At 60.7% G+C, this 57,671-nt stretch carries 43 protein-coding genes and 9 pseudogenes (1 of these 52 running past the window's edge); 27 read left to right on the top strand and 25 right to left on the bottom strand.

What is annotated here, in order from left to right; translation table 11 throughout:
- The 8 genes and pseudogenes from NKI72_RS22125 to NKI72_RS22090 all read right to left on the bottom strand — a co-directional run.
- Positions 1–777 (bottom strand): annotated as a pseudogene (locus NKI72_RS22125) (IS110 family RNA-guided transposase) (it extends 253 nt beyond the left edge of the window).
- Between the two features lie 300 nt (positions 778–1,077).
- Positions 1,078–1,259 (bottom strand): annotated as a pseudogene (locus NKI72_RS22120) (IS66 family transposase); the annotation flags it as partial.
- A gap of 79 nt (positions 1,260–1,338) precedes the next feature.
- Positions 1,339–1,884 (bottom strand): VOC family protein, encoded by a 546-nt coding sequence (locus NKI72_RS22115; protein ID WP_352706559.1) that lies wholly within the window; start codon positions 1,882–1,884, stop codon positions 1,339–1,341.
- 248 nt (positions 1,885–2,132) lie between these two features.
- The gene (locus NKI72_RS22110) at positions 2,133–2,396 is read right to left on the bottom strand and encodes a helix-turn-helix domain-containing protein (protein ID WP_352850897.1); all 264 of its coding nucleotides are present in this window, start codon (positions 2,394–2,396) and stop codon (positions 2,133–2,135) included.
- 152 nt (positions 2,397–2,548) lie between these two features.
- Positions 2,549–2,965: pseudogene (locus NKI72_RS22105) on the bottom strand (DUF1403 family protein); the annotation flags it as partial.
- 25 nt (positions 2,966–2,990) lie between these two features.
- Complete coding sequence (locus NKI72_RS22100; protein ID WP_352706556.1) at positions 2,991–3,392, bottom strand: DUF1403 family protein; 402 nt, start codon at positions 3,390–3,392, stop codon at positions 2,991–2,993.
- A 243-nt stretch (positions 3,393–3,635) separates the two neighbouring features.
- Positions 3,636–4,229 (bottom strand): type II toxin-antitoxin system VapC family toxin, encoded by a 594-nt coding sequence (locus NKI72_RS22095; protein ID WP_352850896.1) that lies wholly within the window; start codon positions 4,227–4,229, stop codon positions 3,636–3,638.
- On the bottom strand, positions 4,219–4,515 hold the full coding sequence (locus NKI72_RS22090) for a hypothetical protein (RefSeq protein WP_352468047.1): 297 nt from the start codon (positions 4,513–4,515) through the stop codon (positions 4,219–4,221). The genes NKI72_RS22095 and NKI72_RS22090 overlap by 11 nt, the downstream gene beginning before the upstream one ends.
- A 275-nt stretch (positions 4,516–4,790) precedes the next feature.
- Here NKI72_RS22090 and NKI72_RS22085 point away from each other — a divergent pair, with 275 nt between their 5' ends.
- From NKI72_RS22085 to NKI72_RS22065, 5 genes are all read left to right on the top strand, one after another.
- Positions 4,791–5,921: a site-specific integrase gene (locus NKI72_RS22085; RefSeq protein ID WP_352850894.1), complete on the top strand. Its 1,131-nt coding sequence runs from the start codon at positions 4,791–4,793 to the stop codon at positions 5,919–5,921.
- 1,000 nt (positions 5,922–6,921) lie between these two features.
- Positions 6,922–8,103: a plasmid partitioning protein RepA gene (repA, locus tag NKI72_RS22080; protein ID WP_024927411.1), complete on the top strand. Its 1,182-nt coding sequence runs from the start codon at positions 6,922–6,924 to the stop codon at positions 8,101–8,103.
- Entirely contained in the window at positions 8,100–9,134 is a 1,035-nt protein-coding gene (gene repB / locus NKI72_RS22075; protein WP_352706549.1) for a plasmid partitioning protein RepB, read from the top strand. The genes repA and repB overlap by 4 nt, the downstream gene beginning before the upstream one ends.
- A gap of 154 nt (positions 9,135–9,288) precedes the next feature.
- The gene (gene repC, locus NKI72_RS22070) at positions 9,289–10,638 is read left to right on the top strand and encodes a plasmid replication protein RepC (RefSeq protein WP_352850893.1); all 1,350 of its coding nucleotides are present in this window, start codon (positions 9,289–9,291) and stop codon (positions 10,636–10,638) included.
- Entirely contained in the window at positions 10,635–10,913 is a 279-nt protein-coding gene (locus NKI72_RS22065; RefSeq protein ID WP_352850892.1) for a hypothetical protein, read from the top strand. The genes repC and NKI72_RS22065 overlap by 4 nt, the downstream gene beginning before the upstream one ends.
- 38 nt (positions 10,914–10,951) lie before the next feature.
- Here the strand turns inward: NKI72_RS22065 and NKI72_RS22060 are convergent.
- Positions 10,952–11,879, bottom strand: a pseudogene (locus tag NKI72_RS22060) (recombinase family protein).
- 445 nt (positions 11,880–12,324) lie between these two features.
- Positions 12,325–13,425: a tyrosine-type recombinase/integrase gene (locus tag NKI72_RS22055; protein ID WP_352850890.1), complete on the bottom strand. Its 1,101-nt coding sequence runs from the start codon at positions 13,423–13,425 to the stop codon at positions 12,325–12,327.
- Between the two features lie 141 nt (positions 13,426–13,566).
- Between NKI72_RS22055 and NKI72_RS22050 the strand changes: the two genes are divergently transcribed.
- Genes NKI72_RS22050 through NKI72_RS22040 form a run of 3 tightly spaced genes read left to right on the top strand, consistent with a single transcriptional unit; the run spans position 13,567 to position 17,026 of the window.
- Positions 13,567–14,508: a DUF1403 family protein gene (locus tag NKI72_RS22050; protein WP_502908984.1), complete on the top strand. Its 942-nt coding sequence runs from the start codon at positions 13,567–13,569 to the stop codon at positions 14,506–14,508.
- Positions 14,509–14,510: 2 nt separating this feature from the next.
- The gene (gene scpB / locus NKI72_RS22045) at positions 14,511–15,212 is read left to right on the top strand and encodes an SMC-Scp complex subunit ScpB (RefSeq protein WP_051409785.1); all 702 of its coding nucleotides are present in this window, start codon (positions 14,511–14,513) and stop codon (positions 15,210–15,212) included.
- Positions 15,209–17,026 carry an SWIM zinc finger family protein gene (locus NKI72_RS22040; protein ID WP_352850884.1) on the top strand — a complete coding sequence of 606 codons (1,818 nt, stop codon included), beginning with the start codon at positions 15,209–15,211 and terminating at the stop codon, positions 17,024–17,026. The genes scpB and NKI72_RS22040 overlap by 4 nt, the downstream gene beginning before the upstream one ends.
- Positions 17,027–17,108: 82 nt before the next feature.
- Here NKI72_RS22040 and NKI72_RS22035 read toward each other — a convergent pair whose 3' ends face one another.
- The 4 genes from NKI72_RS22035 to NKI72_RS22020 form a co-directional block, all read right to left on the bottom strand.
- Positions 17,109–19,427, bottom strand: coding sequence for a TOTE conflict system archaeo-eukaryotic primase domain-containing protein (locus NKI72_RS22035; RefSeq protein ID WP_352850882.1), 2,319 nt, complete (start codon positions 19,425–19,427; stop codon positions 17,109–17,111).
- 154 nt (positions 19,428–19,581) lie between these two features.
- Positions 19,582–20,649 carry a TniQ family protein gene (locus NKI72_RS22030; protein WP_023722827.1) on the bottom strand — a complete coding sequence of 356 codons (1,068 nt, stop codon included), beginning with the start codon at positions 20,647–20,649 and terminating at the stop codon, positions 19,582–19,584.
- 5 nt (positions 20,650–20,654) lie between these two features.
- On the bottom strand, positions 20,655–21,533 hold the full coding sequence (locus NKI72_RS22025; RefSeq protein ID WP_352850880.1) for a TniB family NTP-binding protein: 879 nt from the start codon (positions 21,531–21,533) through the stop codon (positions 20,655–20,657).
- A gap of 7 nt (positions 21,534–21,540) precedes the next feature.
- Positions 21,541–23,193 (bottom strand): TnsB C-terminal domain-containing protein, encoded by a 1,653-nt coding sequence (locus NKI72_RS22020; protein WP_502900825.1) that lies wholly within the window; start codon positions 23,191–23,193, stop codon positions 21,541–21,543.
- Between the two features lie 116 nt (positions 23,194–23,309).
- Here NKI72_RS22020 and NKI72_RS22015 point away from each other — a divergent pair, with 116 nt between their 5' ends.
- The 10 genes and pseudogenes from NKI72_RS22015 to NKI72_RS21970 all read left to right on the top strand — a co-directional run bounded on the left by NKI72_RS22015 (position 23,310) and on the right by NKI72_RS21970 (position 39,258).
- On the top strand, positions 23,310–24,377 hold the full coding sequence (locus tag NKI72_RS22015; protein ID WP_352850879.1) for an RHE_PE00001 family protein: 1,068 nt from the start codon (positions 23,310–23,312) through the stop codon (positions 24,375–24,377).
- Between the two features lie 92 nt (positions 24,378–24,469).
- A pseudogene (locus tag NKI72_RS22010) lies at positions 24,470–25,155 on the top strand (XRE family transcriptional regulator).
- Positions 25,156–25,239: 84 nt separating this feature from the next.
- Positions 25,240–25,764 (top strand): RES family NAD+ phosphorylase, encoded by a 525-nt coding sequence (locus NKI72_RS22005; RefSeq protein ID WP_352850901.1) that lies wholly within the window; start codon positions 25,240–25,242, stop codon positions 25,762–25,764.
- A gap of 351 nt (positions 25,765–26,115) precedes the next feature.
- A complete protein-coding gene (locus NKI72_RS22000) occupies positions 26,116–27,594 on the top strand; it encodes a protein adenylyltransferase SelO (protein ID WP_352452667.1) in 1,479 nt (492 codons plus the stop codon).
- 521 nt (positions 27,595–28,115) lie between these two features.
- Entirely contained in the window at positions 28,116–29,399 is a 1,284-nt protein-coding gene (locus NKI72_RS21995) for an SIR2 family protein (RefSeq protein ID WP_352850877.1), read from the top strand.
- A complete protein-coding gene (locus NKI72_RS21990) occupies positions 29,399–29,929 on the top strand; it encodes a hypothetical protein (protein WP_352452665.1) in 531 nt (176 codons plus the stop codon). The genes NKI72_RS21995 and NKI72_RS21990 overlap by 1 nt, the downstream gene beginning before the upstream one ends.
- Positions 29,926–31,971 (top strand): ATP-binding protein, encoded by a 2,046-nt coding sequence (locus NKI72_RS21985; protein WP_352452664.1) that lies wholly within the window; start codon positions 29,926–29,928, stop codon positions 31,969–31,971. The genes NKI72_RS21990 and NKI72_RS21985 overlap by 4 nt, the downstream gene beginning before the upstream one ends.
- Positions 31,968–34,286, top strand: a complete 2,319-nt coding sequence (locus NKI72_RS21980; RefSeq protein WP_352452663.1) for an nSTAND3 domain-containing NTPase — start codon at positions 31,968–31,970, stop codon at positions 34,284–34,286. The genes NKI72_RS21985 and NKI72_RS21980 overlap by 4 nt, the downstream gene beginning before the upstream one ends.
- 46 nt (positions 34,287–34,332) lie before the next feature.
- A complete protein-coding gene (locus NKI72_RS21975; RefSeq protein ID WP_352850873.1) occupies positions 34,333–38,322 on the top strand; it encodes an nSTAND3 domain-containing NTPase in 3,990 nt (1,329 codons plus the stop codon).
- A gap of 417 nt (positions 38,323–38,739) precedes the next feature.
- Positions 38,740–39,258 carry a hypothetical protein gene (locus tag NKI72_RS21970; protein WP_352452661.1) on the top strand — a complete coding sequence of 173 codons (519 nt, stop codon included), beginning with the start codon at positions 38,740–38,742 and terminating at the stop codon, positions 39,256–39,258.
- A gap of 452 nt (positions 39,259–39,710) precedes the next feature.
- On the opposite strand, the gene NKI72_RS21965 is transcribed toward NKI72_RS21970, so the two are convergent.
- The 3 genes and pseudogenes from NKI72_RS21965 to NKI72_RS21955 form a co-directional block, all read right to left on the bottom strand.
- The gene (locus NKI72_RS21965) at positions 39,711–40,601 is read right to left on the bottom strand and encodes a hypothetical protein (RefSeq protein WP_352452660.1); all 891 of its coding nucleotides are present in this window, start codon (positions 40,599–40,601) and stop codon (positions 39,711–39,713) included.
- Positions 40,602–41,388: 787 nt separating this feature from the next.
- Entirely contained in the window at positions 41,389–43,938 is a 2,550-nt protein-coding gene (locus NKI72_RS21960) for a tetratricopeptide repeat protein (RefSeq protein WP_352452659.1), read from the bottom strand.
- A 404-nt stretch (positions 43,939–44,342) separates the two neighbouring features.
- Positions 44,343–45,221, bottom strand: a pseudogene (locus tag NKI72_RS21955) (class I SAM-dependent methyltransferase).
- A gap of 1,102 nt (positions 45,222–46,323) precedes the next feature.
- On the opposite strand from NKI72_RS21955, the pseudogene NKI72_RS21950 reads away from it, so the two are divergent.
- Positions 46,324–46,556: pseudogene (locus tag NKI72_RS21950) on the top strand (aminoglycoside adenylyltransferase domain-containing protein); the annotation flags it as partial.
- A 33-nt stretch (positions 46,557–46,589) separates the two neighbouring features.
- Positions 46,590–46,809 (top strand): annotated as a pseudogene (locus tag NKI72_RS21945) (transposase); the annotation flags it as partial.
- Positions 46,810–46,949: 140 nt separating this feature from the next.
- Here the strand turns inward: NKI72_RS21945 and NKI72_RS21940 are convergent.
- Positions 46,950–47,156 (bottom strand): hypothetical protein, encoded by a 207-nt coding sequence (locus NKI72_RS21940; RefSeq protein WP_352452689.1) that lies wholly within the window; start codon positions 47,154–47,156, stop codon positions 46,950–46,952.
- 239 nt (positions 47,157–47,395) lie between these two features.
- On the bottom strand, positions 47,396–47,635 hold the full coding sequence (locus NKI72_RS21935) for a hypothetical protein (RefSeq protein WP_352452658.1): 240 nt from the start codon (positions 47,633–47,635) through the stop codon (positions 47,396–47,398).
- A 295-nt stretch (positions 47,636–47,930) separates the two neighbouring features.
- Between NKI72_RS21935 and NKI72_RS21930 the strand changes: the two genes are divergently transcribed.
- Both NKI72_RS21930 and NKI72_RS21925 read left to right on the top strand, forming a co-directional pair.
- A complete protein-coding gene (locus NKI72_RS21930) occupies positions 47,931–48,182 on the top strand; it encodes a DUF982 domain-containing protein (protein ID WP_352781306.1) in 252 nt (83 codons plus the stop codon).
- A 700-nt stretch (positions 48,183–48,882) separates the two neighbouring features.
- Positions 48,883–49,101, top strand: a complete 219-nt coding sequence (locus tag NKI72_RS21925; RefSeq protein ID WP_352850870.1) for a hypothetical protein — start codon at positions 48,883–48,885, stop codon at positions 49,099–49,101.
- Positions 49,102–49,665: 564 nt separating this feature from the next.
- Here the strand turns inward: NKI72_RS21925 and NKI72_RS21920 are convergent.
- From NKI72_RS21920 to NKI72_RS21905, 4 genes and pseudogenes are all read right to left on the bottom strand, one after another.
- Positions 49,666–50,118, bottom strand: a complete 453-nt coding sequence (locus NKI72_RS21920; protein WP_352850868.1) for a hypothetical protein — start codon at positions 50,116–50,118, stop codon at positions 49,666–49,668.
- Between the two features lie 799 nt (positions 50,119–50,917).
- On the bottom strand, positions 50,918–51,598 hold the full coding sequence (locus NKI72_RS21915) for an outer membrane protein (RefSeq protein ID WP_352452654.1): 681 nt from the start codon (positions 51,596–51,598) through the stop codon (positions 50,918–50,920).
- A gap of 548 nt (positions 51,599–52,146) precedes the next feature.
- Positions 52,147–52,310, bottom strand: a pseudogene (locus tag NKI72_RS21910) (IS5/IS1182 family transposase); the annotation flags it as partial.
- Positions 52,274–52,597, bottom strand: a complete 324-nt coding sequence (locus tag NKI72_RS21905) for a cytochrome P450 (RefSeq protein ID WP_352779558.1) — start codon at positions 52,595–52,597, stop codon at positions 52,274–52,276. The gene NKI72_RS21905 and the pseudogene NKI72_RS21910, both read right to left, overlap by 37 nt.
- Before the next feature lie 717 nt (positions 52,598–53,314).
- On the opposite strand from NKI72_RS21905, the gene NKI72_RS35475 reads away from it, so the two are divergent.
- The 3 genes from NKI72_RS35475 to NKI72_RS21895 all read left to right on the top strand — a co-directional run bounded on the left by NKI72_RS35475 (position 53,315) and on the right by NKI72_RS21895 (position 55,310).
- Positions 53,315–53,437, top strand: coding sequence for a sunset domain-containing protein (locus NKI72_RS35475; RefSeq protein ID WP_502904520.1), 123 nt, complete (start codon positions 53,315–53,317; stop codon positions 53,435–53,437).
- Positions 53,438–54,245: 808 nt separating this feature from the next.
- Positions 54,246–55,115 (top strand): site-specific integrase, encoded by an 870-nt coding sequence (locus NKI72_RS21900; RefSeq protein ID WP_352850866.1) that lies wholly within the window; start codon positions 54,246–54,248, stop codon positions 55,113–55,115.
- A gap of 12 nt (positions 55,116–55,127) precedes the next feature.
- On the top strand, positions 55,128–55,310 hold the full coding sequence (locus tag NKI72_RS21895; protein ID WP_352452652.1) for a hypothetical protein: 183 nt from the start codon (positions 55,128–55,130) through the stop codon (positions 55,308–55,310).
- 16 nt (positions 55,311–55,326) lie between these two features.
- Here NKI72_RS21895 and NKI72_RS21890 read toward each other — a convergent pair whose 3' ends face one another.
- Positions 55,327–55,932, bottom strand: a complete 606-nt coding sequence (locus NKI72_RS21890; protein ID WP_352452651.1) for a hypothetical protein — start codon at positions 55,930–55,932, stop codon at positions 55,327–55,329.
- Positions 55,933–55,953: 21 nt separating this feature from the next.
- Positions 55,954–56,067, bottom strand: a complete 114-nt coding sequence (locus NKI72_RS21885; protein ID WP_352452685.1) for a hypothetical protein — start codon at positions 56,065–56,067, stop codon at positions 55,954–55,956.
- 166 nt (positions 56,068–56,233) lie between these two features.
- Between NKI72_RS21885 and NKI72_RS21880 the strand changes: the two genes are divergently transcribed.
- Together NKI72_RS21880 and NKI72_RS21875 are read left to right on the top strand one after the other, a co-directional pair.
- Complete coding sequence (locus NKI72_RS21880; RefSeq protein WP_352850865.1) at positions 56,234–56,641, top strand: hypothetical protein; 408 nt, start codon at positions 56,234–56,236, stop codon at positions 56,639–56,641.
- Between the two features lie 242 nt (positions 56,642–56,883).
- Positions 56,884–57,372, top strand: coding sequence for a hypothetical protein (locus NKI72_RS21875; protein ID WP_352850863.1), 489 nt, complete (start codon positions 56,884–56,886; stop codon positions 57,370–57,372).
- Positions 57,373–57,671 lie beyond the last annotated feature (299 nt).

The raw sequence follows: 57,671 nt of genomic DNA, 5'->3' as shown, positions 1-57,671 counted from the left end.
GATGAGTTCTGCCGCGGCACCAGACCTATCCAGGCCGCCAGCTGCCGGCCGGATTTGAAGAGCGCTACGTCTGTCACGGTTGCGGCGATAGCGCTTGCAGTGATCGGGCCGATTCCCGGAACTGTCTCCAGGCGTCGGCTCAGTTCATTCGAGCGATGCCAGGCATGAATCTGGCGATCCATCTCGCTGACCTTCTCGTGCACTTCCCGCAATTGCCCGATCAGCGGAAGAAGCGCCGACTGCGCAAGCGGCGAGATGAGATCGTGATCATCATCTTCAACCAACGCGATCAGCATTCCGACGCCAGCAACACCCTGGCGGGTCACGATGCCGAACTCCGCCAGGTGGCCGCGCAAGGCGTTCACCAGCATTGTCCGTTGCCGGATCAAGAGCTCGCGGACCCGATGCAGCATCAGTACGCTCTGTTGCTCCTCGCTCTTCACCGGAACGAAGCGCATCGTCGGCCGGGCCACCGCCTCGCAGATCGTCTCGGCATCCGTCGCATCATTCTTCTGCCGCTTCACTTTACATATGGCTTGACGTAGGATGCAGGCATCAGCCGAACGTCGTGACCCAGTGACATAAGAACCCGAGCCCAGTGGTGCCCCGTCGCGCAAGCCTCGATGCCGATTAGGCACGGCGGCAATGCTTTGAAGAACCCAGCGACATCATCGCGGCGAAGCTTGCGACGGACAACGACAGCATCAGCGCCATTGACCCCGTGGACCTGAAACACCTGCTTGGCGATACCAGACCAATTGTGGTAATCTTCTCCATGGACGGCTCTCCCTCATGTGACTTTCGACAGCCACACTTTGGCACATTGCGATGCCGGGAGCGGAGGCCGTCCACCACATCAGGTCACCGTCCCTGGCGCAGATCAGGTGACGCTTTCCTTTTCGTCCAGTTCGTTCGCCTCGACCTGTTCGGCTTCTTTAAGCCCGAGGAGAAGCTGATCTTCAGTAAGTGTTTCGGCGCGTCGGCCCGCTGGCGCTGCAATCCTCTGATGATCTGGCGCAGATAGGCATTTTCCGCTTCGCGCGAAAGCACCATCGCTTTGAGCGCATTCAGGTCACTCGGGGCGCAGGTGCAGGCGGCACGGCCGGTCCAGTCCGCGAGTGTCAAACGGTCGAGAGCGATGTCTCGCCGCTTGCAGATTTTTGGCAGTCTGTAGAGAGTGAGGTGATCGGCGCATTTGGAGACGGCGACTAGGCTACGATCGCTTTTGTCGGAATGCCACCTTCGATCAGTCTTGCGGGACCCTGGTAGGCCGGCGGGCGCGCCTGAAGTCGGATCACCAGCATCGCTATAGAAACCGAGGGGACCACACCTCTTCGATCAGTATTTTCCAGCCTGCTCAAGTTGCTCGAAAAGCTCTTGTACGTTGTTTTCAAGAAATGCTTCCTCTCCGTTCCGATGGATGAGTTCAAAGCTTATCCCCGTATTAGGGCATCGAGAAGAGAATGCTTGTGTTAGGCCAGGTCCCTCAATAATGGTCGTGTCGAACGACAATCCCCGCGCTCTAAGCGTATTGACCGCCGCCGACACATCGTCGACAGCTAATGCAACATGAGCTAGACCTACCCCGTAATTTTGGACAAGTTGAGACACCTGCGACTCTGGCTCTGTGCCTTGGCAAAGTACAAAGCACATGTCGTTCCGAACCATGTCCGCACACACCATCCCAGTCTTCTTACCCTTTATATGCAAACGCCGCCTAAGCTTAAAGCCAAGGACATCTTGAAACAGGTGGATAGCGTCATCTAGTTTATGAACCGCCAAAGCTATGTGATCAATGCTGTGTAATCGAGGGTCATGATGGCCATTTGCCTCGATAGATACTTTCAGAGAGCCATCAGACGGCGAACCCACGGGATAAGTCATTTTTTGAGTCCTTCTGTTTAGGTGATGCAGCCAATTTAATGATCAAGCCATAAGCTTGCTAACAGCCTGATTACACATGAGTAGCCTCGCGTACGGGAATGGTCCATTTTTGCGTGGTCGTGGGACAATTTCTGCTCAGTGTGAGCGCGTTTGTCGATGACTTGCATTTAACATGCCAACGGAAAAAACAGGCGCTGGCGTCTGGAGCGGTTTCGCCGCTGACAGGGGGCAGGTCAAGCCGGTCAGGTTCACGCGCTTTGAAGCGGTGGGATCCCGATCGTCTGGTCAGGATCATGCGCGCGGAGCGCAAGGCATGATCGCCTCAGGAGTTGTCGTTTACGTGTCGTGCCACCAGATCCGGAGAGCATGAGGAACTGTGTGGCGGTTGGTGGCGGAGGCTCTCTGAACGGGCCGGAACGGATGCGGTGCTTCTTGATCTTGTTGTATAAGGTTTTGCGGGTAATGCCGAGCGCGGCGGCAGCTTTGCCGCGGTGAAGCTTGTTCCGGCGCAACGCGTCGATGACCCATTCTCTCTCCGAAAGGGTCGTGGTCCCTTTGGTTGCCGGTTTGGCTCCAAGAACCGGAAGGACCCGTTCCGCCGTGATAATGTCTGCAGCCGCTCGAACAGCCGCCGCGAACCGAACCGAGACAGGGTTTTGGTGGTCAGCGAGCCGGACATGGCATCGTCATCGAGCAGTCTTTTGACCACCTCCCCCGCCCCCTTGGCGCGCAACTTTGGCATCACCGCAGCAAGCGGCTCGGCGCGCTGCGAAAGTTCTGCGGCCAGCCGCAAGGCATCATCCGCGCCCTGGGCCAGCGCCAGGCACGCCGCCCTTTCAAATTCTTTTTGCTCCCCCGGCCGAATCCGCTTGGCGCGACCGTCACCGGTTCGGAAGGCTAGAGCAAAAGCCTGGGCCATCAGCAGCGGCACCGGCCGCGGCCAGCGCAGCTTTTGCGCCAGAACCAGATCGGCGCACCACCACGCCAGCAATTCCGCTCCCGGCGACAGGGCAACAACACGGCTGGCGGCTGCCGCAGCTGTAAACGGCGCCGGCCGGCCGGCGCGCATCACATCGTCAATCGCACCCGGGAGATCGGCAAAACCGTCATCCCAGCGCAGCCCGAACTGATCGACCTTCAGCCAGCCTCGCGACGTCGATCGCCGGCGGCCGCGATGCCAGCTGCCGCCACGCAGCCAAAATGTTCCCGGCGGGGCCGGGATCGCCGTCAGCAGGACGCAGATACCAGGCATTGCGTAGCGCGGCCTCATCCTCGGAGCGGCCGGCTAGGCGCACGGCGGCAACGGCGCATTTCAAGGCAAGCCGCTGCCGCCAGGCGCCGGCCCAGGAAGGCTGCGGCGCCCGTGCGAGGCTGTCGAGCGCGCCCAAGGCGGCGCCGGCCTGGAAGGCGGCGTCGGCGTCGCTCGGCCCGCCGCCGGCGGCAAGCGCCCAGGCCGGGACGGTCGGCGGCGAGGCGGGACTGGCGGTCGCGGGATCGAGGCGAATCATGATTTCGAGGGTAAAGCGCCGGTGCGCTTTGCGCTAGAATTTTCGCGCCAAAACGCACAGCCTGTCGGCGTGATAAAACGAACGATAATTGCATTATCGTTCGTTTTTGTCATTACGTTAGAAATGGCCGCTGTCGCCCGCGGTTCAACGGTCGCAGGAGAGTGTCAGCGACCTTTTTGAAGACTGGTGGTCATTAAAGGAGGTTCGACGATCACGGTGCACGGGCATCTGCCACAGACGCTTTCAACCCTGCGGGCGCAAGTCTGTCACCGGCCGGTAGAAGATCACACGCACCGACGGAACAAGCTGGTTGAGGTAATCGAAATCCCCAACATTGCCGGTCAGGACCGTCGCGCCCAGCAGACCGGCCTGGTGCAAGATCAGCGCATCGTTGAGGAAGCGGCGTTCATGGCCCTCCCCTTTCGGCAGACGGCTCAGCCGGAACAGCAGGGCGGCAAGCATGCCGGCGCGTCCCCAGGCGGTGGCGTCGGGTGCATGCAGCCGGTGCACTGGAATGTCTTCAATCGTGCCTGCAACCACTTTCAGGACCGACTTCGTCGTGGGGTGCGCTGGGTCGAGCCGGCCGAACAGGTGGCTGAGCTCGGCAAGGCAGACGGCCGAGTGCTGACAGAGCCTATAGATCAGAAGGTCATCGACCACTTTGGGCGTGCGCCCCTGAAGGACATCCAGATAGACGCTCGTGTCGAGAAGCAATGCACCGCCGACAGGCGGCTGGTTCCCTGCCCAGGACAGAGCGGAATCCGGCCGCCGTTCCAGCCCGCCGGCACGCCGCTGTGGTTTGAGGGAACGCAGTGCGCTCCCGAGATCAAACGCCAAGATCAATGTCTGCGGAGATGCTGCCCTTGCGGCGGACGAGCTGGGCGCCAAAATCGTCCTCGAGGGCCAGCCGCGACAAGGCGAGCTCCAGCAGCTCAGTGTCGGAGGTCACATGAGCGCGCTTCTTTGCCGCCTCGATCAATTCCGACGGCACCCTGCCGGAAAGGCGTGTGTTCTTGGCCGCGCCGAGAAGGCCGACCGCCCTCGCCTGCTCAAGCACCAGACGGTTCCGGGTGTGGGCGATCCGCTCCTCGCTTTCGGCTGCCGTTGCGCCACGTACGCTCATCCTGGATTCTCCTGTTGAACGAAACATAAGGGATGTTGAACATGAAGGCAAGGATCGGCACTGAGAAAGAGGGCTCTAGGAGGGTCAACACTGGATCGGACATGGTCCGTCGCCCGGTCATGCTATAGCACGACCCAGCGTGTGGTCGTACGCGACCGGCGCAAATCCCGGGAGCTATTGGTCAAGCACCTCGCGGTGGACAATTGGGCGCTTTGGTCGCACGTTGGGGCTCTCAGAATCGCACCACTGTGACATTCAAATGATCGAGAGTTTCGATGGGCAGTCCCCGCAATTTCATGACGCCCATCGACGCGGTCGACACCAGCGACCTGCCTGACATTGTCGACGTCGTCATGGAAATGGGGCACCCGGATGAGGCTCCCTCCCCTCCCACGCAGGTCCTCGACCCGCGACAAGCATCACTGCCTGCGCATCTCGAAAAGCTGGCCGACCGCGCGCGCGATTACGTCGAGGCGGCGAGTTCGGCAAACACCCGTCGCGCCTATGCCGCCGACTGGAAGCATTTTTGCGCCTGGTGCCGGCGCCAGGCGTTTGATCCGCTGCCGCCAGATCCACAAGTCGTCGGCCTCTACATCACGGCCCAGGCCTCAGGATCGGAACGGGACAAAAAGTCTGTGTCGACCATTGAGCGCCGCCTGTCGTCGCTGACCTGGAACTATACGCAACGCGGTCAACCGCTCGACCGGAAGGATCGGCATATCGCCACCGTGCTCGCCGGTATCCGCAATAAACACGCCTCCCCTCCCCGTCAAAAGGAAGCCATCCTGCGCGACGATCTTGTCGCCATGCTGGAAACGCTCGATCGTGGCACGCTGCGCGGTCTGCGCGGCCGCGCCATGTTGCTTTTGGGCTTCGCCGGCGGCCTGCGCCGCTCCGAAATCGTGGGCCTCGATGTTGCGCGCGATCAAACCGAGGACGGCTGCGGCTGGATTGAAGTTTTCCCGGACAAGGGCGTGCTGGTTACGCTGCGAGGCAAGACCGGCTGGCGCGAGGTCGAGATTGGCCGCGGCTCGTCCGATGCCACCTGCCCGGTCGTCGCCCTGCAGACCTGGCTGAAGCTGGCCCGCATCGCGCATGGCCCCCTCTTCCGCCGCGTCACGGGGCAGGGCAAAGCTGTGGGCGCCGAGCGGCTCAACGATCAGGAGGTGGCGCGGCTGGTCAAACGCGCGGCCTTGGCCGCCGGCGTGCGCGGTGATCTTTCCGAGGGCGAGCGCGGCCAAAAGTTTTCGGGCCACTCGCTGCGTGCCGGCCTCGCGTCCTCTGCCGAGGTTGACGAGCGCTACGTGCAGAAGCAGCTTGGTCACGCCTCGACAGAGATGACACGCAAATACCAGCGCCGGCGCGATCGCTTCCGCGTCAATCTAACTGAGGCATCAGGATTGTAGAGTGCGGTACGCCCCCCAGCCGCAGGGGACTCTGGATGCGCCAATCCACCCCGGCGCCACACATCCAACCGTCAAGTTGATGGGTTTCCAAGGTTTATTGGTGCGGCGCAAGCCTCCAACTTGAGGAGCTGTTCCCAGCTGGGAACTCAAAGTACGGGTTGTGCGAGAAGTTTGCTTCTCGATGAGTTCTCCAGGATCCTTCGCCGACACGTGGACTAGCCCCCGAGGGAAGTTGCCTGGCGACTGCAGGAGCCTCTTGCTCGACGCTGGAGGAAAGTGCGCGTGGACAGGGCGCCCACGTGCCAAACGGTGCTGATTGCTGTCAAATCGCATGGGACGCCTGGCGACAGATCCGAGCCGCTGAGTTGCCATTCGCGAGAGTCGCTCGGCCCGGAAGGAATGCCTCGTTGCAGGGTAGGGGCCGTGGGGCGTCTAACTTGTCAGCCTGGGGCGATCACCGAAGTGGCATCGGAAGCGGCGCGGCATGGCTGCATCACAAACACAACCCATCGTCTCCGACGCAAAGGATGGTGACTCCCCTAGGACTGCGCGAGCTCAGTGCCTCCTCCGTCACAACGGGAATTTCGCCGCCGCGCCAATGGGGGGTATCTCTCCATGCGCAGAAACCTACCGGCGCTTCTGTAGGTCGCTCGCCGCCGTACGCGGAAGCCAGAGGCCAACCGGTACACCAACGTCGACTACCTACGAGAACAAAACGGGCAACGGGGCTCGCCCGTGCCCCCATGCTGCGTAACCACCTTCATAGCTGTCTTTTTCAATGCCTGATGCGCAACTTTGACGGCACAGGGAAGCCAGCGATAACGAAAAGTTCCCAGCTGGGAACTGCCCTGTGTCCATTTGCTCGAATTCTCCGAATCGGGCATACCTCCAGTAACGGAAAAACCGCGTAATTCGAAAAGTTGGCGTAGTTGGCGTGGCGTTAACAGCTTGTTAACCACAGTCGCTATCAATAGGCGCTGGGTGCAAGAGGAGAATCTGGGTGACGCGGCATCTAAGTAGCCTTCAGTTCATGAATACCTTTTCGACGAAACTCGAGAAGGCACTCAACAATCTTTCGCTGGCTCAGTATCCTCCTGATGCGATTCGTACGATGCGCAAATTCACTTCGACGGAAGTGGCAGCATTGCTAGGAGTGACCGAAGCTTACATACGGCAGGTCTCCTTAAAAGGGCAGGGACCTGAGCCAGAGACAACGACCACCGGAAAGCGCCTATATTCTGTGGAGCAGGTGCTGGACCTTCGGATGCACTTGGCGGAAAAGGCACGGAAGAAATGGATCAATCCTCGTCGTGTTAAAGGCGAGGATTGCCAGATCATCGCGATCACGAACTTCAAAGGTGGATCGTCCAAGACAGCGACCACTATTCACTTGGGTCATTGGTTGGCACTACGTGGATATCGCGTTCTCGCAGTCGACATGGATCCCCAGGCGTCGTTAACAAGTCTGCAAGGAGCGTTACCCGGATTTGACTACCGAGAAGGTGACACCCTTTACTCAGCGATTCGGTTTGACGATCCGGTGCCAACGGAAAAGATTATTCATCAGACGCATATCATCGGATTCGACGTCATCTGCGCCGGTCTTGAGCTGACAGAATTCGAAACGGCCGTCACCCTTGAGATGCGCAAGAGCGGTGGAACCAGTTTTCTGCTTCGAGTGTCGCAGGCCCTCGAACAGATCGTCGATAGCTACGACATCGTTCTTCTCGACTGTGCGCCGTCACTCAATTTCCTGACACTTTCATCGCTCACTGCCGCTACCGGAGTCCTAATCCCAGTTCCAGCGCACATGCTCGATGTCGACTCCACAGGGAAGTTTTTGGAGCTGGCCGCATCTTATATGCAAATCCTGGATGAGGCTGGTGCAGGCGCACGTTGGGATTTCGCCAAATTCCTCATCACAAAGTTTGAGGCCAACGACCACCCGCAAGCCAACATGCAGGCCCTAATGCGCCAAGTGTTTGGCGAGGATTTACTTCTGAATTCAGTCTCCAAATCCACTGCGGTTGCGGACGCTCTCACTTGGAAGCAGAGCCTCTATGAAGTGCAACGATCGAGGTTTTCGGCACCTAAAACTTATGATCGTGCAATCGAATCGATCAATGCCGCGAACGCGGAAATAGAAAGCCTCATCACAATGGCATGGAGGCGAGAACAGTGAGCCGTAAAGATTCTAAGGGCATGTTTGCTGCTGTTTTGGGGCAACTCGGGGAGGACAATTCGGAGGAGGGCGTCAGCCGCCGCACGTCATCGCCGCACCTGATGAAGGTGGCGGCTGGTGTTCGCCAAATGCAAGAGCGTAGCGATATCGCCGACAAGTTACTGAAGTCAGGCGAACAGATCATTGAACTCGATCCCGACAAAATACGGCCGTCGTCTATCACCGATCGATATGATGACGCCTACGAGATTTCCGCCATTGCTGAGATCACTGAATCCATGCGGGAGCGCGGTCAAATTGTGCCTGGATTGGTTCGGCCAGTACAAGGCAAGGATGGCGAGTTTCAAATCGTCTATGGTCGCAGAAGATTAGCGGCAGCTAAGCAGCTTGGGATCGGATTCAAAGCGGCCGTCCGCGAGTTAACTGATGAACAAGCAGTCATTTTCCAAGGCGAAGAAAACACCGCTCGAGAGGATCTTTCATACATTGAGAAGTGCGCTTTTGCGCTTGCGCAGCAGGAAGCGGGATACAAACGGGACACCATCTGCGCTTCGCTGTCGACAGGAAAATCGCATGTGTCCGAGATGATCAAAATCGCCTCATCGGTCGACAAGGAGATACTGCAATCGATTGGTAAAGCTCCCGGGATTGGTCGAGGACGATGGCAGGAATTCTCGAACCGCTATTCCATAGACGGCTCACCCGCAAAAGCTTTCGATCTTGTTCGCAAAAACAAATTCCGCGAGGCAACGTCCGACGACAGATTCATTATTCTGCTTGAGACGCTTCCATCGGATCATAATGCGATCAAAGAACCTGCGGGTCCGGCCAAGCCATCAAAGCCCAAGATTGCTATGAAATCCTGGGCTGCTCCAGACAAAACAGTCAGCGTCAGCCTCAAAGACAACGGAAAAACTACCATGATTGCCGTGGGAGAGGCTGAAGGATCGCGTTTCGCAGCGTTTATCGCCGGACAACTGGACGACCTGTTTGAGGCCTTTCGGAAGTCCATCACGAAACAAGGAGTCTGAAACCGCAAAAGAAAAAGGCCCCCGAACGGCAAGCCGTGGAAGCCTCTCTCTGAACTAAGCACTCTGAGAATCGCATCTCCACGAATCACTGTCAAGAGTCATTGGCGTCGTTTTGGCGAGCAGGTTTCTTTTGCCTAATCGAGGGTGAAAGAAAATGGAGACGACTATTGCAACGACGCCCTTTGGGCGGCGGCCGATGACGCTTGGCATGATTTCAAGCCAGGTCACCGCAAGGGCGGTGCCGAAGGACGCGACTGTTCACAAATGGCATGTCTTCCAGGATATCAAGGACGCCAGGATCGCTCTGGGGGCCACAGATCGCGCTTTGGCCATTCTCGACGCACTGTTGTCGTTCCATCCGGACACGGCGCTTTATGGCGACGGCGAGCTGATCGTCTGGCCATCCAACGAACAGCTGATCCGCCGCGCCAACGGAATGCCCCCAACGACCTTACGGCGGCACTTGGCCGTCTTGATCGAGTGTGGATTGATCATCCGTCGGGACAGCCCAAACGGCAAGCGCTTCGCCCGGAAAGGGCAGGGGGGCGAGATCGAGCAAGCCTATGGCTTCGACATCTCGCCGATCGTCGCGCGCGCCGAGGAATTCAAGGAGCTGGCGGAAGCGGTCAGATACGAGAAGAAGGCCTTTCGTCTCGTTAAGGAGCGGCTAACCATATGCCGGCGTGACATCGTCAAGATGATCGACGCCGGGATTGAGGAGGGCGTGCCGGCGAATTGGGGCAGGGTCCAGCAGGCCTACCAGGCGATTGTCGGCCAGATACCACGCACCGCACCCAGACAGACCTTCGAAGCGATTGCCGAGGCGCTTGAAGGCCTTTGGGCTGAAGTGCGTGAAGCATTGGAATCATTTGTAAAAACACAGAAAATGGACGCCAATGAGTCCCGAAATGGACGCCACATACAGAATTCAAAACCAGACTCTAAACTTGAATCTGAAAGTGGCTTAGGAAATATAGATGAAGCGGGCGGCAACGTTGCGGACACCGACAACGTACGGAGCCTGCCGAAGCGCGAGCTGCCGCTAGGGATCGTGCTGGATGCCTGCCCGAACATGCTTTGGCTGGTAAAGGGCGGCGGCGGCATCCGCAATTGGCGTGAATTTCTGGCCGCGGCCGAGGTTGCCCGGCCGACCATGGGCATCAGCCCGAGCGCCTGGGAGGAAGCGCGAACGGCAATGGGTGAGCAGCAGGCGGCGATTACCATTGCTGCGATCTACCAGCGACAGGACCAGATCAACAGCGCCGGCGGATATTTGCGCAGCTTGACGGACCGGGCAAAGACCGGAAAGTTCTCGGTCTGGCCGATGGTGATGGCTTTGTTGCGGGCCAAGCTTGACGCGTCGAAGACGGTCGGAACCGGTTCAGGAACTGAAGCCGCTGCCGTCGATTTGGAGACGGCAGGCAAGGTTGTGCGCACCGAATCCCGGTTGGAAATCAGCGATGCCTTGCGACGCAGCCTCGACAGACCGGGGCGCGGATCATGATGAGGAGGGCGGGTTTTGATCCGCTCTATGAGCTTGAACGATCGCTGCAGCGCTTGTCGGGACGAGCGTCTTATGAGAGCATCGAAGGCATGAAGAACGAACACGACCGGGAACCGACGCCCGATGAAACCGCCGGAATGGTGTGGTGGAACTCACTTGCGGAATCCGATCGTGCGGCTTGGCTGGCGCGGGCTGACAGCGCGGTTCCAGCTGATGCCTGGGCCGTGTACAAGCGGCTCGGGGATCTTGAGCGTCAGCCACGGACCGTAAACTGAGGACCATTCTGTAACGGGATGACGTCCTTGTCCCTCGGTCAGCTCGCGGGTAGTTCGGCGACGAGACCAAGCCGGCGGGCTCGATCAAGCAGGTTCTTGACTGATGAGGCCGACCATTTAGCGCTCCCTCGTGGGGTTCGCTCATGCAGGCGCTCGAGCTGGCCAGCGATGTCGCGTAGCGATAGGTCTGGGTTGGACTGATCCCTGCCACAAGGGTCATCAGGCGATCTTCGGGAGGCTGAGGAGACGCCCTCTTTAGCAGGGTGGATCCGGCCAGGTGCTCGGTGACGAGCCACCTCACTGCCCGCCGCAGTCGTTCAGGCGTCCAGTCGAGGCCGCGCTGCTTCAGGACCCGAGCGATATCGTCCCAGTTGTGATCTGGTCGCATCCGGCGGACTGTCGGAAGCCACTGGTTCATCGTTGATTGTAGCCATCGGCCATAGGCTGCCTTTTGCACCGCAGTCATCTTCGCCAGGGCTTCGGGCTTGCGCTCCCGGATACCAGGATTGCCAGGCAGCCGCCCCTTCGCTCGTGCGGCGATGATGCCGGCCTTGGTCCGCTCCGACATCAGCGCACGCTCGAGCTGGGCAACGGCGCCGAGTACCTGTAGCGAAAACATGCCCTGTGGCGTCGACGTGTCGATTGGATCTCGGAGAGATCGGAAATGCGCGCCCTTCTCAGTCAGATCCTCGATCACCTGAAGAAGATGGCTGACCGAGCGCGCAAGGCGATCGAGACGCACAACGACCAGGACATCGCCGGCGCCGATATCGCTGATCAACCGCAATAGGCAGGGCGAGCTCTTGACGCACCGGATCCATGTTCCTGAACGACGACGTCGCAGCCGGCCGACCGCAGCTCAATCTCCTGCGCCTCCGTCGCTTGTTCGTCCGTCGACACGCGCGCGTAGCCGATTTGCCGGCCCTTTGGTCGACCGGAGCGTCGATCTTGCGCTTCACGGCCCATTTGCGGCGTCTCTCAGCATTGGGAAGGGCGCTTGTACAAACGCCGAAGATATCAATAAACGATCGTTTGTAAACGTCTTTAGTGGCCTTCTGTAGCGGCCCGGCAGCGCCAAAATCCGCGGAAACCAACGTTTCGGACCACTCTAGGCGCCGATTGTCCCACCCGCTGTTCAATCGGGAGGGACACTCGCACGCTATATAATAAGAGGTGCCGCAAAGAGCCGCCTATGAAGGAAGCGAAAGGCGTGTTAGCTTCCGTATAGGAAAATCAGCGAAATATTACAATGGGATACAGACTGCGAGAATTGCCCCTCCAGGTGCTGCTTCCGCACATAGGTCGTGCCGATGTCGGTTTTACTTCCCGATTTCAATTGAAGCGCTAAGCTGAAAATCCCGTACTCCCTCGACCGTCATTACAGCTTCGGACGGGGGAGGGGAGGGGGCTTTCAAAGGCCGGAAGCTTTTGTGAGGTTGGTCCGGAACCGATCGCGTCGGCGCTGATACTTGCGGGTCATCTCGGCCGAGGCATGGCCGAGAAGCTTTTGGACGTAGCGCTCCTCGATATCGGCCGAGGAGGCAAGGCCCGCGCGCAGCGAGTGTCCTGAAAACAGCAGTTCTCGCTCGCCTTCGGGAAGATCTCCGCGCACGCCAGCAGCGAGCGCCGTCCGCTTCACTAGACGGGCCACATGCTTGCCGGAGAGCCGCTCGACATCGACGGTCTTGTTGTCCTTGAAGATCCGGCGGAAGAGGGGGCCTCTCGCGATGCGCCCGAGCCTGATCCAGGTTTCGAGTGCGACGACGGGGCAGGAGAGGTCGCTGGAGCCGCGGCCGACCTCGACCTCGCGCCAGCCGGTCTTGCCGCGCAGCGTCACCAGAACCCCCTTGTCGGAAAAAATCTCGATCCAGCCGGCGCCGTCGCTCTTGTCGTCGCGGGCGACGTCGAGGCCGACGATTTCCGAACGGCGCAACCCGCCCGAAAAACCCAGGAGCAGGATGGCGCGGTCCCGGAGGCCTCTCAAACCATGATCCAGCGTTGCGACCATGGCCAACAGATCCTCGCCGAGCACGGCCTCCTTCTGCCGTGGCGGCTTTGCGTGCTTGCGGCGAATCCCGGCGAGCACGGTGGCAATATGCCGATCGGCGCGATCCATTGGCACGCCGCGCTGGGTAAAGTTCCAGGCGAGGCCCGAGAGGCGCCGCTCGATCGTCGCGACGGAGAGGGCAGGGGCGCCGCGTTTCGGCTCGCCTGATGCACAGGCGCCGATATAGAGGCCGATAACCTGGCTCGACGGTGGCATCGGCTCAAACCCTTCCCGGCGGCACCAACTGGCAAAATGCCGCCAGTCCTTGGCGTAGGCCTCCTGCGTGTTCTCGGAGCTGGCGGCCTTGGCATAGCCTGTCGCGGTCTCGACGAGGGCTTCCAGCCGCGCCGGCGATGGCGATGAGCCCATTTCCAGCACCAGATCGACGATATCGGGCAGATCGCCGTCAAGATCGTTGGCGTCCGAGAGATCGTTTTCGGTGGCTTTGGCCGGGGGATTTTGCATGGTTTGGGAGCCTATCACGATACGTCCGATAATGAAACCTTATCGGACATAAAAGCGTTGCGACAGGCTGTGCGCTTTGCACCGGATCGCTAGCGAAAAGCGCACGATGGCGTTATCGTCCACGCCATGATTCGTCCCGCCATGTCGCCGATTGCATCGACCTGCGAGCCGCCCACCGTGCCCGGCTGGGCGACCCAGCGCGGGTCGGTGACAAGCGATGCGGAGGCGGCGTTCATGGCCGGCGCGGCGTTGCATGCGCTCGACACTCTGGTGCGCGCGGCACCGCCCTGGGCCGGCGCCTGGCGCCAGCGCCAGGCGTTGAAATGCGCCGCGGCCGCCGTGCGCCTCGCCGGCCGCGCCGAGGACGAGGCGGCGCTGCGCGACGCCTGGCATCTGCGCAGCCCAGGCGACGATCCCGGCCCCTCCGGCGCCATTTTTGCGGCATGGAAACGACTGGCCTCACGCTCGCCGGCGGTCGACGCCGACGGCCTGCGCGGAATCTGCGACTTGCTCGGGGTCCGCTGGGATGGCGCGCTGGCGACCATCCCCGAACGCATGGACGATCTGCTGCGGTCCGCGCCGCCGGCGCCGTTCATGGCCGCCGCCATCGCCGGGCACCTCCACGCCGCGCGGCCGGAGGCGGCGTTTTTGGGCTGGTGGCTCGCCGACCTGGCGCTGGCGCAAAGATTGCGCTGGCCGCGGCCGGTGCCGCTCCTGATGGCGCAGGTGCATTCGTCAGCCTTTCGCACCGAGGGCGCACGAGGCGCAAAAATACGGCCGAGGGAGCAAAAGTTCGAGCGGGCGGTCTGCCTCGCGGTCGCGCAAGCCTCGGTGGAGGCCTGCCGGCTGGCCGCCGACATCGCCCGGAACGCCGCCCGGCTTGCCGCGGCGGCGCCCAAGCTCAGGGCGAAAGGGGCGGGGGAGGCGATCAGGTTGCTTCTCGACGAGGACGCCGTGCCCGGCTCGCTGCAGACGCCCCATCTGTCGCGATGGGGCGCGCGGCGCCTGTTCGAGCGGCTGACCGGTCTCGGCGCGGTGCGCGAACTGTCCGGCCGCGCCACCTTTCGCATCTACGGGCTGTGATGATGGCGGCGCGTCCGACGAAGGCTCGCCGAGGAAATGGGGATGGGCAACGACTGTTGCTTGACCGGGATCTCGACCACCTGCCGCCGGAGGTTCGGTGGCGTGAATGGATGGGGCGGGTCGAGGCCGTCATTTTCGCTTCCCACCAGCCGGTGTCGCGGGAGGTTCTTGCGCGGATGGTGGGCCGCGACTGCAATCTCGATCTTCTGATCGACGACATCCGCGCCGAACTGCGCGGCCGGCCCTACGATCTGGTGGCGGTCGCCGACGGCTGGCAGCACCGCACCCGGCCGGCTTTTTCAGACGCTATCCGCGCCGCTTCGGGCGTCAGCGAACAGACCGTCGACCTGTCGCAATCGGAAGCGCTGGTGCTGATGACGGTGGCGTATTTCCAGCCGATCACCCGCGCCGAGCTGTCCGGTTTTTTCGGCCGCGAGATCAGCCGCGACCTCATTGGCAATCTGCGCGGCGCCGGCTTCATTGCTTCCGGACCGCGCGCGCCGCAGCCGGGGGCGCCCTACACCTATGTGACGACGAAGACCTTCCTGTCCCACTTCAGCTTCGAGACGCTGCGCGATCTCCCCGACATGGAGAAGCTCGAGGACGCCGGCCTGCTCGACAAGGCAAAACTGCTCGCCGACTTGTCCGGCGCGCTCGGCATTGTCAGCGAAGACGCAGAGGCGGAGGAGCAGGGGCTGCCATGACGCCACCGCCATTCGGGGAAGACACGATCCGTGCCCTCGCCACCGAGGAATCCTTCGCGCGCGGCAAAAGCTACTTTCGCAGCGGGGCTGTTTCCGAACTCGTGCGCCGCGGCGATGTCCTGACCGCGCAGGTCGAAGGCAGCGAATTCGCGCCTTACGTCGTGTCGGTCAGGCTCCGCGATGGCGGCGTCGCCGACACGCGCGGCGTGATCGAGACACGCTGCTCCTGCCCCTACGACTGGGGCGGCGCCTGCAAGCATGTCGTCGCCGTGCTCCTGAAGTTTGTTGCCAAGCCGGGCGAGGTCGTGGAAAGGCTTCCGCTCGCGGACATGCTCCGGGACCTCGATCGGGCGGCGCTGGCGGCGCTGCTGATCAGCCGGGCCGAGGAGGATCCGGGCTTGGTGCTCTTGCTCGAGGCGGAACTGGCCGTCGGCGCGCCGGACGGATTTTTGGCGGGTGCGCGCCGCACCGCCGTCGATCCGAAACCGATCAGACGGCAGGCTGAGGCGCTGCTGTCGGGGCGCAATTCCCGAAGACGCGGCTGGAGCGACGATGTCCCCGCGATCGACGAGGACGGCGTCGCGGCGCTGATCGACAAGGCGAGGCCTTTCCTCGAGGCGGGTGACGGTCGCAACGCCCTCGCCATTTTGGAGCCGGTCACCGAGGCCCTGGTGCCCGCATGGCTCGAACAGGCCGACTGGGACGAAACGCTGCACGAGTTTTTTCCCGTGCTCGGCCAACTGATCGCCGAGGCGGTCCTGATGAGCGATCTCGCACCTGGCGAACGCGACGACCTGATGGCGCGGCTCGATGTCTGGCAGGGCGAACTCGACGGCTACGGCCTCGACGACCATCTGCAGGTCGCGATCGATGCGCTCGAACAGGGCTGGGATGAGATCGGTCTTGCGGACGTGATGGCCGGCCGGGGACGAACCTGGCCGCTCTCGGGCCAGGGCGACTGGATCATGGAGCGGCTGACGGAAGCCCGGCTGCGGGTGCTCGATATCGGCGGGCGGGCGGAGGAATTTCTCAACCTCGCCAGAGCGGCGGGACGGCATGGCGATCATGCCGCGATGCTCGTGCGGCTGGCACGTGTCGCGGAAGCTGCCGCTTATGCCCGGAAACAGTTTCGCTCCGCCGAAGAGGTTCTGCTGCTCTCACAGGTCTTGAAGGAGGCGGGACAGATCGACGAGGCGCTGGAACTGGCCGAATGGGGTCTGACGCTGAAGGCGGAAGAGGACCGCTCCTATGGGATTGTCGGTCTCGCGCGCTGGCTGCGCGATTGCGCCGCCGCGCTGGCCAGGAGAGAACCCGCATTGACGGCGGCGGGCGCCGCTTTCGAGCACAGTCTGTCGCTCGATGATTTTCGGGCGGCCGAGACCCTGGCCGGACCGGAATGGACGGCGATGCGCGCCCGCCTTCTCGCGAAGTTGGCGGCGGCGAAACACGCTCACGACCGGATCGAGATTTTCCTGAACGAAGGCAGGATCGACGAGGCGGTGCGGTCCGTCGACGTCGAGAACGTTTTGCGCAATCCGTCCAATACGGTTCTTATGCGCCTCGCCGAGGCGGCGCACGCCAGCCATCCCGACTGGGTCATCGATGTCTGCGAGCGCATGGCCGTCAACGTCATGGATTCGGGCCAGGCCGGATTCTACGAACTGGCGGCGCAGTGGCTGGAAAAGGCGGTGCTCGCCTATGATGCGGCGGGCCGGTTCGACGACTGGATCGAAAGGATCGACAAGCTTATCGAAAAACACCGGCGCAAGCACAAGCTCAAGCCGCTGCTCCAAGCGTTGCGCCCGGGCGCATAGGCATGGCCGGACGGCCTTGGAGAGCCAAACCGCCATATCGTCGCACGAACGCGGCAACATCGTCGATAGACCCTGACCGACGCTATTCCAGACGGTAGCCAAGGGTCCGATATCCGGTCCGCCGCTTCGCGGCCATACGCGCCAGAACCTGCACGGCCCCGTCGACATAATCATAGACGAGAACGTCGGACTTGCCCTGATGTTCGCGATGCAGGCGCCCGACATACTGGGCGAGCGTCCCCTTCCACGAGATCGGCATGGTCAGGAACAGCGTGTCGAGCCGATGGTCGTCAAAGCCTTCTCCGAGATAGCGGCCTGTCGCCAGAATGAGCCGTTCCTGATCGTCCGATACGCGAAGGGCAGCCTCGGCCGCATTGCGGTCCGCAGCCTTCATGCCGCCGCGCAGGACCACGAGATTGCGAGCAAACTTGGCAAATCGCGCCTGCAAGCGTTCGAGATGATCCCGCCGTTCGGTCAGCACGACCGGCGACCGCCCCGCTTCCAGCGCCTTCAGCACGTCGTCGAAGATCAGAGCGTTGCGGGGCTCGTCCACAGCAAGCGCGGCATAGATTGCTGGCATCGAGGGGCGTTCCATGTTCGCAAGGGAAAGCGGAAGCTGGAATGTGGTCGGTCGTTCCAGGACACGGTGGCTCAATGTGCTTTCGATTGCCTGGTGGCGCGCACTCGCGCGATACCGGACCGGTCCGCATTGCATGAAGATGATCGGATGGTGCCCGTCCTTGCGCGCGACAGTCGCCGACAGGCCGAGGACGTATTTCGCCTTGGCGCGCCGCGCCACCAGCTCGAAGCTTGCTGCGGACAGATGATGGCACTCGTCTACGACGAGATGGCCGTAGTCGGCCACCAGATCCGAAACTTCGCCGCGCCGGACAAGGCTCTGGATAAGCGCGATGTCGATAATGCCTGTAGGTTTGCGGCGCCCGCCGCCAATGACGCCGATATGCTGCGGGTCAATTGCGAGGAAGGCTTTCAGACGTTCGACCCACTGGGCGAGCAGTTCTCGGCGGTGCACGAGGATCAGCGTGTTGCGGGCGCGCTGCGCGATCAGTGCCGCGGTGACGACCGTCTTGCCGAATGCCGTGGCGGCAGCTAGCACGCCAAAGTCGTGCGCCGCCAGCGCTTCATTGGCTTCGACCTGCCTGCCCCTCAGCGCGCCGAGAAACCGTGTGCCTTCGGGAAGCGAAGCTCCCGATTCCCGGCGATCCTCCAGGTCGACGTCACCGCCGTGATTCCGGATCAGGCCGATCACCTCGTCCAGACAGCCGCGCGGCAGCCCGACATGACTCGGATGCACCTCCGCGCAGGAAATGATCCGGGGCTTGCCGAAGGTCGACAGGCGCATGGCCTGGGCGCGATAGAACTCCGGATTCTGGAAAGCAGCCAACCGAACGAGCCGCGCCACCATGGTGGCGGGCAAGCCGGCGCGTTCGACATAGGCCTGATCCGCGAGCACGATCTTGATTCGGTCCGGCAGCGGCTCGGTGACTGCGATCGTAGCACGCCTGGAAGGCGTCATCCGCCAGGGCTCATCCGCTGCTTCATCCTCGACCGGCAATCGCACGCCGAGCACGCGGCCCCGCATCTCCGCCTCGTCTACCAAGCGGCTCACCGCGTCGGCGGGCAGAAGCGGCAATGACGACAGGAACGCCCACTGGTCGGCAAAGGGACGCAGATCTCGATCGACAAAGACGCTGTTGCCCTGTTTCCGCGCGCGCCGCTGCAGCGGAAGGGCGATGAGATTTCCGAACCCGCCAACCGGCATGGTGTCCTGGCTTGGAAAGAAGCGGTCGTAAGAAGCAAAGCCGATTTCCGGGCGTCGCTCCATGGTCTCGGTCACGAGGAGGGAGCCGAGCTGTCGCGCGGTGCGCGCCGGGATCGGTTCGGAGAAGAAAATCCAGAGATGCCCGCCATTGCCGGACCGCGACCGCTCGAGCGCGGAATCAATGCCCTTGGCATCGCAAGTTTCCATCATGGCGATTGCATCCGCGGACCAACTCTCGCCGTCGAAATCAGCCGCCAGGAACCAGCAGGTTTCGTCGAGCAGCAGCGGGTAGACCCCGGCAACGAAGTTCTCGGAGCCGCGTCGCGACCCGGTCGCGCCACGCAGATGGTTTTCAATTACGTCGTCGGAGACCGGAATGAAGGCCTGACGTGGACATTCGCCACATTTTACCCGCGGCTTGCCGCAGATTCCCTTCACCCACTCATTGGCGCAGGCCGGCGCATAGCCCGACCGCCCCGCCTTCCTGTTTTCCCAGCGGACCGGATGCACGTCCGATCGGCCAGCAAATAGGCGGCGGAACAGAGCAATTTTGTCTACCGCCGTTGACGCATTGGTGACCGGCGCGGCTTCGGCGAAAGGCGCGGACAGGTCCGCCAAGGGGAGCAGTGCCTGTGGCTGATCAAGCTCGACAAGTCTTGCTTCAAGGGCTCGTCGCTCCGCAGCCAGCGATTCCAGGCGGGCACGGATACGGTCAATCTCATCGTCTCTTTCAAAATCGCATTTCGACACAGCCTGAACCACTGTCTGTCAATCAAACGCCAGATATGTCAGCTCGGCCTCCAACAGGCCGATATGCTCTGGTACCATGACCACCTAACTGCCGTTCTCTAACACGTCGATAAGCGCCAATCAGGGCAGAAAGATCGACGCCCTGGATATCAATCGTCCTTTGGGGAGCTTCGTCCTCGATCATGACACGCTTGCGCATCCACTGGCAGAGCGGTTGCAAGGCTGCAGCAAGGCTACCGGCGGCGAGAATGCGCTGACGCCAGAAGATGATTTCGAAAGCCTCCGTCCCGGCCGTCAGATGATCGTGACATTCTTCTGCTATTTGGTCGAAACAGCGGATGCGCGCGGCTGAAGATAGGTTGATCAGCGTCCTGGCCGAGCCGGGATCAACGGCCGTCGGAAGGCTGAGGAGTCGCGCGATCAGCGAACTCTTTGCGAGAAAGCCCTTGGCGGCCTCCATGCGGAGCATGTCATGAAGGCAGCGCTCGAAACGCCGCGTTGCCGCTTTCACGCTGACTTTCGCGGCTGTTCTCAGGTCGAAATGGCAAGTGGCGCAATGATGCTGCGGAATAAGGCCCGATTGATTAAATGCTGCAGTGCCGCTGCCGCAAGACGGACACCGGTCACGCAGCCCGCAGCCGTGCATCGGGCAGGAGATACTGCTCGCCATCCGCCACCGCCGGCGGAAGTAAGGCGCCAAATCGGAGGTGAGGCACTGAGGGCAGAATTGCAGCCAGGTCGAGCGCCCTCGGTGGCCGGTCTGGCGCAGTGGTAGCAGGAGGCGCGTGCGCTCATCCTGCGCAAGGGTCATTGCAGCCAAAGTGTCTCGCGCAACTCCGGAATAGTGATGAAGCAGGCGCGCCGCGCCATCCGGCAGCGCAAGATCGAGCCGCGCCGACCACATGCCGCCGTCTATCCCGAAAACGTCGGCAAAATGGCGCGGTGCGATGCCATTGGCGAACGCCAGGCGATTGAGCCAGCTCGATAGCAGCTCATCCGCTTGCGGCACGACCACGACTGGCCAGCGGTCGGAATGAATCTCCCGGTAGTGCGACTGCACTTCGATCGCGAACTCGGCCGTGCCGGTCATAGCCGCTATAGCAGGGCTTCGCGCACCGGCGCCTGACGACGGGCCGAGAGTGGAATGTGGCCTAACCGATCGATCATCGCCATCGAGATGCACTCGGCGCCGGATCGGACGGCGACCACCGCCGCCTTGGTGAGGATGGCGACGACCTCGCCGATCAGGCCCTCCGAGAGCGAAAAGATCTTGCGCGCCATTTCTTCCTCCGACAGGTCGGAGCTTTTGGCGAGCGGCAGGGCCGCCTCGAGACTGTCGAGGAGCGCCAGATATTCTTCGCCATAGCGCCACCGCGGGACCGCGCACAGCTCGAACCGGCTCGCCATTTCATCGGTCGCATTGATAAAGTCATAGACGGCGACCTCACCGATCAGCACCGGCGAGATGTCGTGAATCCGGCCAAGCCGACGCAGGAAGGCGAAGATCGCCTCGACGTCGTGGGTGCGGCCGCGTAACGCGTTGTGGAATTCGTCGAAGATCAGGATTCGGGGCGCGAGGCTGGCGAGCAAGTGATCGAGTTGCGCAGCCTTCCGACCAACATTGCGGACGTTGCCGATCGGCGCTTTCAGCGCCTGAAGGACGCTGGCATAGAAATGGGCAAGCCCCGCGCCCTCGTGGGTTTGCACGATCCAGACCCGTTGCGTCGGAGACATCCTCAAATGCTCGATTGCGAATCGCTCGGCGACCATCGTCTTGCCGTTGGCGTAAGGACCAATCAGCATCAGGCCGCCGGTGCGCAGTGCAGCCGGACGGGAAAGCAAGTCGGCCAACCGCTCATGAGCGTCCAGCGCCGCGTGATGGCCGATCCAGCGCGGCGAGCGGATGAAGGCGATCCGCTCCTCGATGTTTCCATCGAGATAGGGCCGTACATGGTCGAGAAGATGATCGGCCATTCACGCGCTACCATTCTTCGATCGGCAGCCGCCGCTTTTGACGCACCGGGTGCTCCACCGGGGCCGGCGGCACCGGCGCCATTGCCTCATAAGGCTTGGAAGCTCCCGCCGCATGGCCAGCGCGAACGGCGTTGCGCAATTCCGTCTTCTTGTGCTTGGCGGTTCCGGCAACGGACGCAATCTCACGGCGGAGCTGGACCTTCTCGACATTCGACCGGGCATTCGCCATCCGGCGGTTGGCGCGGTCGCTTTCGTGCTCCCACAGGGTGACCGGCGTCAAAATCCCGTCACGGCGCCGGACCGAGCGAAAGGCGACACCTGCGGGGTCGCGGACATAGACATGACTGATGTCGCGCGGATCGTAACGAATCTCCAGCTTGCCCAACCGGTCGCGTTCGGGAACGAACGAACCGAGCCATGGCGCGTAATAGAACAGGGCAAACATGCTGATGCCTTGCGGCGTCAGGCGCCGTTCGGCACCCGGCAGAAACGTCAGCAGGACGTCATGCGCGTCGTCATTGAAGCGCGGATTATCCACCGCGTGTGCCTGCCACTCGGTAAGCGGCACTTTTAGCGTCTTGGCGTTCTCCTGGAGATTGTGATCGACGACAGCAAGCGCGACGCAACGCTCGAGATCGGCAAAGCTCAGGCAAGCACGTTTCTCAGACGGATATTCGTCACGGTCGGCCACCGATCGTCCGGTCGATCCCGGGTGCGTAGCAAGCACGGCATTGAGCTTGCCCAGCAGACGCTCGACCACACCACCCTGATGGACGCGGCCGCGGTCACGATATCGGATGCCGATGCCGTATTCCTCGCAGCCGCGCTGAAACGCCCGCCCCTTGAACTCCTTGGCCGAGTCCGTGACGAGTCGGCGTGGTCGGCCGAGCATTGGCCAGTCATGGTCAAGGCCGCGTGCGGCCATCCACTGCTCCTTCGGGCACATTGCGTGCGCAAGACAGAGTGCGACGGAGAGGGAAGACGGCTTTTCCAGGGACAGGCAGAAACCCAGAATGCAGCGCGAGAACACGTCGGTGAGGATGGTCAGGTAGGCGCGGCCGACGAAAATGCCGGCACCGTCGACCACCTCGACGAAGTTGATGTCGGTCGGCGTGTGATCGATCTGACAGACGTCGAGCGGGCGCGGGGCATGGATATAGCCCGGCCGCGGCTTGAGGCGACGAAGGTGCTTCGGGTTGGCTGACCGCCCCTTGGCAATCTCTTCCGGCGTGAACAAAGCCGGGATGCGGCGCGCGGCGGCAATGTAGGACGGCGGTCGAAGGCCGGCCTCCTCGCAACGCGCGCGGATTTCGGCGACGACAGGGGCAAGCGGCGGCGCTTCCAGAACAAGCCACTGCTCGCGCAATGTCGCAGCAATGATTTCCTCGATCTTCGACGGCAACCGCTTCCGGCGTGTGTTGCCCGTTTTCGGCAAGAGCACCGTTACTGTTCGGTCGTCACGATAGCGCGCCAGGAGATTGTAGATCTGACGGGTCGACAACTGCAGCTCAGCCGCTACGCGAGCAATCGCCGATCGGCGCGGCGCGGAACCATCGAGGACCTTGTCGAGTTCGCTCGCTATCCGCCGCGCCTGCGACCAGTGGTCGTCGGTCGCAGTTCGGGACGCGGCCGAAGGCCCCTTTTGCACCAGCTTCTGCAAGGCGGCACCCCATGATTGAAATTCTTAGCGAGAAATCAGTCGCGCAATACCACCCAAAGCCAACGCGGATATGACATTCGCAGGATTGAAATCCGCAAGTAAAAGCCACAGCGGCTTTGGCACGGCTCGACGAGCGGGTCGCCCGCTCTCCCGTCCGCGACGGCCTTGTCGAGCGCCAGCATTTCGCCGACGCGGCTTCCGCGCTCTGGCTCGAGGGCGAACTCGTCCACATCGAGGACCTCGTGCTGCACGACGCCCACATGGACATCCGCACGCCGACCCACGAACTCACCCGGGCGCATGCCGTGCTGCGCGCCCGCCGGCGGATTTTTGCGCAAAAACCGGACTGGGCGCTCAGCCGGGAAGGTTTTTTGGCGCTGACCGGTCGCGGCGGCGTGACGCCGGCATCGGGACAAAAAAGCCGGGAAGGGGAGGGGGCTGGAAGCAGCACCTTTGAAACCGACGGTCGGGATGACGCTGAGGACGATCTGCTGGCCGAAGAATTTGCCGAGATCGATGCCGTTCTGGCCCGCTCATCCAGGATTCTGAGTGGCGCCGACGTGCCGGCTCGAAAGGAGGAAACGTCACGACGTGACCGGCCGGAGCCGCAAAACGGCCTGATCTACGATCTCGACTGGAATGAAGAAGAACGGCTGGCCGAATGGCAGGCTGTGCTCGCGGAAACGCGGGCGCAACCAGTCGTGCTGCGCGCCGCGATCCTGCTCGAGGCCTGGACCGACATCGAGGTGCTGCAGCATGCCGCCTGGCTCGGGCCGCTGCTCGTGGCCGCACTGCTGCGCCAGGAGGGTCTTGCCGCCAACCATCTCGCCAGCCTGCATCTCGGCGCGAAAAACATTCCGCGTGAGCGGCGGCGGGCGCGCAATCGCGGCGATCGGCTGCTCGCCTTGCTCGATGCCATTCATGACGCCGCAGTGGCTGGCCTGAAGGAACACGATCGGCTGGTGCTGGCAAAAAGCCACATGGAGCGGCGGCTCAAACAACGGCGCGCCAGCTCGAAACTGCCCGACCTGGTCGAGCTGGCACTCTCGCGGCCGCTCGTCTCGACGGGCATGATCCAGGAGCGGCTAAAGGTGACAAAACAGGGGGCGCTCAACCTGATCGGCGAACTCGGCCTGCGCGAGATGACGGGCAGGGGAAGGTTTCGGGCCTGGGGAATTGTTTAGTCCGCAGCCATTCGCTACTACCTTTACGAAATTATCGAACTTGACGAAGTTGCGCTCTGTAACCATCTTGATGACAGCAAGAGGTTCTCATCATGGGCGCTCCAAAACGCAGCAATCATAGCGGCGCCGCGCCCGCTGCGGGAGGCGCCGCCCTGAGCTTCACGACAAAGCTGCCGGCACGGGCAGACTTCAAGAGGGTTCTGCTCGAACGTTATCAGGAAGCGATCGCACGCAGCCGCAAGGTCGGCCATCGCGTATCGTTCCGGGTAGAGGTCGATCCAACGGCTGGTGCGCAGACGATCACGCCAGTCGAGGAGCAACCGATCGCTTCAGGCGATACCTTTCCTGTCGAGGGCACGGGCATGCCCGATGCCGAACTTGAGGCGGCTCTTGCTGGAGCGCGCGCGCGTGGCCGCAAGCGTGTTGCCGAAATTGTCGCCGGCGAGGACATGCTGAGCGCGGATGCCTTTGCCAAGCTGCTCGGCACGTCGCGGGTGACGGTCAACGCCAGGCGGCAAAGCGGGCAGGTGCTCGGGATCGATGGCGCCAAGCGCGGATTCCGCTTTCCTGTCTGGCAACTCGATAAGGACGGTCGTCCCTTCGGGACATTGCAGGCGCTGCATGCCATATTGGGGAATAGTGCCTGGGCCGTCTATCGGTTTCTGGTGTCGCGCCATGGCGCCCTCGATGGCCGGACGGGCCTTCGAGCCCTTCAACAAGGCGATGACGCTCGGTGTTGGCCGCGGCGGAAGGCATGGCCAGGGGCGATTTCGACTGAATGCCCGGCGTTCCACCTCCACCCGATTTCGGGCGTGCAAAGCTCGAAATCGAGACCATATAGCCGGGACGGACATTCGGCCGGATCTACTGGAGCACTTATCGCGATCCGCTGGGACACGGGAAGTCGCCGAGCCGATTCAGCGATCCTCGACGCCGCGTTGACGCCAATCGGTTTGGTGTTCTCTATCTCGGTGACTCCCTGAAGGTGTGCTTCCTCGAGACCGTGCTCCGCGACCGCCGCGAAGGAATCCTTGACGATCTTCCGGTGGAGGAGGTGGAACTGACCCGACGGCGCTTTGCGGAGATCGCGACCACGGCGGACCTACGCCTGGTCGACCTCAGAGGCGACAATGCCGTTCGGATGGGTGTGCCGACCGATGTCATTCGGGCACAGCGCCAGAACTTGGCACGCCGGTGGTCGCTAGCGTTTCACGAGCACCCATCTCAGCTTGACGGAATCATTTACCCCTCGCGCCTCAACGGCGGGACCAATCTCGCCATCTACGACCGGGCGATACCGAAGCTTCAAGCGAAGCGCGTTTTGACACTTCTCGGCGCGCCAGGGCTGGCTCAGGTTCTGGAGGATTTCAGGGTGGGGTTAGTGTGAATATGCAGCTCGTATCCCTTGGCGAAGATGGCTGTAGTGCCAGAAGCGTCCACTAAGCCGGAGCAACGGAACGACTGGTGTGGGGGCCGAAAGCAGTCAGGCGGCTTAAGGCTACCGATTCGCGAAGACCAGACGTTCGCTGGCGCGAGAAGCGTCGTGGCCGTTCCGCTCGAAGAGACTACTTGCCCGAAGGCACTGACACATCCATTTCTGGCACGTAGCTGGACATGAAGTTCGAGCATCGCCACATCAGCATACGGACCGGCAGTCTGATGGCACTATTGTCATTGATAACAACCTTTGCGACCGACGAAGCGTCTCGCGACTGCCGTTGATGTTTGAGGAGTGTGAATGACGGTACGCTTTGCATTTGACAACAGCTATTCTCGGCTGCCGAGCTCGTTTTATGCGCGTGTTTCCCCGACCCCGGTCTCCGCACCGCACCTCCTCAAGCTTAACCAGGAGCTGGCCGTCCAGCTCGGGCTCAACCCGGTAGAACTCGCCACGCAGGCGGGTGTTGAGATTCTTGCCGGCAAACGGATTCCCGAAGGTGCCGAGCCGATCGCTACCGCCTATGCCGGACACCAGTTCGGCCAGTTCGTGCCGCAGCTCGGCGACGGAAGGGCAATCCTGCTAGGCGAGATCGTCGATCAGGAAGGAGTGCGCCGGGATATCCAGCTAAAGGGCTCCGGCCGAACACCGTTTTCCCGCGGCGGCGACGGGCGGGCGGCGCTTGGCCCCGTTCTGCGCGAGTACATTGTCAGCGAGGCCATGGCGGCTCTTGGCATTCCGACCACTCGGGCGCTTGCTGCGGTCATGACGGGTGATGAGGTGATACGAGAAACCTACCTGCCAGGCGCAGTGCTGACACGGGTTGCATCCAGCCACATGCGGATCGGAACCTTCGAATTCTTCGCGGCGCGCGGGGACGTGGATGCGGTGAGGGCTCTCGCTGATCACGCGATCGCCCGGCACTACCCGGATGCCGCGGGTGCTGCTCGCCCCTACCTGGCACTGCTGGAAAGTGCGATTGCGCGCCAAGCGAACCTCGTAGCGCAGTGGCTGCTCGTCGGCTTCATTCACGGGGTTATGAACACCGACAACATGTCTATCGCCGGCGAGACGATTGACTATGGCCCCTGCGCTTTTCTGGACGTCTACAATCCCAAGACCGTATTCAGCTCGATCGACCAGTTAGGTCGGTACGCTTATGCCAATCAGCCTGGGATCGCCCAGTGGAACCTGACGCGGCTGGCGGAGTGTCTGCTGCCCCTCCTGGCTGAGGATCAGGACAAATCCGTGGAGCAGGCCCAAGAGGCGCTTTCTGCCTTCGCAGCACGGTTCAGCGACGCGTATAATAGTGGCTTGCGTAGCAAGTTGGGACTTTTGTCGGAGCGGGAGGGCGATCTTGCGCTGACGCAGGATCTTCTCGATCGGATGGTCGCTGGCAAGGCGGACTTCACCCTGACTTTCCGACGCCTGAGCGAGGCCGCTATGGGACCCGAAGGCGACGTCGCGGTGCGCAGCCTCTTCGAAGACCCTGCCCCATATGACGACTGGGCCGAGCGCTGGCGCAAACGGCTCGGGCAAGAGCCGCAGGAAGGTTCAGCGCGCCGGGCTTCCATGCAGCGCGTCAATCCGGCCGTTATCCCGCGCAACCACCGCGTTGAGGCGGTCATCGAGGCCGCCGTGGAGAAACAGGAGTTCGGACCGTTCGAGGACCTTCTGACCGTGCTCGGCAAGCCATACGAAGTCCAGCCAGGCTTCGCGAGCTATGCCGAGCCACCACCGCGCGATGGCCGCGTCTATAAGACCTTTTGTGGGACCTGAACCTGAGGGTCGTTGCGAAGAGATGCGTTGGATGACGAAAAAGAGCGCTCGATCGCGCGAGCGACGTTCCGGCTAGCATTCCAAGGTTTGCGCTCCGGTATCGCAGGATCGTGCTGGAAATGTCCCATCGTGCTTCTCCTTCGGGCACCATTGGCCGGAAGGGAAGCGAAAGGGGAATATTCGGCAGCTACGGGGCCGGGAGCCGACTGTCTCGTTTCGAATTGATTCGGTGCATAGCTGCCGTTCAGGTCATCTACTTCGAATCGCCTCAGCAATCAACGTGGTGCAGCTTTCAGATTTTCACTTTGAGAGGCAAACTGATATGTACCTCTCTACACGCCGTGCATCGGGGTTGTAGGGGGAGAAATTTGAGATGACAGTAAAGCTGCCGGCTCGGCCGCCCGTTCGGATCGAACATCTCGGCGACTTAACGCGCCAGCAGCGAAGCCAGCAGGTCGGCGAGCTAGTTCTCGGCGGAGGCTTGCTTGACGCCTGAGACAATCACTCGACTTCTAGCCTCAATGAACGCCGGCCGCCTTTTGGTGGTCTGCGGCGCCGGGCTATCGATGGCGCCACCCAGCAGCCTGCCGTCTGCCCGCACTGTCGCCGAGCGCTGCTTCGACAAATATCGTCTTGAATCAAACCCGAACTGCGACCCTGCTCTTCGGGACAATCTTGAGGCTCTCGCCGAGCACTTCGCGGGCCTCAATACCCTGCAATCGATCTTCATCGAACATCTGGTGCCCTGGCCCGCCTTCGTGCGGCCTTCGAATACCGGACATGCCGCAATAGCCGATTTTCTCATCATTCGCGCCGCCGTTGCCGGCATATCGAGCAACTACGACACGCTTATCGAGCGGCGGGCATGGGACTATGGCGCGGACTTCCGCGGTTCGCTCGACGGCGACGAAGCTACCGTCGATGCGGTCCGTCAGGCGCCCCTGCTGAAATTCCATGGCTGCTCCCATCGTGACCGGCCGTCCACGGTGTGGGCACCTTCGCAGCTCGACGACCCGACAATATCGGCTCGCATAGCACGGAGCAAAGTATGGATGGCCGCCAACCTTCGACAGAAGGACCTGCTCGTCGTCGGCTTCTGGTCGGACTGGGAATACCTCAACGCTGTGATCGGCGAAGCGCTGATCGACGTGCAGCCGCTGTCCGTAACGGTGATCGACCTTTCGCCAACGAATGCGCTGGAGCAGAAGGCACCGCAGCTCTGGGAGATAGCGCACGCGCAGAACGTGACGTTCGAGCATGTCCAAGAGTCCGGGGCCGTGGCGCTCGACGACCTTCGTCGCGCATTCTCATCGAACTACATTCGTCAGGTCCTGGACGCCGGACGGGCCGCATTCGAGCAAGCCACCGGAGCCCACTGCGACCCGGCTTGGCTAGACGTCGGAAATTTCGATAGCGAGGCCCTTTATGGTCTGAGGCGGGATGCCGAAGGCGTCTCGGCGGCGGAGCCGGCCAAGCTGCTTCGCCCGGCGAATCCAGAGGCCTTGGGCTTCTTCCACTTGCTGCTCCGTCAGGCGGGGGCAGTTCAACGCGCCGACGGTTATGAGCTGAACGGCCGGACCATTCGCCTCATAAACGGGGCACAATCCGTCCTCGGGACGCTACGCGGAAAGTTCGTCGAGCCGCCCGCTGCGATGCGGTCCGACATTGTTGTCGCGGTAGGTGCGACCGACCTGGGCGTCCCCGACAACGTCGTCCGGAGCGGCCGCGCAGGCGATGTTATTCGTCCAGACCCGGCGGGCGAGTGGTTCGATCTCCCTGCGGCAAGAGCGGTGTTGGGCATCTGATGGACATCTTCACTCAAGCCGAAATCCTCCTTCGCGACGCCCAGTACGAAACCTGGACGTGGACTGGCTCGGCCGGCCCCGTGAGCTGTTTCGAAAACGCAGCGCTGATGGGGTTCGTCCACGTCTTCGACACTGCAGATACTCTCCTCGGCACCTGGAAGGAGATGCAGCAAGGCTCGCTCACCCGCCACGCCGCTTCGTTGCGCGGCGCAGGAGCGAAGGCGTGGAACGTCTATTCGGTCTTTCTCACCCCAGATCAGGATGCGCGCCGAGGGCGCGAGATCGAGCGCATTGAAGAGGATTTCTCTCTGACCCGAAAGATCGCCAGGGCCTCGATCACCACACCCGATGACGTTGAGAAGGCGCTCCTACCGCTGCTGTCCATCCGTTCCAAGCCGCTGCTCGGCGCGTCCAATTTCGAAACGAGACTGCGCACCAGGCTGAAGGACCTTCCTCCGGACGCCGTTACCGCGTTTCTCAACGAGGCCACGCCAGCAGAGGTCGCTCGAATTTTGGGAGCGACATCGTGAGGCTCGATTGCATCGAAGTATGCGGCTTTCGTGGTTTCAGGGATCTCGTCCGGATCAAGTTCGGACGAGGCTTCACAGTCATCACCGGCCGGAACGGCGTGGGCAAGAGTACGCTGTGCGATGCAGTCGAGTTCGCGATCACGGGCTCCATTGATAAATACGCCGTCGAGAAGGCGGCGAAGGAAAGCCTCAGCGATTACCTTTGGTGGCGAGGCGAAGGCGTTCCTGAAGCCCACTACGTCACCGCCTCGTTCGTCGACGACGATGGGAAGCCGTTCACCATCACGCGCACGCGTGAATCGGGGGCTGATCGCTCGGCGGAAGAAATCCACGCCGCGCTCTGCCGCGCACCTGCGCCGGACGACGCGCTCCGGCAGCTTACCCGGACATCGATCATCCGCGACGAATGGATCGCCGCGCTCAGTCTGGACCTCACCGAAACGGAGCGATTCGATCTCGTCCGGTCGGCGCTCGGTGCTTTGGAAGGCTCGGAGGCGGGTAGCAAAGCCAAGGAGGTCGTGGCGGCCGCCGAAGCCGCTCACTCTAGAGACGAGGCCGCCTATGAGGCTGCCCGTTCGCGGCTGGCGGACAGGTTAACGCAGCAGTCTGAGACACAAGCCTCCCTTAGCCGATCCGGAGATGTTTCCGCCGCGCTCCAGGTGATCGCCGCCGCGGCGCCGGATGGGCCGCCCGAGCTGACGGCGCGGCTGGCTGCAGGTCGAAACGCGCTCGCGAACGGACGAACTCGATTGGGCCGAATGGGCGAAGCGCTTCAACTCGGTCGCGAGGTCGCGGCGGCGCAGGCGGCCTACAACGCTCCGGAGGCTGTTGCCAAACGCGAGACCGCGTCGGCGACGCACGAAACGGCGCAGCGCGAGCATCAGGCTACGCAGCAAGCCGTCTCGGAAGCCGAACAACGCCTCGTGCGCGAGGAAGAGACGGACGCGATCGCAGCGTCGCTGAGCCTTCTCGTCGAACACGGTGAGCGCCTCGGTCTGCACGACGAACACTGCCCGCTATGCGCAGCCCACCGAACCTCGGACGAGTTTGCCGCCGGTCTGGCCGCGGCGCGGCGACGGATTACATCACTGGCTTCGGGTGTTCAGGCCGCTCGCGATGCTCTCGCCACCGCGAAAGAGAACGCGCGGCAACCCAGCCTCGCGTTCCAGGCCGCCGCCGCAGCAGTTCAAACTGATGCGGACGAGCTGCGCCAGCTGCGCGATCAGGAAGCGGCACATGTGGACTTCTACACTCAGTGGGGGCTCGATCACCGCTTCATCCAGGATCCTGACGGGCTGGAGCGGGCCATTTCTCCCGAACGCGACCGGTTGATCGACCTCGAGCGTGCGCTCCTCGTGCTGGAGGCCTCGCAAGCGGTGTCGCGGATGTCGTCGATCGAAACCAACATTTCGGCCCTGCGAGCTGAAATTGAGAAACTGGCCAGAGCGGTCAGCCAATCGCAGAATGCCGTCACGGCAGCTCGCGAAATCGAACGGTCCGTCAGGCGCGTGAGCGCGGAAATCATCGATGAGCGGCTCGCTCAGATCAGTCCTCTGCTCAACGAGCTCTATCAGCGCCTGCGACCGCATGCCGACTGGCGAACGATCGACTACAGCATCCGCGGCGACGTCCGGCGTTTTCTGAGCCTCAAGGTGGGGGACGGTCTGAACCCGCAATTTGTCTTCAGCAGCGGCCAGCGTCGCGCAGCAGGTCTAGCCTTCCTTCTCTCGGTCCATCTTGCGCGGGCGTGGACACCACTCAGGTCCCTTCTGCTCGACGACCCCGTTCAGCACATCGACGATTTCAGGGCTCTTCACCTAGTCGAAGTGCTCGCCGCTCTCCGCTCGGACGGGCGCCAAATAATCTGCGCAGTCGAAGACCCCGCGCTGGCCGATCTGCTGTGCCGGCGCTTGGTGAGCACCTCGACGGAGGGAGGCCGGCGTCTCGACATCGACCTTGGACCGCTCGGCGCCACAAGCGTGGTCATTGACCAGGAAATCCATCCGATGCCGGTCGGTGTTCTACGTGTCGCCACCGCATGACGGCCGAGAGCGCGCAAATCGAACTTCCGGCGCCGCGCGAGCGTCGAGGGCACGGCCCTTGGAGCGATCTGGCGCTCCATACCATCGGCTGGCGCGCGTTTCAGGATCTTTGCTCGCAGGTATGCGAGGTCGTGCTCGGCCGGCCCGTGGAAATCTTCCGCGAAGCCCAGGACGGCGGCCAGGACGCGGTCTTCCTCATCCCCTCGGGAACCGACGCACCGCCCATCGGCACGGTCCAGTGCAAGCATACCTCCGATGCCATGAAGGCCTTGAAGGTCAGCGTTCTCACCGCCGAGCTTGAGAATGTCGAGGAACTGGTCAAAGCCGGTCAGGCTGACACCTACGCCTTCATGACGAACATGAGCGTGGATGCGCCTGTCGCGGCGGCGATGCGTGCCAGGCTTCGGGCGCTCGGCGTGCGTAAGCCGCACATTCTTGGTCGCCAGTATATCGTCCGGGTCATCCGGACCAGCGCGCGCCTGCGGGCCCTCGTCCCGCAGGTCTACGGCCTGGGGGACCTCACCTCGATCGTGGACGAGCGGCTAAGCGAGCAAAGCCGGGCGCTGCTTGACAGCTGGATTCCAAAGCTTCGCACCTATGTGCCAACAAAAGCCCATCGCGACGCCGTCAACGCGATCTCCGCCCATGGCGTCGTGCTATTGCTGGGCAATCCCTCAAGCGGCAAATCAGCGATTGGCGCGATCGTCTCGACAATAGCTTCGGAAAATCCGGACAACACCGTTCTTGCTTTGACCAGTCCCCGCGACTTCGAGGCCGGATGGAATCCTAACGATCCCGGCCGGTTCTTCTGGATCGACGACGCCTTCGGCTCGAATGTGCTACGCGACGACTACGTGCAGGACTGGGCGTCGGCATTCTCCAAGCTGCGGGCCGCGATCAAGCACGGCAACCGCTTTCTCCTGACCTCCCGCAAGCATATCTATGAAGCGGCGCGGCGTCGGCTCGGACAGCGCAACCTTGCCCAATTCGCTGATGGCAGCGCCGTAGTCGATGTTGGCGAGCTGACGTTCGAAGAAAAGACGCAGATTCTCTATAACCATGTGAATTTCGGCGAGCAGAGCCAGAGCTGGCGATCGAGCGTCAAGCCACACCTAGCCGCAGTCGCCGCCGTTCGCGACTTTCTTCCGGGGATTGCCGAACGTCTTGGTGACCCGAACTTCACCAAGGGGCTCGCGCCCCGCGAAAGCTCGCTCGTGCGCTTCATGGAAGAGCCGACAGAGCATCTGATTGATACGGTCAACGCCTTGGATGATCAGCTGCAAGCCGCGTTCATCCTGGTTTACGTCCATCAAGCTGGCTTCGATCCCAGCGACCATGATGTGTTGGCTGCCCAGGCGGTCGCGGAGCTGACAGGGTACACGATCACTAAGATTCAGGATTGTTTCGCTGAGTTGAAGGGCTCGTTCCTGAAACTCTCCGGATCAAAATGGACCTTCGCTCATCCGACGATCTCCGACGCCCTGACGGAGATCCTGCGCCAGAAGCCGCATATGATGGCGGCGCTCATACGGGGCGCCACGATCGACACCATTCTCAGCAGTTTCACGTGCGAGGGCTCGCCTCTCATTCGAGACGCACTTGTCATCCCAACGTCGCTCGACGACGCTCTGGTCGCCCGGCTCGGCCACACCCCCGATGAATGGCACCGCAATTGGATGCTATTCCACTTCCTGTCGTATCGGGCGAGCGGGCCCGTGTTCGCCAAAGCGGTCCAGCAATTTCCAAATTTACTGCGACGGTCCTGCTGGCGAACCGAGCTCGCCGGCAACGATCCCCAGATCGCAGCCTACGCCCGAGCCCACCACCTCGGCGTCTTGCCGGACGATCTGCGCTCGGAGGCAGCCGACACCCTGGAATCCGCCGTGCTCACGAACCTAGATGCTTCCTTCTTCGAAGAACCAGAGATGCTAGCGCTCGTACCGCCGCTGAGACTGATCGGCATGGGGTTGGCACTGCGAACAACTGTGCTTCCTTCGCTCGAAGAGCGGATCGACGAGATCGTCGCCGACGCTGACTTGGACGAGGAGCCTGTCAGCCACTTCAAGAAGCTTCTTGGCGTGCTCGATCACATTGAGGCGATCGGTGTCGACGCGGACGCCGCGGCGCTGATCGACGACGTGCGCAATCAGGTGAAGCGGTCAGTCAAGGGACTGGAAGAGCGCAAGCGCGAGCGGGAGGAAGGCTTGGGAGACGAAGCGGATTGGACGCACATCGTGACGCAAAAGAAGGAGGAAGCTCCGGCTCCCACTCCGGTCGCCACGAAGCGCTCGGTGTTCGACGATGTCGACAAATAGTCGTGGAGATACCAAGCGATTGCGCTTCAACCCGTCGGACCCGCCCTTGACCAATAGCGCGGACGCAAAACGTCTCCTACGAGGCGCCGCCGCCGCTCAAGCGGGTTTCGACTATCAGCTCGACGTCTCGATCCTCGCTGCCCTGCAACTCCTCCTCATCTCCAAGGCGGCTACGCGCCTCGTACTCGAGCCAGCGAACGAGGAGGATTTGGAAGCGGATCTGGAGCCCCACGTGCCAGGACGCCTACAACCCAGAGCGACCGTCGCAGGCGGGTACAGGCTTGTCGTCCAAGTCAAAATGGACAACGGCGAACCCTGGTCGGTCGAGGACTTCGAAGCCCTGCTCAAGCACGGCTCCGACAAAACGGGGGGGCGCCGAAAAGCACTGCATCATCTCGACGAGCCGAACACTCGCTATCTGCTCGTCACCAATGCCGACGTAAAGGGCGTCGCGCGTGGACTGCTGGTCGAAGGCTTCGAAGAGGTCTCCGATAAGGCAAGCTTTCCGTCGAGCCTGCACGCCACATTGAAAACGTCGCCCGAAGGCCGTGTCGCGATCTGGGGCAAGCTCACCGAGAAACAGCTCGCATCCGATATCCGAGCGCTAATGTCGGACCTGTTGCACGTTCCCAAGGTCGAGCAGTTAAATCTCCTCCAAAAGCTGCGTCTCGAAGCCAGGCGGCGGACCCGAGGCAGCACGCCCGGTCTATGGACGAGCGATGACCTTCTCGCAACGGTGCGGGCGCACGGCGGGTTCTTGGCCAGCTCTGCCAGCCTCGAGCATTTCGTGCCCCCTGCGAACTTTGACGAGATGCTCAAGGTCCTGAACGACAAGAACGCAGTTGTCATTCGGGGACCCTCGGGCACAGGCAAGACGCAGGCAGCGCTCAAGCTATGCGATATCGCGCGTCGGCGTAATGGTGTGCTGGAGGTCGTCACTGTTGGGGCGGACGATGCGCCGACGAGCGTGCGTAAGGTCGTCAACAATGGACCGACACTCTTCTATGTCGATGATCCATGGGGCCAATTCAGCCTACGCGGGGGCAGCGAAGCTTGGACTGAGCAGTTGCCACGCCTCCTTGCCAAGGCTACGCCGGATCATCAGTTCGTCATCACGTCCCGCAGCGACATGATGCAGAGCGCCAAGGTCAGCGGCAGCCTCAACGCGTGGTCGGTCGAGCTGGATGCGGGCCAGTACCGGGACGGTCAACTTCGCGACATTCATGATAACCGCATGGATCAGCTACCGGCCGCTCTGCAGACCAAGGCGTATGCGTTTCGCAACGGGGTGCTCGACAGGCTTGGCACGCCGCTTGAGATCGAGCTGTACTTCGCGCATATGCAAACCGGCCCCGATGTCGGCGAAGAAGACCATGTCTTCTTTCGCCGGCTGCTCGAACTGGCGCAGCGCGATGCGGTGGAAGGTGTTGTCTTCAGAGCCCTATCGTCGATCGACACTTGCGGCACGTCAGCCATCGTTTGGGCGCTGCTGGCGGCACGCGGTCAATTCGACCGCAGCCGACTCCACCCTCTCCAGCGCGCGCTACGCGGGCTTGATCGCGCACTCGGCGACGGCCTAGACCGTCTTATAGACCGCATGGTCGCGGCCCGCCATTTGCGTCAGCCGGCCCGCACCATCGCCTTTGCTCATCCCAGCGTCCGACAAGGGTTTGAAGCCTTCGCCAGGGACAACTGGGGCCAGAGCGAGTTTGCGATCGAGACTCTTATCGCCGCGCTCGTGCAGTTGCCGTCAGCGCATCGCGGTTGGGGCTTGGAAACGGCAGCTCGAATTTTTGAAGTGACCCGGTCGTTCGCTCGCCGAGAGGACGTTGAGCGAACCTTCGACATTGACTCCGGCAGCCACGAAGCGATCGATGCCTGGTTGGACGAAAGCCTGATGGATCCGGCTTCCAAGTTCCCACCTTTGCTGGAGCTGGCGTCGGAGGTGGGCAGCGATGCGTCCATACCGAGCCGCGTCGCGCGATGGCTGTTGAAAGGGACGCAGCGGGGTGCTTCGTTCTTCATCCGTAACTGGCAGCCACCGACCTTTGACGATGCCTGGTACGATATCGTGTCCGCGAACCCAGTCGCAGCCAAAATCGCCGACCGATTTATTCGCCAGGTGCTTGGTTTCGACCGAGGGAACTATGGAACGGGCTTCGCCAAGCGGCTCGATCGGTTGGCACCCAACCTGACCGCCGCCTATCTCGAGGCCGCGCGCCAGATGGTCGGCAACGGCTTCGAGCTCAATGCCGACGCCGTCGCGGCCGGCGCCGTGCGCGACCTAGATGGATTTGAGAGCGTCGTGCAGGCTGCGCTGCATGACCTCGCGAGCATCCACCGTCAGCACGTTCAGAGCGGCCGGGAGGAGTGGCGCGCGATCGAGGATGGCGAACGCGATCATGCCGTCGAAGAGGCCGCGCAGTCGCGCCATGAAGGCGACGGTTACACATCCGGCGTCTTCATCGACGCCTACATCCGCCAGCTCCGCAAAGAGGGTCGCTGGCAGGTCCTCGCCAACCATCCGCGCGTTGGGGAACTGGTCCGTGCCTGGGCGCAGGCCCTCCTGACGTCCCCCGCGTCGGCGGGTGAAGACGAGCTTTGGGCCATTCTCGCTGTGGGCAAAGGCCTGGATGAGGAGCCGTATGTCTGGGCGGCAGTGCGAGAGCACTGGCGCGCATCGCTGGAGCCTGTGCTTGCGGTGCGGATCGGCTCTGTCCTCTCTGACGTGGATCTGCGTGACGAACTTGCGCTCACAGCTTTGAAAGTCGCGCCAAATGCACTGGTCGCCGCGTTCCAGGTGAATGGCGAGCAGCCTGATCGACAAGTCACCCTGCTCACAGCCATGCAGCGCGCCCGCCGGCGCCTTGGGAAAGACAGTCACGCCAAGCTTAGGCGCATCACTGGTGCACTTCCAAATGAGCTCGGGGAAATCCTAAACGCACTTCCCACCACCAAGCGGAAAGCTCGCCGGGTCAACGGACCGGCGCTCGCGCTCCTGGCGGGCTGTGCATCGCAACTTGATGCGGAGGCGCTTGATCTCGTGGTGCCGGTAATCATCGAAAGCAGAGGCGACGCCTCGCCAGCGATTGCTCAGTGGCTGACGATTGCCAGCCGCAAGGAGCATGCCGTCAGTGCAACTGAGGCGGCGATTGCAATTGGCGATACCGCCCTTGTTCAAGCGGCGCTGCGGCACCAGCGCGCGGATGCGCGCCGTGCGGCACTACTTCATCTGGCGCCGACATTCCCGGATCCTTTGCCGCCTGCACTCCTCGCCATGGCATCCGATCCCGGCAGCCGCGTTCGCCGCGCTCTAGTCGCTCTGCTCGCAGAACGGCCGCATCCGGATCACCTCAACACGCTGTTGGCTTTGATCCACGACACTTGGTCGAGCGCCGAGCCGTATCACGACGAGCCAGAAAGCTTTGATATCGCGCAGGAAGCCGTCGTTGCCCTTGCCGCCAACGGTTCCTTATCCGATGCGATCGGCGATACGCTTATCGATCTTGCCAATACGACCGTCGACCGAACGCTCAGCCAATACGCCCTGATTGTCGCAGCGCATTGCTGCAGCGCTGGAATCCAGCAGAAGATCTGGAACCTCGTCAACATCCCGGAAGCGCGCTGGATCCGGCTCGACGCCCTTGATGCCTTGGCCGATGCAGAGTCCGTGGACCCAAGTATTGTCGGGCGTCTGACACCCGCGTTTCTACTTAGGTCCCCGGCAATCCTCGCGGCGCCAGCGGCTCATCTCGTCGGCGCCCATGCCTCGGCGGAAACTGCTCTTAAAATCTTCGAGCGGGTCGCCAGTTCGAACAAGCGACGCGCTCTGCTGCTCGTCGGGGCTAACGCCCTGGCCAGGCGTGACCGGACCACTGCCGAGCGAATTATTGATCTGTTGGAACCCGATCATCCTGGGCGTCAATTGTTGGCAACGGTCGAACCTCTCCCCGCCTCCATACTGGACGATCTTGGCAAGATTCAACTACGAGAGGCTGTCCGAAAGCGGCTAGGTGATCGCATTGCTGGCTCTTGACCTCTGAGCATCCAAGTCTGCAGCATCGAGTTCGACGTCGCTTCCTACCTCGACTGAGCGCGCGCGAGAGGAATATCGATGCCTGCCAAAATCAAGCGGCGCGAGCGTCCGCTTCTGGCATGCGGGCCGGCCGTCTCTGCCGACCGAAGTGAAGGCGCCAAGTTGCCGTGGCAACTCAGATGCCTGCTTCTGGAAAGCGTCATCATAGCGGCAGCAACCGAATGGGGCGAAGCGCCGACGTCCCGACTTCCCAAATAGTTGCCTGATGCACGTAATCTAGTCTTCTTGCTCACCAGTGCTCCCCACACTGTCGTGCCTTGGAGGGTGGCCAACGTAACTCTTAAGATAAGTGCCAAGATCTGCATTTCCGCGCCAATGGCCCTCGATCCACCGGTCGGGGCCTAGGGAGGGTTTTAAGTGCTTCCGAACGTAGTGCAGCTGATGTTCACGGTGCGTGGCGTTTGCGCCGGCAGGGGCGGCACCATGAACTCCGGGCCTGATGTGACACTGATGCCACTTTGCCTCTGGCGCGCCGACGCCGCATTCTGCCGCAAGTCGCAGTACCCGTTTGTCGGTATCGCGAGTTCGCCGGTCTATAAGGCCGGGTTGGTTGATCAGGCAAAGGAACTTCTCAACCAAAAGGAGGCCAGCGTAAATGCTCGCGAACTTTTCATCGGACGGAAGAATGTCCTCACCGAATGTTACGTGGTCCGAGCCCCGTTGAAATGCGGCCTGCCATGCCACAGCGATCCTGCCATTTTGTTCAGCGATGGCATTGACCGTTACTCGGCCATCACCTGCTCGTTCTTGGCAGGCGAACGCGATACGCCTTTCCCTAATCACAGTTTCAATAAAGGTTCGAGGGGCAGGAAGGCGCGCGTTTGCGCTAAATCCGCTGCCTGGCGGATCAGCCCTGCGCATTTCCAGAGCCATTGATGTCAGGGCCGAACATTCTAGGAATTGTGAGGCGGCCAATGCTCGCTGACTCTGCTCATCACCCATTCTGAAAAGCCTAGCCGCTAATGGGGTCATTCAACCTCTCCACAGTCAATTCATTGCCCGCACTTAGGCGTCGTCAGTGTCACACGAAGCTCCGATGTTGTGAAGATTTTGATGGTTGGCAAGCGTGGCTGCTTTGGGGAACCATTGGAGCCAACCAAATAACCGCAATGCGGCGCAACGCCGACATGCCGGAAAGGGGCCGGTTCCAGACTGTCCGCTTCAGGCACCGAGGGTGGGATAGCTGCCATTCGTCGCGAGGCACATAGAACGCCTGCTTCCGGCCCAAGATTGACAACGGAAAATCACTGCCTCTTTGGATGCAGATGGACGTGGCGCATTCTCATCCGGAAAACAAGGATGGTCTTTCGTTCGCCGCCCACCGCGCGTCAGTGCTTGACTCCCATTCGAGCGCGCAGCGTCGCTGTGACGTGATCCTCGTGCGGCTCAACGAAATCGATCGCGTAACTATTCCTCGATTGAAGGCTGATCGTCATCCAGTTCTCGCCACCTACTAGGACGCGAGTGACAAGCTCGGCGACCTGACTGGCCTGCTGAACAGTCGCCGGATCGAGTTTGAAATCGTCATCGAGCAGCGTGCGGACGTCCCATAGGGGTACGGTCCCATGGTCGACGGGGCTGCGTCGCATCGCTCCCGTAAGGATACCTCCATCGATAGCGCAGGACAGCGAAGACATCTTCAAGAAACTCAACCGAGGGTCAGGACGCGCAAGATCGGCAGCAACAGTCGCGATATGCAGAGCAGCTAACCCAGCCTCGGGGGTACTCCATTGCTCAGAACGCTCGCGTAGGCGCCCGATGGTGTGATCGGAAAGGTAAACAGATGGGACGACATCAAAAGCGTCGCGCTTGCTGCGCTTCGTTGTGAAGGTGGCGCATAGCGCAGTTACTCCGCTTTCGTGCTCCAGCCCTTCAAGCGGATGGCTGCCATGCACCAGCATGCGCAGATCGAATATCGATCTCTGCCGGCTGCCTTCCGAAAATAGCGCGATGCGAAAACCACGATCAAAGGGAGAGAGGCGCTCCATACGAGTAGCGGCGGCATCAAGAAGCTTTACCCGTCGCGGCGGCGATCCTTCATCCATGAACGCGTGACGTAGCGCCACTTGCGCATCGCGCCACGTCGTCGCCTTGCCGCCGGGATCGAGCATAGGCGCGCCTATCCTCTCTCGTCGAGCAATCTCGTAAGCCAGATTTTTCGCGTAGATGCGCGCTTCGGTACTCAGTTTGCCAGGCGACTGTCTCATGACGGCATCCATAGCGCATTCCCACCATTTGGGTATAGGCGAGCGGATCTTGGCTCGGCGGGATCGAGAGGCGACACTGCGGAGCGGGGCGGATAGCGCGCACGTCGCGCGAATAAAAACAGAGCGCCCCGTCGCTGGGACGCCCTCATGTCGGCCTTCGTTGAAGCGAGTAGCCATGGGGAGTTCCTCTCGTTGAAGGAACTTCATCGTCTGATAGCAGCCTTTACCTGCTCACGGACGATGATTTACCGCAGCCCCACAACTAGGCGACCCTCCCGCGGAGCGGGTTTGTACATGAGGCGCCTTGCGCCCGGCAGCAGCCTTGGGGCCGGAAGCGGATTGGCAGGTTCAAGCCTCGAATTTTAAAGGAGCGGACACAAGTCGGCGCGAACATCGTCGTGGCATGAACCCAAACCGGCATACAGCGGATTCCCCGCTCTGAGATCACTCAAGACTCCAGAAAGTCCTTAATAGGTCAGCTGATCGATGGCAGGTTCACGTCCAAATCGTGCATATCAATCGCTCCCATGCCGCTCCAGTCGGTGTCGGTCGGAGAGAATCATCCAGTGAAGAGAAGGGGCGAGTTTGTGCAAGATGACCTGCCACGGGTAATTCGCGCGAGACAGGAAAGCTGGTGGCAGCAGCGGAATCGGCCGATTGCCCTGAGGTAAGCCCTTTCACCAAGGTCGCTCGAGAATCGGCCTTCCGGATAACCTCGACATGATCATCGCGTTCAAAAACAACGCCAATGCACCTGGTGCTCGAGCCAAGGTTGCTAGCAAATACCCTGCGGCTGAGCTCAAATCAACGCAACCCCTTCCGCCCAGGTCCGGCCCGTCTGATCGGAATGAATGTCGTAGCAAACGGTCCGACCCTCGCACATGTCCGTCCACAGTGTTGCAGTCACCGCACCGCGACTGACATATGTATCGACGCCAAACGTGTCGCGGAGAAAGCCGAACTTGTCGGTCCTACCTTGCGGCTTCATTTGGCCCGACCGGTCGCGGATGACTTCGGTGCCTGCCCCATCGCCATTCTCGGTGGCGATGTAGCGAGGAGAGAGGTTGCGTATGAAGTAGGCTGTGCTCTCCAGTAATTCGGAATTCGTAGAGATCGGAAGCAGCTTTAGGGTACCGATTATCTTTTGTGCCTTTGAGAGATGATCTATCATGAGGTTATCCACTACCTCAGGCTTGATCGTCTTCAAGAAGTCGTGGAGTCGCTCCACTGCATCGAGCGCACCGCGTGGATCACTGGTAGAGAGTAGATGGTCGGCCTGGCGCACATGCAATTGGGCTTGCAGATCGTTGACAATGATCTCGTCGCGGAACGTCTTGAAGCCTGCTTGCCATGCGGCATCGATGTGCCGCTGTGCCCTTTCGAAGTCGTAGAGAAACATATTTGCGCGCGAGACCTCGCGCAACACCGTCGTTTCGTTCGGGTCAACTACAAGCGCGGCGTCAAATTGATCCCGCGCCGCGGGGTAGTCCCCGTAGCTCCGCATCAGAAAACCGCCGTAGAAAAAGTGCAGCTGAGGTTGCTTGTCAGCGATATCGAAAGCCGCCTCATAGGCTCCCGAAGCACCTGTTACATCACCTTGTCGATAGTAAATGAAAGCCAAAACACGATATACCTCAAAGTAATCCGGAGATGATATTTTCAGTTCATTGATGATATCATGCGCCTCGTCGAAGCGCGACTTCAGTGCTAAGCTCACCGCATGCCTCAGCCGTCGCGTCGCAATCGCTTCGGACTGTGTGCGCACCACGAAAGACCGAGGGTCATACCTGTTACGCTGCGCTGCGCCGCGCTCCTCCTGAAATGCGCCGCTGACACCACGGAACCTAGCAAGGATCCCGTCCGCGTCTTGTGGTGTGAGCTTCAGCACGCGCGCGATGTACGATCTCGCGAACGGTTTGAGGCGGTAAAGCCGCTCGTATTCCGACGAGTCCGTCTTTTCGATCAGGCCGAAGCGCATGAGCTCGGCAAGACCTTCCTCGACCCGTGCAGGTTGAAGGAAGGAGATGTGCTGGAGAATGGTCGCGGAGATCGCTTGAGGTACAACCGCCATGATGGAGAGGACTGTACGCGAGCTATCACAAACCCGCTCAAACACATTCTCCATGCAGAACTTGAGCGCGATCTGCGGGTTAGCTGTAATCTGGGCCGGATCCAGTCCGGTGGACACGCCGATCGCGAACCACTTCACGAGCAGGGGCTTGTGTGCAAGCCGACTTAGGTGCCGACGCAGGGTCTGCTCCGATAGCTTACGTAACGCAGTAATGTCGTATGCCTCGATCAGACGGCGAAGATATGTCAGCGATTCGCCCTCGGAGAACGCAGGGACCTTAACTGAAAGGTCTCCTCCAAGCGGGACACGCGAGGTGAATACGATCTTGCTTTCCCCGGGCACGTCGGCCGCGAAATCGACCAATGTCTCATCGAGAACTGTTTCAAGATTGTCGATCACCAAAAGGACCTTGTTCTGTGCGAGCAGCCGCGTGACCCGATCGATAGGCGAATCTTCACCTGCCTCAAACTGTTCTGCCACCTCTTCGAACAGCCCCAGCGACGAAGTTATGGCGCCTTCGATACGCTCAATTTCATTGGTGGTCAGGCGATTGGCCTTAGCGGAAACCCATACGAAGGCATCAAAATCGTGGTCGTTAGTTTGCAGAAGCCCATAAAGGGTCTGGAGCGTAAGAGCTGTCTTGCCATCCCCGCCGTCCCCCAAAACGGTGACGACGGGATGGCGTCCAAGGATCTTTTTCTTTAGCTCCTTCTCCAAAGCTTTTCGCGGCTGGAAACCGGTATCGTCGTAATCCGGCACGGGAAGGTTGTTAAGCACCTCTCCAGTGATAGGCTCGTCCCACAGCGAAACCGAGACCGACAGTAGCGCGTTGGGATCCTGTCCATATTCTTTGTAGGTCGAGTACAGGGTCGGCCAATAGCTGGGCGCCGACAGGAAGTTGTGCGCGATAGAGAAGCCGACGGAATACTCTTCCGTCGTCAACGGTCGCCCGTGCATCGTAGAGTTTCTAATAGGGATCGCCTTCTCGAAGGCGCTCCGGTTCTTCAAATAGTATTCAGCCGAGACTTCATCGAGTCGATCCTTGTGACGAAGCAGGATCGAATATTTGTCGCCAAGATCCAGACCATGCAGCAGGTCGTGATCGCCTCCGGCAACGTCTTCGCCGCGGGTCAGCAGGCGCAGCTTGGATTTCTCGCGCTCCTCGGGAGTCAGTATCTCAGCGGTATCCAAACCGCAGACGCTCCGAATGCGCGATACGAGGTCCCGCTCGATCGCATCGAAAAAGATGAATAATGCTACACGCTGATAGCTAGCCATTCTCCCCCCATAGATCCCACATTTCGCAGACAGCGCCGCCTTTGCGAACCGCAATTACGATCAAGAATCCTTCATCCCACGAATCCTCGCTGCGCACCAACAGTCTGGCACCTGGGGAGGTCGAGAACAATGAACGAAGGATAGTGCTTTCGGCACCGCCGCCGGACTCGTAGTGCCACGGCTGCTTTCAGGAATCGCTGCAGACCGCCTGAGTGACTGATATAGGCGCAAAGCTGTCATTCGTGGCCGACCGCTTTGATCTGCGGACTTGTCGATTGGTTGCACTGGCGCTTCCGTCGGACGAAGATTGACCGGCGGGATGAGTGGGCGTGGCTGTCTGTTGTCATCCGAGTCCTGCAGGGCGAGCTAACCAGCGGACCGGGCCCACGGTGTAGATAGCGAAACTACGCACTCGTCTGCATCGAGCTCAGTAGGCGTCGCTCATCTTCAACAATATAATCGCGGATGATCGGGACATCGTCACGGCGAGCCGAGATCAGCATCTGGAAGACAAAATTTGAACCGTTTAGGAAACCGAGTTCGGCCGACGCCAGATAGAAATCCCACATACGGCAGAATCGTTCGCCCATCATGGCGACTGCCTCCTCGCGCCTGGCCTCATAACCGAGACGCCAATCGTGGATCGTCCAGTAATAGTGCAGCCGCAAATTTTCGCAGTCGGCGCACCAGATCCCCGTGCGCTACGGCGCAGTCGTGCCAGGCGGTGACATGCGTCCGATGGCATGAACCAATGCGAAGCCGCCCTCCTTCAACAATCTACTGATGATCGTGAAATAGCTGTCGAAATGAACGACGCCCACGTGCTCCATCATTCCGATCGAGACAACACGGTCGAACTGCCCGCTGACCTCGCGATAGTCGACCTCGCGAAAATCGATCTGATGAGCGACCCCGGCCTCGATCGCTCGAAGCCGAGACGCCGCCAATTGCTCCGTCGAAACGTTGATCGCCGTGACCTTCACGTCGCAATACTTGGCGAGATAGATGGCGAGAGCGCCCCAGCCTGAGCCGATTTCCATCACATGCATGCCCGGCTCTAGCTTGAGCTTCGCGGCAATGTGGCGATGCTTGTCCATCTGCGCTTGCTGCAGACTGTTGTCCGGTGCCGTGTAATAGGCGCACGAATAGGTCATTGTCTCGTCGAGCCATAGCTCATAAAATTTCGTCGGGATGTCGTAGTGATGCTGAACGTTTTTGGCGGCGAGACCGAGCTTGTTGTTCTGCTGGCGCCGGCGCAACGCACGCCAGACTTTCCGCAACACCTTCTGAACAGGGTGGGCTGCCAACCCAGTGCGGTTGACGGAAAAAAGTGACAAAAGGTCAAGTGCTTTGCCACCGTTCTCGATCACCAAGCGGCCATCCATGTAGGCTTCGGCCGCTTTCAGTTCCGGATTGAAGAAGATCTCGCGTTCGACCGCTTTGTCGGTTAGGCGGATCGTCACGTCGGGCCATCCTGTCCACTGCCGAAGGCTTGCCTGAAACCGTTCTCGAATATGACAGTCAGGCGCCCGTTTTTTACAAAACGGGAGAGCAGATTTGGCAGCAGACGCATTGTGGCTCGTTTTCTCCTCACTTGCCCCGTAAGTATGACTACCCGATGTCGGTACATCAATACCGATCTGGGGGCGGAGAGGGATCGGACTACAGAAGTCTCCTCCCAATGCCGAAGTAGCGACCCATCCGGGCAGCCTTTCCCGCGATCAGAAATGTCTGCTTCTGGTTTGAACCCAATACCCCGTCATCCCGTGTTCATGATTTGTGCTTCGAAAGTCGCATAAATGGCAGTGTGGAATGCGCAAAGCAGCAAGAGGAGTGGGGCCCCGTTCATAACGCGTAAGCCCCGCTAACATCGGCTGAGTCCGCAATTCAGCTAATCCGGCCGTGCTTCCGATGCGACGGCGTCCAGGAGCAGGGTAACCTCGACATTGACGTTGGTAATGGCTTGCGAGTGAAGGGCTGATTGGCCCAATCGGCGATGGAGACTACCAATGGGTAGTCCTCAACCGGCACCTCATGGATCTTGATCGACGTTCCCGTACGATTCCAGCAGCAGAAGCAGAGGAGTCATCCCCCCGTCCGATTTGCTCGCGATCGCGACAATTCGCTGAACATCCGCATGGCTGTCAGGCGAACATTGAAGAGTATTCGGGCTCCAGATTTATCGGCGCAGTCGCCTGCTACGCAATCGAAGCTGGCCGCTGGAAAATCTGCAGCTTGGACAATCATCTCGATCAAAACCGTTTCAATTTGTGGCGTGCTACCCATCCAGCAACGTAGTCGGGAGACTCCCGCATAAATCAAGCAGGCGTCGTGGCGTATCCCCGGAGATCATCGGCACAGGCGGTCGGGCAATGAGTTTTTGTGTGGTTAGGGGAAGCATTCGAAGCAGGCGAGATTCTACAGCTTGTCTTGGACCCTGAACTCACTCTGGTGTTGGCGCAGGCCCGGCAAGAAGCTCGCCCCTTGCTCGGCCCGACCGCAACCAAGAGCTTCTGCCGGAAATCCCTGCGGAGCACGTTCGCCGCGCAATGTGCGATGCATTTCCTTCACTGCTCGATAAGGTGACAGGTGACGAACGAAACGTCCTACTGACACTCCACATCGGGCCGGATTCTGATTCAGGGCTCTCCATGAGCCGATATGGTCTGACAGACCTTGAATGGTGATCGAGCCGCTGCTACCCAACAAGCCAGAGGTGTGCCGCGTGTTGATGATCGGCGCGTGCTGAACGGCATCTTCTGTGTGCTGCGCTCCGGTGCCCCATGGCGCGACCTGCCTCATGGCTATGGCCCGCGCACCACGTGTTGCAACCGCTTCGTCCGATGGCGAAAAGCAGGTGTGTGGCTGCGCAGTAATGAGTCTACGGCCTAAGGTTTGCGGAGCCTCACGCCGGCGCCGGCGCCGTTCTCCGGGATGAACTCGACGCCGGCGGCCTAGAGGGCGATGCGCAAGGCAGCAACGTTCGCTCTTGCGCTCGCGACTCCCGACCCTCAGTTTGAGCAAACGTAGGTGTGTTCAAACTCCGGGCGCCAAATCTCGACGCTGGTTTTGATCTCGCAGGTCCGGCCAGTTTGAGCGAGGTACTGCAGGGCGACGGCTTTGTGCGCAGCAACCACCGGATCGAGCTTCACGAGCCCGACTGTTGCGCCACTGATGATCGCCGGAGCGGCAATAGTGCCTGGCGACGGTGTCGTCATGATCTTGCGAAGGTCCGGACGATCGAAGACCCAGAATGAACCGCCAACGGTCTGGGACGACGTGCTTGGGCGCGACAGAAGCGCTGTATGGTTTCAGCAAGTACCCGCTGTTCTGGCAACCGGCAATCACCAGAGCTGCGGCCAAAACCGCGATCATTCTTCCCCTGCCCATAGCGCTTTCCCCCATCGCCTTCGGATAGAAGCACAGGCTATTTCCCAGTCGATAGAACGGTTCGGCGTCAGCCGGGACAGGCCCCAAGCGCCTTGCAAATAAGCGAGACCAGTCTGTCGCGCGCCCGCTGGTGGAGAGCATCTTTTGGGCGCCGTGCAAGGAAGTCGTCGAGGCTCATCCAGTCAACGGGATTTGTGCCGGCGCCTAGCCGATTGATCTCCACATAGAGATGCAGCTCTTCAGGCAAGAAGACGACCCGCCACGTTCCGTTGGGGTCGCTGGCGAGGCTATGGGCAAGAACGGTCATGACGATCACTCCTCTTGCCCAGCTTCGCCGATCTGCACGCGAGATTTCCATCCCCAGAAATGAGTATTGACTTCCGTCTGCGGATGCCTGCGCCGGCAAGTGGCCCGTAGCGATAAGGACGGTTCTCGCTATTTGAGGACCGCAACGCGTTAGCGAGTCCAGTCTGAGCGATCAAGCCCGCGCTCTGGACGAGGTCCCATCCTCACAGAATGTTCGCCCACCGGGACAAACGTGACGCAACGGAACGGAGGGTTCACCCGTAAGGTCTTGGGAGGTTGCGAAAGGAGACCAGCATATGACCTGCGAACGAGACGTCGGCACGTTCGAAGAGCCCGTGACCGTTTTGCTGTCCTCGGGCAAAGTCAGTGTTTCGAGCACCCGCGAAGCCGCCGAAATGCTGCTTTACCGCTGGCCCATTGGAGAAACCGGCCGCCGCATCCAGGCTCGTATGGCATGCATGAAGGTGCTCGGCGGCGGCAGCGCACCGGAGGTAGCGCGCGTGGCATTTCTCAGCGCCGCCAAGGAAGCGAAAATCCTGAACGCTTGACATCTCGTCAACGCGTGCCCCACCACTGTCCATCGTGCATCACTCTTGCAGCGGCTGTTGTGCAAACATCGTGCGTCGATCATGCGGAGACGCCGAATGCTTGCGCGAGAAGGCTGGAGTATCTCCGGCCCCTGTTTCGAGGCAAGAGTTCGCACGCGCGGCCTCGTCGAGAAATTCCGCACGTATGGGCATGTGTGGGGCCCTGTCGGGCCGCGACATCTACTTAATGTCTATTTTAGACAGTCGCCGCGACCATAACTTTTGATAACAGGTCAGGGTCGCGGGATGCCGAGCCGCTTGAAATACCGAGTTACGTCCGGATGCTCGCGATCGTCCCGCCTCAACCGCGCAAGCGCGTCATCATCGCCGGCGAGCGCCATAGCCAAACCGGGAGCGCTTATTCTCCACGGAGCACCGGGCATTGTCTGGTTGTGAAGACGGTGCTTGATCACCAGCCGCCTGAGTGTGTCTTCGCTTACGTTGTAGTCGTACCTGAACAGATCAATGGCCCTCTGGACCGTGATCGCCTCTGCCCGTGGGATCTAGAGCGGCCGAAGCCGTTCGCCTGTTGCCGGCGCTGTTTTGACACGGCGCGCATTGGTCATTCGGCCCATCGCGCTTTTCTGCGGCCCGCCGTTTCGCCCGACATCAGGGAACGATATCGCCCCCCATGTATTAGAAACCCATGGACACGGACACTATGGAACCCCACGGCCACGGGATGGCGGCCGATCTTTTGACATCGGAACTTGCCAATGCCAGGCAGCGCATCCACCGGACCGAGCTCGCGCTTCAACGCACTGAAGAAATGCTGGCGGAAAATCTCGCGCTGTGCAGCAGGATACGAACTGCGGTCGAGGCTGCAGACGGCTTGGTGAAGATCGATCCCGCCAGCTTTGAAGGACGTCGCGCGGGTTGAACTGGGCCGGCGTTTCATTCGCCTTGCGGCACCCTGCCGCAAGAGCCTGCCCGTTGGCATCACAGCGTGAGCAAACATTGGACAGAAGCATTCCAACGTTCACGATGTGCAACACCGACGCTAGATAGACACGAATCTTCAGTTCAAAGAGCGAGGATCAATGCTGCGGCAAACGAAGGGGGCACGGGGGGTCTTCGCGCGAGCCAGCCTATCCGATCTCCCGCTCAGAAATTTCTACCAAATATTCCGACCTCCTGATGGAACCCGTTCGTTGCGGGCGAGTTACGGATCATTGGGACGGACTTCCCGAACGTGACAACGAGCAACAAAGCAGACCATCAGTCTGTCTCCGAAGCGTTTCGGAAACTGATCCGTTCCGAAGGCTATCGTCATAACGTACAAACGTTCGTAAATCTGGCGGTCGAACCAGAACTGCCGCCAACCCTACAGTCATTACTTGCGGCTATTGATCGGGCCAAACAGGGGCCGACGGAAGAAGTCCCTTAGCGGGCTGGCTGAGCGTCAAAGCGAAAGAGTACAGAGGCTCGCTCCGTGCTTGGTTCTCTAATTCCCGCTCAGAAATTTCTGCCAAACATTCTTCTTGATTTTTCCCGACAGAAGACCATGAATGTCCCCTTGGGTTTCGTCGAGCCCATCCTGTGCCGGCTCCACCATAGTTTCAGACGTCACCTCGTCGCCTGGCACGTCATGCGTCTCGGCGTCATCGGGATTGGCGTCTCGCGGGTTAAGATAACCCTGCGCGCCTTCCGTACGCGTTTCGGCGATGGTGTCGCGATCTCTTGCAGCACGGCAAGCGCTGCGGCTGGATCTTTTTTGGCCGGCCAGTGCACCGCACGCATGCCGCCGGTTTCGGTATTCATGTTGAGAATTCCCCAGGTTTGAATTCCGGCTGGCAGGCCGGGTAGTCCCATGATGCGATGCGCGGAGCGGGTAAAGAATAAATCCGAAGGAGGCTTGGTGCGCTCGAGGCGCGGTTCCGGCGAGGCCGGTCTTCATCTTCCCCAACGCAGCAAAGGTCGCTCTGTCACGCTATATACGGGTGAGAGGCAAAAAAGCAGGTTTGATTTTCGGAGAAATCAAAGGCAATCAAAAAAATTGCACGTGAGGGGATGCGGGTGCGCCGGAATCGCATCTGGCAGAGAATGGGATGCCCCCACCCTAAAAACTTTCTTATCCAGAATTAGCATCGCTGTTGGGCCGAGCTGGTGCGCGTATCGGCCTCACTAGCGATTGCAGTACCCCTTGCGCGCTTGCGCGCACGCGGGGGAATTCCTGTATAAGCGATAACAGTCGACTTGGCGACCGGTCCTTACTGTCGTCCAGGTCGGCGACCACCCCTATGCCACCTTTCTATCTCGCCGTCTCGCTCGTTATTAATCTTGCCCTTCGTGGGAGGGCTGTGTGGTGTTGGAAACAGGTGAGCAGGAATATTATCGGCAGCTTGGCGGCATGAAGAAATCTTAAAAAATGCATTCCGAGATACGTTTCTGGATGTGAAGCCAACGACAATCTTCAATTTGATTCGTATAGAATCGCGTGTTGTGAACGCGTAGTTGAGGAGCCCCCGAAATGAACGCAAAGCTCAAAAGCAAGCCCGTCGCAAGGTAATTCTTCATGGATATCTTAGTAAAGAACCGTTGAAAGATATTGCGACCAAGATCGGATGCTCACTGGCGAGTTTAAGAGTCAGCGCCAGTAAACTCGGTTGCACTCGAACCCCGACGGAGGCGGCGGAATTTCGCGGGGCTTTCATATGCCGGAACGGCGTAAGAACTGCATTCAAGGCGCTGCTCAATCAGAACTTATAGGCGATGCCGATCCTGACCTCGTTTAGCTTGATTTTTTCGTGCTCTTCCCAGCCTGGATCAGTGTTGTCGGTAGCCGTGGTGATCTTGCCCAGGTCGGTGTAACGATATTCGACCTTGCCGAACCAATTACTGCTGAAGGCGTAGTCGACGCCAGCACCAATCGTCCAGCCAGCCTTGACTTGCGACTCGGAATCCGTTGCTCCGCCATCTTCGAACTTCGTGCGGATATGCGCTACCGCCAAGCCACCGGTGACATAGGGCAGCCAGTTGTCGAAGGCATAGCCCAAGCGCCCGCGCAATGAGCCTTGGGCGTTGATACGGGTGTTGTCGTCAGTGCCGAATGGCCAGTCCGGGTTGTGGCCGATAATCCCGGAGGCCTGGACGTCACCTTCAATGCCGCCGATAACGCTGCCCCACTGCATATTGTAGCCGGCAAAAACACCACCGGTCACGCCCCGCATCTTGAATTTATCCGAGTAATCGGTGGACCCGTCAGCGAGGTTTTCGTCTTGGATGTGGTCTCTCCCCCAGGCGTAACCGATCTGGCCGCCGACATAGCCGCCCGTCCAATCATACGTGGAAGCAACTGGAAGCTCTTGGACCACATCTGCCGCCATCGCCGACGTGAGCGTTGCGCCGAGAATTGCGGCTGCCAAAACAAATTTCATTTCTGTGTCCCCACCAGCCCGACGGAATGCAACCGACAAGCCGGAGCGCGCAATCTCACCGTGTGTTGCAGACAAGCAACAAGCGGTGGGCCGGAGCGGCCAAGAGGACAACCGCGGAAGGGCCAAGCTACCACCAACGGCAGCACCGCGGGACGGTATTGGGCCGGGCCGCTGGTTTGTCCCGATCGGAATCGTCGCCGGCCCCCGACCAGCAGATGCACTCTTCCTGCACAGCGGAAGCATCGTCGGGCGGATCGGGAGGGAAGGGGCTTGCTCGCGGTCGGGAGTGCTGCACAGCTCGACCAGGCCGAAATTGAGGTTTGACAATTTCGAAGAAAATCCAGCAGAATCAACGGACCATTTCGAGTAGGTTTGACACTGTAACCCTTTGATATGTCGCAGGTATTCTAAGACCTCCGAGCATGCCATAAAGCATGTGGATATCGCACTGCAATCGCGACAGTGAGGCCGTAGGAGAGTCAGGACCGATGACCTCGACACCAACCGTGCCCGTTGAACTCGACAGGTTGATCAACGACTTTTCGCGGCCGCCAGATCAGTTGTTCGCCTGCTGGGCAACGATAGGTGTCGGTTTCAGGCTGATAGATGAAGTCCTGCTTGCCAAAGCGCCCGTCCGCCTTCGCCCTGAGGTTAAAGGCTTGAGCACGATCGGCGTCACGCCAGCGGCTTCGCAGGCAACGATCTCCTCACCCACAGCGCCTTTACATGGCGCAACGCGAGCCGATGTTTGATATAATTGTCATGATCTTTGACGAGGATTGTCTCGATAGCCTCCACATCGCTGACCAGAAGAGCGGGCCATCCGGCAAGATTGAGCCAAACGAGATCGCCATATCGACGTGCGGTTTCAGTGATGAAACCGAGCTCGTCTCTGCCGAAAGCGACCAGATCTCCGAGGAAAGGCAAGCCTTTCGGCCCGGGCGGTCGAAGCGAACGGGAAGATCCAACGCGGCTCTGGAGAGGGCTGGAGAGGACCATGCGATCCGCCTAACTTTTCAATAGTCGAAGCCCTTTACCGGAAGCATGTGCCTACCGTCCTGAAAGGTCAAATCAAGAAAGGCCGGTGTGTCTACAAGCCCGGCGGTCTGGCCCGGTGGCGAAGAACAGGCTGGTCAGGCCTTCGACCTCGGTCGAAATGGACTTTCTAAGTTGAACGCATCCGGAGAAATCTTCGGTGACGAAGCCAGAGTGGTATGATGGACAGAGAGTTAGAAGGACCTAGGCGGCACGTATAGGCAGATTGTGCTGTCGGGGCCAGGTTGCACTTCACGATGCCGGTTTGCCGTTGCTTTTTGGGTATGGCACCAATGGAAACGCATGTCGTGTGATCGACGCACCCTGTTGTCCGCGTAAGGCAGCAACTCACCGGAGGGCATTTTGAAGCCCTTCCTTGTTTCGCGCACCGCGCCATCTGGGATCGGCTCACAATGCTCGTCTTGGCAGCACTGCTTTTCATACCAGATGTCATGGGCCGATGCCGGCGGCATCCCGAAAGTGCAGGCGGTGGCTAAGATAGTGCCCAACCCGAGGGCGCTGCCGTCCCTTCTCAATAGCCGGATCATTAACTACATTAGGCTTATCTTATATAACGGCGCAAGCAGAGCTGCAGCTGTGGGCGGCGCGTTGGCCTTTGCTCTTCGCCACGGGGAACAGCGGGTGCAAGATTAAAGACAACATCCAGCCGAAGGCGAGCGCATCTATCACCGGTCAGGGCAGAAATTCTACGACGCGACCCGGATTTCGGAATCAAAAGGCGAACGGTGGTTTTGCTCAGAAGCAGATGCCCGTTCGGCGGGGTGGCGAAGATCGAAGCGATAGGAATTTCGGGCAGGGGAAGCCGCTGTGCGTAAGTCCATAGTCGTGTGGACGATATGCGAATGGCGTGGGGCGTGGGGGAACTATGAAGCAATCAGTGATTAGCCTGGTTACGGCTCTGATCTGGCGACGAATTCGAAACGGTCAGAACGGCTTTTAGGGGCTGCGCGTCGGGGCGTGGGGGGCGCTCCTGGAGCATGGTCCTCGGGGTCTAACCCAGAAGCAACGTTTCGCACTCGCGGGGGAATACGCCAAGGCCTTCCGGCGGCACATGAGGAAGAGCCGTTTTACGCTCCTCCAAGTCTCCCCGTCTCTGAGGCCCGTGCGGACGATGGCGGGGTGCTGGCTAGGGCGGCGGCCTCAATGCCTCCCAGCGAACTGGCCGAGCTTCGGGGCGCTCTTCTGGCCTACTTCAAGGCCGGGGAGGATGAGCGGGTCAGGTTGGCCCTCTCCCTATTCATCAAGTTCCCAGCACTCCAGGCGAGCCTGGGGCCAGACTTTGTGATGGCTCTGGAAGGAATGCATGGGGCTGACGCTGATGCGGCCCTCGCGGCTCGTGGGCTCCTGGTTACGGAGGAGGCGCGGCGTCTCCTGACCTTCGAACTAGTGGACAATGATGGGGGCTGCTCGGCGGGGCCTAGTGGCGCGGAGCGGCGGCGACTACAGGCCGGTGCCTGAGCTTGAGGGCTCTCCCGCCTTCGTCCTGGAGTCAGTGCCCGTAGGGGCCGCGCAAGGCCGGCCCGTGGTCACATTCGCCACGATCATCGATGCTCAAGCCACCAAGCGGAGTGCGGGGCAGGGCTCCAAGTCGATGCCGGAGAAATCGGTCAAAAAGTACAAGCGGATAGCGGAGTCCTTTGCTCGCCACCGGGGCTCATCCAACGCGGCGACCGTGACAGTGCACGAGGTCGAGGCCTGGGCGGATGCGATGCTGAAGGCGGGAGAGCCCTCCAATCGGTCCATAGCGGACAGGCTCGTCAACCTTGGGACCATCATCAACTGGGGCAAGCGCTTGAGGCAGTACCGGGAGGCCATGGCGGCGGCGGAGACGGTGTCGGGCAAGGTGGAGCTGCCAAGCTATATGGAGAAGCCTGGCGGGGAGACCGCGTATAGGCTTGAGGAGGCCCGCACGGTTCTAAAGGCAGCACGGAGGGAGACCGACTCAAGCAAGCGCTGGTTGCCCTGGCTGTGCCTCTATGCAGGGCTGCGGATAAGCGAGGCGAACACTCTGAGGAAGGCTGACTTCTTTGAGGCGGAGGGATCGTGGTTCCTCAAGGTGACAAGCGCCGGTAAGCGCTCCCTCAAGACGGCTAGCAGCGAACGGCGCATTCCTGTCCATCCGGCCCTGGAGGCTGAGGGTTTCCTTGAGTGGGTGAGGGCGGCTCCTTCTGGCCAGCTATTCAGGGACGGCGCAACGTCGCTCATTGGGCGGTGGGTGAAGAGCAAGGCGGTGGGCCTGGTCCGGCCTGGGGTCGCTCCTAATCACGGGCTGCGCCACCTCTTCGTTGACCTTTGCCGGCGCTACGGAGTGGAGGACAGTGCTCGGGAGTATATGGCGGGTCACTCGTCCCCCTCGGTTCACGTCAAGTACGGCTCCTCAGATGCCATGTTGCCTGGCCTGGCGGCGGAGATGCTCAAGATTGTGCCGGTGCTTCCACCGCCTACCAACAGTGCCAATTGAGGGGGACTACGCATGGAAAAGTTTCTAGTGCCGGGTGCCATCATCGTCGCATCCATCATCGTCGCCACCACGTTCCGCGTTGAGATGCGGCCCCTGCTGGGGATGAGCGGTGAAAGCTACCTGATGCAGGACCGGTGGACGGGCGTGGTTTCGCGCTGTGGGACGTATGCGCGTGGTTGTGTCGCCCTCAGGTAGGCAGCCCCTGGGTTCGCTACTCCAAGGCGTCTCCAGTGAAGATGGAGCGGAGCAATGCAACCTCGCGGTCTCCAAGAGCCTTGGCAGGCCACGCATCGCCGGCTGTTATCGACAGTGCACTTAGAAGGCCTCCGGCAAGCAACAGGTCTTCGGAGAGTGCCTCCATGTCAGGGAGCGTCACGTAGGGCAGCTCCTTAGCCTTGCCCCGCCTTAGTTCGATTTGAATAGCCGGGAACGCCTCCCCGTCACGAAAATCCATCGTCCACTTGATGTCGGAGTGGGCAACGGCATTGCGGTATCGCTGACAGTCTTCTGCCCTGAGCAGCTTCTGGGCGAGCCTCTCGGCAACGGACGTATTGACCTCAAGCTCTGAGAACTTGGCGGCAAAGAGCTTGCGCCTCTCGCCGTAAGTGTGTGGCAAGCGCTCGCCCTCCGGCAGGGGCAGATGGCGGAGTAGCTGCTCAAGACGTACGTTGAAAGCGTTCTCGAACATACCCCAGGAGATGATCGATTTGCCTATCTCCGTCGCAAACGCCTCGGAGGGTATGCCAAGGTAGATGTCGCCGCGTGTGCGCCGCCCAAGGTTGATGACTGGAGTGGTGAAGGAGACTGACTGCGGCACGGGACCATCCATACTCTGGGCTCACGGTTCGGTGGGGGCGATGGCCACCCGATCCAGCACCCTCATTACCTGAGTCGCGGACCACTTGCCTCCCCGGGAGGTCTTCGCCCCCATGTCGTTCATCGTGTCGGCGATGGCGGTGAGGGTGATTGGACATACCGACAGCGACCGTGCGAAGAACCTGGAACTAACCCAGCATGGCTAAGCGGGGCAGGACCCGGACAAGGCAAAGAGGGCGCTTGTGGAGGCCATGAAGTTACCCACTTAGCGATTGGTCAGGTTGGAGACGGAGAGGGCTGCTGTGGAAATCAGAGGGCTGGGCGAGCGCTTTGAGGCGCTCTGCGCGGAATTGTTTTTCGCTATTGGGTACCAGATTGCGCGGCAGTGGTCCCCGCTTACATCAGCATCGCAGACTGCGGATATCCATGCGAGCAAGAAGGAGGACAGCATTGTCATCGATACCAAGGTGGTGCCGGCGAACCCGCCCACCCTTCGTGAGTTGCGAGATGTTGTGGCGCGGTCCAAAGCAGTCCTTTCAAATGTCGATTCATCCAGCATGCATTACGTCCTGCTCAGCTGTAACGTCGAACCCGCCCACCGCGAATGGCTAGAGAGAGATTTCGAAATCGAGATATGGGACAGAGGGCAGATCGAGCGACAGCTAAGAAGGCTCCCGCCGAAACGCCTTGGACTGACTAAACGGTTTTGACAGTTCTTTGGGGAATTGGCCGCTGTAGAGAGGATTGGCGAAAGTGCTCGGCGTCTGGCGGAGAGGTCGAAGGCGACCGACTCCCGGTTCTCCGAGGACACTCCCGATTACCTTGAGTTCGGTGAGGCCGGGCTCGGCTTCTCCGAAGAAGGGCCGCTTGAGGGGGCCTACGGGACAAGCTCAGGAGCATTCAGCCGGGACGAGAAGATGCTAAGGCGTACGAAGCGCTCCTACAGGAGATTGTGAACTATCTATTCGGCGATTATCTTGTCGATCCTCGCCCCCAAAGCCGCACCGAAGACGGACTGGATATTCTTGATCTTGTTTATCGGGTACGAGCTGGTCATCCCTTTTGGGATACGCTTACAAGAGACTTTCGGACCAGAGCCATCATATTCGAGTGCAAGAACTATTCCGATGGTATTACCCCAGGTCAGATTTACTCCACGGAACGCTATGTGAACGCTGCGGCCTTGCGTTCCGTTTGTTTCCTAGTAAGCCGCGCGGTGCCGCATGAAAATGCAGAGCTGGCAGCGTTCGGGGCAATGCGGGAAGGTGGGAAGTTGTTCGTGCTCTTACACGATGCTCACTTGGAAGAGATGTTGGCGATCCGTCAGACCCAACGCCAGCTTCAGGCCAAGGAGGGCTCGCCAGTACGCGACTTCGCCAATGATCCTTCGGAGATACTGGACCAAGCCATTTATGACTTTCTTACCCGTATGGGGCGCTAGACCGGACTCCCACAGAAGGTCGATCACGCGAACGCTCTAATTTACGTGGCAGCGGGCGGACTTCCCCCCTTGGGGTAGGGGCCACCCGTGAAAGCGCCTCGGCCTGCGGCCTCCACCCCCAGCGCCTCGGCCTGCGGCCTCCACCTCCAGCGCCTCGGCCTGCGGCCTCCACCTCCAGCGCCTCGGCCTGCGGCCTCCACCTCCAGCGCCTCGGCCTGCGGCCTCCACCCCCAGCGCCTCGGCCTGCGGCCTCCACCTCCAGCGCCTCGGCCTGCGGCCTCCACCTCCAGCGCCTCGGC

It is taken from the genome of Mesorhizobium sp. M0437 (assembly GCF_040321335.1).
Taxonomy (GTDB): Bacteria; Pseudomonadota; Alphaproteobacteria; order Rhizobiales; family Rhizobiaceae; genus Mesorhizobium.
This window is presented reverse-complemented; position numbering and strand designations above follow the sequence as displayed.

What these genes read in the sequence shown, in the direction of transcription:
- NKI72_RS22115 (WP_352706559.1), bottom strand. Translation starts at nt 1,884, where the DNA reads ATGACTTATCCCGTGGGTTCGCCGTCTGATGGCTCTCTGAAAGTATCT.
- NKI72_RS22100 (WP_352706556.1), bottom strand. Translation starts at nt 3,392, where the DNA reads ATGATTCGCCTCGATCCCGCGACCGCCAGTCCCGCCTCGCCGCCGACC.
- NKI72_RS22090 (WP_352468047.1), bottom strand. Translation starts at nt 4,515, where the DNA reads ATGAGCGTACGTGGCGCAACGGCAGCCGAAAGCGAGGAGCGGATCGCC.
- NKI72_RS22085 (WP_352850894.1), top strand. Translation starts at nt 4,791, where the DNA reads ATGGGCAGTCCCCGCAATTTCATGACGCCCATCGACGCGGTCGACACC.
- repC (WP_352850893.1), top strand. Translation starts at nt 9,289, where the DNA reads ATGGAGACGACTATTGCAACGACGCCCTTTGGGCGGCGGCCGATGACG.
- NKI72_RS22065 (WP_352850892.1), top strand. Translation starts at nt 10,635, where the DNA reads ATGATGAGGAGGGCGGGTTTTGATCCGCTCTATGAGCTTGAACGATCG.
- NKI72_RS22055 (WP_352850890.1), bottom strand. Translation starts at nt 13,425, where the DNA reads ATGCAAAATCCCCCGGCCAAAGCCACCGAAAACGATCTCTCGGACGCC.
- NKI72_RS22050 (WP_502908984.1), top strand. Translation starts at nt 13,567, where the DNA reads ATGTCGCCGATTGCATCGACCTGCGAGCCGCCCACCGTGCCCGGCTGG.
- scpB (WP_051409785.1), top strand. Translation starts at nt 14,511, where the DNA reads ATGGCGGCGCGTCCGACGAAGGCTCGCCGAGGAAATGGGGATGGGCAA.
- NKI72_RS22040 (WP_352850884.1), top strand. Translation starts at nt 15,209, where the DNA reads ATGACGCCACCGCCATTCGGGGAAGACACGATCCGTGCCCTCGCCACC.
- NKI72_RS22030 (WP_023722827.1), bottom strand. Translation starts at nt 20,649, where the DNA reads ATGACCGGCACGGCCGAGTTCGCGATCGAAGTGCAGTCGCACTACCGG.
- NKI72_RS22025 (WP_352850880.1), bottom strand. Translation starts at nt 21,533, where the DNA reads ATGGCCGATCATCTTCTCGACCATGTACGGCCCTATCTCGATGGAAAC.
- NKI72_RS22000 (WP_352452667.1), top strand. Translation starts at nt 26,116, where the DNA reads ATGACGGTACGCTTTGCATTTGACAACAGCTATTCTCGGCTGCCGAGC.
- NKI72_RS21995 (WP_352850877.1), top strand. Translation starts at nt 28,116, where the DNA reads ATGAACGCCGGCCGCCTTTTGGTGGTCTGCGGCGCCGGGCTATCGATG.
- NKI72_RS21990 (WP_352452665.1), top strand. Translation starts at nt 29,399, where the DNA reads ATGGACATCTTCACTCAAGCCGAAATCCTCCTTCGCGACGCCCAGTAC.
- NKI72_RS21980 (WP_352452663.1), top strand. Translation starts at nt 31,968, where the DNA reads ATGACGGCCGAGAGCGCGCAAATCGAACTTCCGGCGCCGCGCGAGCGT.
- NKI72_RS21965 (WP_352452660.1), bottom strand. Translation starts at nt 40,601, where the DNA reads ATGGATGCCGTCATGAGACAGTCGCCTGGCAAACTGAGTACCGAAGCG.
- NKI72_RS21960 (WP_352452659.1), bottom strand. Translation starts at nt 43,938, where the DNA reads ATGGCTAGCTATCAGCGTGTAGCATTATTCATCTTTTTCGATGCGATC.
- NKI72_RS21940 (WP_352452689.1), bottom strand. Translation starts at nt 47,156, where the DNA reads ATGACGACACCGTCGCCAGGCACTATTGCCGCTCCGGCGATCATCAGT.
- NKI72_RS21935 (WP_352452658.1), bottom strand. Translation starts at nt 47,635, where the DNA reads ATGACCGTTCTTGCCCATAGCCTCGCCAGCGACCCCAACGGAACGTGG.
- NKI72_RS21930 (WP_352781306.1), top strand. Translation starts at nt 47,931, where the DNA reads ATGACCTGCGAACGAGACGTCGGCACGTTCGAAGAGCCCGTGACCGTT.
- NKI72_RS21925 (WP_352850870.1), top strand. Translation starts at nt 48,883, where the DNA reads ATGGAACCCCACGGCCACGGGATGGCGGCCGATCTTTTGACATCGGAA.
- NKI72_RS21920 (WP_352850868.1), bottom strand. Translation starts at nt 50,118, where the DNA reads ATGAAGACCGGCCTCGCCGGAACCGCGCCTCGAGCGCACCAAGCCTCC.
- NKI72_RS21915 (WP_352452654.1), bottom strand. Translation starts at nt 51,598, where the DNA reads ATGAAATTTGTTTTGGCAGCCGCAATTCTCGGCGCAACGCTCACGTCG.
- NKI72_RS21905 (WP_352779558.1), bottom strand. Translation starts at nt 52,597, where the DNA reads ATGGTCCTCTCCAGCCCTCTCCAGAGCCGCGTTGGATCTTCCCGTTCG.
- NKI72_RS21900 (WP_352850866.1), top strand. Translation starts at nt 54,246, where the DNA reads ATGCCGGAGAAATCGGTCAAAAAGTACAAGCGGATAGCGGAGTCCTTT.
- NKI72_RS21895 (WP_352452652.1), top strand. Translation starts at nt 55,128, where the DNA reads ATGGAAAAGTTTCTAGTGCCGGGTGCCATCATCGTCGCATCCATCATC.